The organism is Acinetobacter sp. ANC_7655 (assembly GCF_056784015.1).
The window spans coordinates 1-57,671 of record NZ_JBWYJB010000009.1 but is presented as its reverse complement, the minus strand read 5'-3'; the positions used below and the strand labels follow the sequence as shown (position 1 = coordinate 57,671).

General features: G+C 37.3%; 49 protein-coding genes, 1 tRNA gene and 1 pseudogene (1 of these 51 running past the window's edge). 10 read left to right on the top strand and 41 right to left on the bottom strand.

The window, feature by feature from the left end:
• A protein-coding gene (locus tag AC1M9N_RS10405) for a dienelactone hydrolase family protein (RefSeq protein WP_180028213.1) crosses the window boundary here: on the bottom strand, positions 1–670 show its 5' portion. It extends 581 nt beyond the left edge of the window; the window shows 670 of its 1,251 coding nt (coding positions 1–670); it begins with the start codon at positions 668–670; its stop codon lies beyond the left edge, outside the window.
• Positions 671–968: 298 nt separating this feature from the next.
• Here AC1M9N_RS10405 and mutS point away from each other — a divergent pair, with 298 nt between their 5' ends.
• Positions 969–3,620, top strand: a complete 2,652-nt coding sequence (gene mutS, locus AC1M9N_RS10400; RefSeq protein ID WP_481954717.1) for a DNA mismatch repair protein MutS — start codon at positions 969–971, stop codon at positions 3,618–3,620.
• 69 nt (positions 3,621–3,689) lie between these two features.
• On the opposite strand, the gene AC1M9N_RS10395 is transcribed toward mutS, so the two are convergent.
• The 4 genes from AC1M9N_RS10395 to AC1M9N_RS10380 all read right to left on the bottom strand — a co-directional run bounded on the left by AC1M9N_RS10395 (position 3,690) and on the right by AC1M9N_RS10380 (position 12,202).
• Complete coding sequence (locus AC1M9N_RS10395) at positions 3,690–7,130, bottom strand: DEAD/DEAH box helicase family protein (protein ID WP_481954716.1); 3,441 nt, start codon at positions 7,128–7,130, stop codon at positions 3,690–3,692.
• Between the two features lie 172 nt (positions 7,131–7,302).
• Complete coding sequence (locus AC1M9N_RS10390) at positions 7,303–9,189, bottom strand: nuclease-related domain-containing DEAD/DEAH box helicase (protein ID WP_481954715.1); 1,887 nt, start codon at positions 9,187–9,189, stop codon at positions 7,303–7,305.
• Between the two features lie 371 nt (positions 9,190–9,560).
• Positions 9,561–10,724 carry a restriction endonuclease subunit S gene (locus AC1M9N_RS10385; RefSeq protein WP_481954714.1) on the bottom strand — a complete coding sequence of 388 codons (1,164 nt, stop codon included), beginning with the start codon at positions 10,722–10,724 and terminating at the stop codon, positions 9,561–9,563.
• Positions 10,721–12,202 carry a type I restriction-modification system subunit M gene (locus AC1M9N_RS10380; RefSeq protein ID WP_481954735.1) on the bottom strand — a complete coding sequence of 494 codons (1,482 nt, stop codon included), beginning with the start codon at positions 12,200–12,202 and terminating at the stop codon, positions 10,721–10,723. The genes AC1M9N_RS10385 and AC1M9N_RS10380 overlap by 4 nt, the downstream gene beginning before the upstream one ends.
• Positions 12,203–12,372: 170 nt before the next feature.
• Between AC1M9N_RS10380 and AC1M9N_RS10375 the strand changes: the two genes are divergently transcribed.
• Complete coding sequence (locus tag AC1M9N_RS10375) at positions 12,373–13,008, top strand: hypothetical protein (protein ID WP_481954713.1); 636 nt, start codon at positions 12,373–12,375, stop codon at positions 13,006–13,008.
• 23 nt (positions 13,009–13,031) lie between these two features.
• On the opposite strand, the pseudogene AC1M9N_RS10370 reads toward AC1M9N_RS10375, so the two are convergent.
• A pseudogene (locus AC1M9N_RS10370) lies at positions 13,032–13,136 on the bottom strand (helix-turn-helix domain-containing protein); the annotation flags it as partial.
• Between the two features lie 731 nt (positions 13,137–13,867).
• Between AC1M9N_RS10370 and fdxA the strand changes: the two are divergent.
• The 3 genes from fdxA (at position 13,868) to AC1M9N_RS10355 (ending at position 15,843) form a co-directional block, all read left to right on the top strand.
• A complete protein-coding gene (gene fdxA, locus AC1M9N_RS10365) occupies positions 13,868–14,191 on the top strand; it encodes a ferredoxin FdxA (protein WP_035266386.1) in 324 nt (107 codons plus the stop codon).
• Between the two features lie 130 nt (positions 14,192–14,321).
• Entirely contained in the window at positions 14,322–15,041 is a 720-nt protein-coding gene (locus AC1M9N_RS10360) for a peptidase M15 (RefSeq protein WP_481954712.1), read from the top strand.
• 136 nt (positions 15,042–15,177) lie between these two features.
• Positions 15,178–15,843, top strand: a complete 666-nt coding sequence (locus tag AC1M9N_RS10355; RefSeq protein ID WP_481954711.1) for an O-methyltransferase — start codon at positions 15,178–15,180, stop codon at positions 15,841–15,843.
• A gap of 279 nt (positions 15,844–16,122) precedes the next feature.
• On the opposite strand, the gene AC1M9N_RS10350 is transcribed toward AC1M9N_RS10355, so the two are convergent.
• The 11 genes from AC1M9N_RS10350 to AC1M9N_RS10300 all read right to left on the bottom strand — a co-directional run bounded on the left by AC1M9N_RS10350 (position 16,123) and on the right by AC1M9N_RS10300 (position 27,961).
• A complete protein-coding gene (locus tag AC1M9N_RS10350; RefSeq protein ID WP_035266378.1) occupies positions 16,123–16,965 on the bottom strand; it encodes a universal stress protein in 843 nt (280 codons plus the stop codon).
• A 110-nt stretch (positions 16,966–17,075) separates the two neighbouring features.
• On the bottom strand, positions 17,076–17,693 hold the full coding sequence (locus AC1M9N_RS10345; RefSeq protein WP_481954734.1) for a DapH/DapD/GlmU-related protein: 618 nt from the start codon (positions 17,691–17,693) through the stop codon (positions 17,076–17,078).
• A complete protein-coding gene (locus tag AC1M9N_RS10340; protein ID WP_481587668.1) occupies positions 17,680–18,282 on the bottom strand; it encodes an IMPACT family protein in 603 nt (200 codons plus the stop codon). The genes AC1M9N_RS10345 and AC1M9N_RS10340 overlap by 14 nt, the downstream gene beginning before the upstream one ends.
• A 108-nt stretch (positions 18,283–18,390) precedes the next feature.
• Positions 18,391–19,578 carry an HlyD family type I secretion periplasmic adaptor subunit gene (locus AC1M9N_RS10335; protein WP_035266373.1) on the bottom strand — a complete coding sequence of 396 codons (1,188 nt, stop codon included), beginning with the start codon at positions 19,576–19,578 and terminating at the stop codon, positions 18,391–18,393.
• Positions 19,575–21,710, bottom strand: coding sequence for a type I secretion system permease/ATPase (locus AC1M9N_RS10330; RefSeq protein ID WP_481954710.1), 2,136 nt, complete (start codon positions 21,708–21,710; stop codon positions 19,575–19,577). Before AC1M9N_RS10330 ends, AC1M9N_RS10335 begins: the two co-directional genes overlap by 4 nt.
• Complete coding sequence (locus AC1M9N_RS10325; RefSeq protein ID WP_481587693.1) at positions 21,707–23,113, bottom strand: TolC family outer membrane protein; 1,407 nt, start codon at positions 23,111–23,113, stop codon at positions 21,707–21,709. The genes AC1M9N_RS10330 and AC1M9N_RS10325 overlap by 4 nt, the downstream gene beginning before the upstream one ends.
• Before the next feature lie 1,425 nt (positions 23,114–24,538).
• Positions 24,539–25,285 carry an LPS export ABC transporter ATP-binding protein gene (gene lptB / locus AC1M9N_RS10320; protein WP_481587670.1) on the bottom strand — a complete coding sequence of 249 codons (747 nt, stop codon included), beginning with the start codon at positions 25,283–25,285 and terminating at the stop codon, positions 24,539–24,541.
• Entirely contained in the window at positions 25,285–25,815 is a 531-nt protein-coding gene (lptA, locus tag AC1M9N_RS10315; protein ID WP_481587694.1) for a lipopolysaccharide transport periplasmic protein LptA, read from the bottom strand. The genes lptB and lptA overlap by 1 nt, the downstream gene beginning before the upstream one ends.
• Positions 25,816–25,840: 25 nt before the next feature.
• Positions 25,841–26,386, bottom strand: coding sequence for an LPS export ABC transporter periplasmic protein LptC (gene lptC / locus AC1M9N_RS10310; RefSeq protein ID WP_481587671.1), 546 nt, complete (start codon positions 26,384–26,386; stop codon positions 25,841–25,843).
• 39 nt (positions 26,387–26,425) lie between these two features.
• Positions 26,426–26,965: a KdsC family phosphatase gene (locus tag AC1M9N_RS10305; RefSeq protein WP_481587672.1), complete on the bottom strand. Its 540-nt coding sequence runs from the start codon at positions 26,963–26,965 to the stop codon at positions 26,426–26,428.
• Positions 26,966–26,968: 3 nt separating this feature from the next.
• Positions 26,969–27,961 (bottom strand): KpsF/GutQ family sugar-phosphate isomerase, encoded by a 993-nt coding sequence (locus AC1M9N_RS10300; protein WP_481587673.1) that lies wholly within the window; start codon positions 27,959–27,961, stop codon positions 26,969–26,971.
• Between the two features lie 195 nt (positions 27,962–28,156).
• Here AC1M9N_RS10300 and cysS point away from each other — a divergent pair, with 195 nt between their 5' ends.
• The 3 genes from cysS to AC1M9N_RS10285 all read left to right on the top strand — a co-directional run bounded on the left by cysS (position 28,157) and on the right by AC1M9N_RS10285 (position 30,606).
• Positions 28,157–29,578 (top strand): cysteine--tRNA ligase, encoded by a 1,422-nt coding sequence (cysS, locus tag AC1M9N_RS10295; protein WP_481587674.1) that lies wholly within the window; start codon positions 28,157–28,159, stop codon positions 29,576–29,578.
• 64 nt (positions 29,579–29,642) lie between these two features.
• Positions 29,643–29,718 (top strand) — tRNA-Gly (locus AC1M9N_RS10290).
• A gap of 228 nt (positions 29,719–29,946) precedes the next feature.
• Positions 29,947–30,606, top strand: a complete 660-nt coding sequence (locus AC1M9N_RS10285; RefSeq protein ID WP_481954709.1) for a cupin domain-containing protein — start codon at positions 29,947–29,949, stop codon at positions 30,604–30,606.
• A 48-nt stretch (positions 30,607–30,654) separates the two neighbouring features.
• On the opposite strand, the gene AC1M9N_RS10280 is transcribed toward AC1M9N_RS10285, so the two are convergent.
• Both AC1M9N_RS10280 and AC1M9N_RS10275 read right to left on the bottom strand, forming a co-directional pair.
• Positions 30,655–31,731, bottom strand: a complete 1,077-nt coding sequence (locus tag AC1M9N_RS10280; protein WP_481954708.1) for a nitrilase-related carbon-nitrogen hydrolase — start codon at positions 31,729–31,731, stop codon at positions 30,655–30,657.
• Positions 31,732–31,829: 98 nt separating this feature from the next.
• Positions 31,830–32,279: a MarR family winged helix-turn-helix transcriptional regulator gene (locus AC1M9N_RS10275; RefSeq protein WP_179999575.1), complete on the bottom strand. Its 450-nt coding sequence runs from the start codon at positions 32,277–32,279 to the stop codon at positions 31,830–31,832.
• Positions 32,280–32,452: 173 nt separating this feature from the next.
• On the opposite strand from AC1M9N_RS10275, the gene AC1M9N_RS10270 reads away from it, so the two are divergent.
• The gene (locus AC1M9N_RS10270; protein WP_481609106.1) at positions 32,453–33,814 is read left to right on the top strand and encodes a spinster family MFS transporter; all 1,362 of its coding nucleotides are present in this window, start codon (positions 32,453–32,455) and stop codon (positions 33,812–33,814) included.
• Positions 33,815–34,418: 604 nt separating this feature from the next.
• Here AC1M9N_RS10270 and AC1M9N_RS10265 read toward each other — a convergent pair.
• The 17 genes from AC1M9N_RS10265 to AC1M9N_RS10185 form a co-directional block, all read right to left on the bottom strand.
• On the bottom strand, positions 34,419–35,405 hold the full coding sequence (locus AC1M9N_RS10265) for a TauD/TfdA family dioxygenase (protein WP_481587677.1): 987 nt from the start codon (positions 35,403–35,405) through the stop codon (positions 34,419–34,421).
• 17 nt (positions 35,406–35,422) lie between these two features.
• Positions 35,423–36,166, bottom strand: a complete 744-nt coding sequence (locus AC1M9N_RS10260) for a class II aldolase/adducin family protein (RefSeq protein WP_228143120.1) — start codon at positions 36,164–36,166, stop codon at positions 35,423–35,425.
• Complete coding sequence (locus AC1M9N_RS10255) at positions 36,156–37,157, bottom strand: ketopantoate reductase family protein (RefSeq protein WP_481954707.1); 1,002 nt, start codon at positions 37,155–37,157, stop codon at positions 36,156–36,158. Before AC1M9N_RS10255 ends, AC1M9N_RS10260 begins: the two co-directional genes overlap by 11 nt.
• A 38-nt stretch (positions 37,158–37,195) precedes the next feature.
• Positions 37,196–37,969, bottom strand: coding sequence for an ABC transporter ATP-binding protein (locus AC1M9N_RS10250; RefSeq protein WP_481590751.1), 774 nt, complete (start codon positions 37,967–37,969; stop codon positions 37,196–37,198).
• The gene (locus AC1M9N_RS10245; protein ID WP_481609105.1) at positions 37,966–39,768 is read right to left on the bottom strand and encodes a branched-chain amino acid ABC transporter ATP-binding protein/permease; all 1,803 of its coding nucleotides are present in this window, start codon (positions 39,766–39,768) and stop codon (positions 37,966–37,968) included. The genes AC1M9N_RS10250 and AC1M9N_RS10245 overlap by 4 nt, the downstream gene beginning before the upstream one ends.
• Positions 39,765–40,802 carry a branched-chain amino acid ABC transporter permease gene (locus AC1M9N_RS10240; RefSeq protein ID WP_481597782.1) on the bottom strand — a complete coding sequence of 346 codons (1,038 nt, stop codon included), beginning with the start codon at positions 40,800–40,802 and terminating at the stop codon, positions 39,765–39,767. The genes AC1M9N_RS10245 and AC1M9N_RS10240 overlap by 4 nt, the downstream gene beginning before the upstream one ends.
• 85 nt (positions 40,803–40,887) lie before the next feature.
• Positions 40,888–42,030, bottom strand: a complete 1,143-nt coding sequence (locus tag AC1M9N_RS10235) for an ABC transporter substrate-binding protein (protein WP_481597781.1) — start codon at positions 42,028–42,030, stop codon at positions 40,888–40,890.
• 35 nt (positions 42,031–42,065) lie between these two features.
• Complete coding sequence (locus AC1M9N_RS10230) at positions 42,066–43,301, bottom strand: OprD family outer membrane porin (RefSeq protein ID WP_481587681.1); 1,236 nt, start codon at positions 43,299–43,301, stop codon at positions 42,066–42,068.
• 226 nt (positions 43,302–43,527) lie between these two features.
• Positions 43,528–44,490, bottom strand: a complete 963-nt coding sequence (locus AC1M9N_RS10225; RefSeq protein ID WP_180028234.1) for a p-hydroxyphenylacetate 3-hydroxylase reductase component — start codon at positions 44,488–44,490, stop codon at positions 43,528–43,530.
• Between the two features lie 49 nt (positions 44,491–44,539).
• The gene (locus AC1M9N_RS10220; protein WP_481596401.1) at positions 44,540–45,493 is read right to left on the bottom strand and encodes a PDR/VanB family oxidoreductase; all 954 of its coding nucleotides are present in this window, start codon (positions 45,491–45,493) and stop codon (positions 44,540–44,542) included.
• 30 nt (positions 45,494–45,523) lie between these two features.
• Complete coding sequence (locus AC1M9N_RS10215) at positions 45,524–46,261, bottom strand: SDR family NAD(P)-dependent oxidoreductase (RefSeq protein WP_481587683.1); 738 nt, start codon at positions 46,259–46,261, stop codon at positions 45,524–45,526.
• A gap of 9 nt (positions 46,262–46,270) precedes the next feature.
• Positions 46,271–46,756 (bottom strand): aromatic-ring-hydroxylating dioxygenase subunit beta, encoded by a 486-nt coding sequence (locus AC1M9N_RS10210; protein WP_481590755.1) that lies wholly within the window; start codon positions 46,754–46,756, stop codon positions 46,271–46,273.
• Positions 46,757–46,766: 10 nt separating this feature from the next.
• The gene (locus AC1M9N_RS10205) at positions 46,767–48,044 is read right to left on the bottom strand and encodes an aromatic ring-hydroxylating oxygenase subunit alpha (protein ID WP_035266339.1); all 1,278 of its coding nucleotides are present in this window, start codon (positions 48,042–48,044) and stop codon (positions 46,767–46,769) included.
• A gap of 30 nt (positions 48,045–48,074) precedes the next feature.
• Positions 48,075–48,611 (bottom strand): nuclear transport factor 2 family protein, encoded by a 537-nt coding sequence (locus AC1M9N_RS10200; protein ID WP_481954706.1) that lies wholly within the window; start codon positions 48,609–48,611, stop codon positions 48,075–48,077.
• A 10-nt stretch (positions 48,612–48,621) separates the two neighbouring features.
• Complete coding sequence (locus AC1M9N_RS10195) at positions 48,622–48,981, bottom strand: hypothetical protein (RefSeq protein ID WP_035266405.1); 360 nt, start codon at positions 48,979–48,981, stop codon at positions 48,622–48,624.
• Between the two features lie 24 nt (positions 48,982–49,005).
• Entirely contained in the window at positions 49,006–50,163 is a 1,158-nt protein-coding gene (locus AC1M9N_RS10190) for an acyl-CoA dehydrogenase family protein (RefSeq protein WP_481592079.1), read from the bottom strand.
• Positions 50,160–51,293: an amidase gene (locus AC1M9N_RS10185; RefSeq protein ID WP_481608044.1), complete on the bottom strand. Its 1,134-nt coding sequence runs from the start codon at positions 51,291–51,293 to the stop codon at positions 50,160–50,162. Before AC1M9N_RS10185 ends, AC1M9N_RS10190 begins: the two co-directional genes overlap by 4 nt.
• Before the next feature lie 138 nt (positions 51,294–51,431).
• Between AC1M9N_RS10185 and AC1M9N_RS10180 the strand changes: the two genes are divergently transcribed.
• On the top strand, positions 51,432–51,899 hold the full coding sequence (locus AC1M9N_RS10180) for a MarR family winged helix-turn-helix transcriptional regulator (protein WP_092767678.1): 468 nt from the start codon (positions 51,432–51,434) through the stop codon (positions 51,897–51,899).
• Positions 51,900–51,929: 30 nt separating this feature from the next.
• Here AC1M9N_RS10180 and AC1M9N_RS10175 read toward each other — a convergent pair whose 3' ends face one another.
• The 5 genes from AC1M9N_RS10175 to AC1M9N_RS10155 all read right to left on the bottom strand — a co-directional run bounded on the left by AC1M9N_RS10175 (position 51,930) and on the right by AC1M9N_RS10155 (position 57,544).
• Positions 51,930–52,916 carry a 3-hydroxybutyryl-CoA dehydrogenase gene (locus AC1M9N_RS10175; protein WP_481596413.1) on the bottom strand — a complete coding sequence of 329 codons (987 nt, stop codon included), beginning with the start codon at positions 52,914–52,916 and terminating at the stop codon, positions 51,930–51,932.
• Entirely contained in the window at positions 52,907–54,022 is a 1,116-nt protein-coding gene (locus AC1M9N_RS10170) for an NAD/NADP octopine/nopaline dehydrogenase family protein (RefSeq protein ID WP_481954705.1), read from the bottom strand. Before AC1M9N_RS10170 ends, AC1M9N_RS10175 begins: the two co-directional genes overlap by 10 nt.
• 88 nt (positions 54,023–54,110) lie before the next feature.
• Positions 54,111–55,103 carry a helix-turn-helix transcriptional regulator gene (locus AC1M9N_RS10165; RefSeq protein WP_481587688.1) on the bottom strand — a complete coding sequence of 331 codons (993 nt, stop codon included), beginning with the start codon at positions 55,101–55,103 and terminating at the stop codon, positions 54,111–54,113.
• A gap of 36 nt (positions 55,104–55,139) precedes the next feature.
• Positions 55,140–56,486, bottom strand: coding sequence for a spinster family MFS transporter (locus tag AC1M9N_RS10160; protein WP_481954704.1), 1,347 nt, complete (start codon positions 56,484–56,486; stop codon positions 55,140–55,142).
• Positions 56,487–56,653: 167 nt separating this feature from the next.
• Positions 56,654–57,544 carry a LysR family transcriptional regulator gene (locus AC1M9N_RS10155; RefSeq protein WP_035266330.1) on the bottom strand — a complete coding sequence of 297 codons (891 nt, stop codon included), beginning with the start codon at positions 57,542–57,544 and terminating at the stop codon, positions 56,654–56,656.
• Positions 57,545–57,671 lie beyond the last annotated feature (127 nt).

Below are 57,671 nucleotides of genomic sequence, written 5' to 3'. Positions count from 1 at the left end.
CATGGGCAAATCGCGCCGATGGTTTGTGATAATGATCGCTGTTCGGTCGTGCAAATGCGTGATCAACACCTTCATAAACATAAGCATGAATATGTTTAAATTGTGCGCATGCTTCAGTAATTTGATTTCGCGCTTCAGCTGGACAGAATTGATCAAGTTCAGCCATGTGTAGCACAAGCTTACCCTTCACATTCGAGAGTTCATCGAGCGCTTTTTCAATGCCTACACCGTAGTAAGCAACCGAACACGCTAAGTTATCAATACGGCATGCAGCCAAATATGCAAGTTTTCCACCAAGACAATATCCAACCACTGACTGACCCGTAGTCGTGTCACACGCATCTAAAGTCGTTAAAAAATCTAAACTTTCACGAATATCATTTACACCCTGATCTTCATCATATTGCTGATAAAGTTGAAAAGCTTTTTCAAAATCCTCAGGTGTATAACCTAAATCAATGTTTGGTGCAGTACGCCAAAATAGATCAGGGACTAAAACGGTATAGCCTTCCTCTGCGAGAAAGTCAGCTTTTGCTCGCATCGCTGCATTGATACCAAATATTTCATGACACAATACAATCCCAGGACCTTTCTTTGCTTCTGGGACTGCCAAATACCCTGAATAGCGATTCCCCGATTTGGTAGTGATCTCAATCGTTTGACCTGTCATTTTTTCTTCCCTAAGACATCGAATATGATCTGATCATGAAATGAAATGCGATAACAAACTGTCCAAAAGATGCGGAGACTATCCAGAGACTGCTGATTCTTTACACAAAGAATTTGCATAAATGGATATCGAATTTAATTATTCAATGAACGAAATTGAGTCGTTGGTTATAATATTGGTTCGACTCATTTATCTTTTGCTAAAAATAGATCTTATAATCGATTTACGCATTTTTTCTCATGCTAAGCTTGAGCAGTACTTCTTCGTTTCAAAATTTAACTACAGGTTTTTTTCAAAGATGACTTTAGATCAATCCAATATCGATCTTTCAACATTGACGCCAATGATGCAGCAATATATGACGGTGAAATTACAGCACCCGCATTCGTTAATGTTCTATCGTATGGGTGATTTCTACGAGTTATTTTTTGACGATGCGCATAAAGCCGCCAAAATTTTAGGGATTACGTTAACCCACCGCGGTAAAGCGAATGGACAACCGATACCCATGGCTGGAGTTCCGTATCATGCAGCAGAAGGATACTTAGCGCGTTTAGTTAAAAAAGGTGAAACCGTTGTTATTTGTGAACAACTTGGGGAAGTCACTGGTAAAGGACCTGTCGAACGTGGTGTAGTCAGAATTATTACACCGGGTACATTGACAGACGATGCATTGCTGAATGCCCATCAGAGTTCAAATTTAGTATCCATCTGTATTAAATCTGATGAAATTGGTATCGCCCTATTAGATCTCAGTGCAGGTATTTTTAAAGTCCAACAACAAAATTTTCAAGCTGAACAACTTCCTCTGGAACTTGCGCGTCTTATGCCAAGTGAAGTTTTGATTGATGAAGATTTCAAGTATCCAGAAGTGGTTGAACAGATTAAGCAAATTCTTGATTGTCCCGTTACAAAACGCCCAAATGTAGACTTCAATCTGAATAATGCGCAAAAAACTTTATGTGATCAATTTGCCGTAAGTACTTTATCTGGCTTTGGAATTGAACATCTTGAGTTAGCGAAAGCAGCCGCGGCAGCTTTAATTCATTATGCTAAAGATACCCAGAAAACAGCTTTGCCACATATTCGTTCAATTCGACTTGAACAAAGCTCCGATTTTATCGCTCTTGATCCTGTGACGCGACGAAATCTAGAGATCATTGATCCTTTGTTTGAGCATGGCACTTCATTATTTGATTTGACCAACCAATGTCAAACGGCTATGGGTAGCCGACTACTTAGTCGAACCTTAATGCAACCGATTCGTGATACTGCGTTGTTAGATCAGCGTTTAGATGCGATACAAACAATACTCTCTGGCTATCATGAATCTCCGATTCGTCTGGTATTAAAAGAAATCAGTGATATCGAACGCGTACTCAGCCGTGTGGCATTAGGAAGTGCGCGACCACGTGATTTAGTGCAACTACGTCAAGCCTGTGCTCAGATTCCGTATTTACGCCATGCATTAGCACCGATGACCTCAACACCGCAATCAGCTTTAATCAATCAATTGAATGAGGAATTGGGTGACTTTAATGGTTTACATCATCGCCTCATGTCAGCCATTGTGGAAAACCCACCTGTTCTACTCAGAGATGGTAATGTCATTGCAAATGGTTTTGATCATGAATTGGATGAACTTCGTCAAATACGTGATCATGCAGGACAATTTTTAATTGATTTAGAAATCAAAGAAAGAGAAACAACAGGTATAAACACACTAAAAATCGGTTATAACCGAGTGAGTGGCTACTATATTGAATTAACCAGAGCGCAAGCAGAACAAGCTCCTGCACATTATATTCGTCGTCAAACATTAAAAAATGCTGAACGTTATATCACCCCTGAATTGAAGTCTTTCGAAGATAAAGTGCTTTCAAGCGAATCACGTGCATTGGCTCGTGAAAAACTTTTGTTTGAAATGTTATTGGATGAATTACGTCAAGATATCGCCAATCTTCAAATGATGGCGAGCGCTATTGCTCAACTGGATGTTCTTACAAACTTTGCACATCTATCAAGATTATATAATTGGAATCGTCCGGAATTTAGCCCTGAAATTGGAATATACATTCAAGCAGGACGCCATCCCGTTGTTGAATCACTGATTAAAACGCCTTACACCCCAAATGATACTTATCTAGATATGCAGCATCGTATGTCGATTATCACAGGCCCAAATATGGGTGGTAAATCTACATTCATGCGTCAGACGGCGTTAATTACGCTATTGGCATATTGCGGTAGTTTCGTTCCAGCGAAATCTGCAAAATTGGGACCTATTGATCGGATCTTTACGCGTATCGGTTCAGCAGACGATCTTTCTTCTGGCAAATCTACATTTATGGTGGAAATGACGGAAACTTCTCAAATTTTACATCATGCCACTCAACAATCTTTGGTATTGATGGACGAAGTAGGTCGTGGCACAAGCACTTATGATGGTTTGTCATTAGCTTGGGCTTGTGTTCTTGATTTGACGCATCGCATTAAATGTTTATGTCTTTTTGCAACGCACTATTTTGAATTAACAGAATTAGGCATGGATCCGTGTATTGATAATTATCATGTCACTGCGCAAGAAGTGAATGGTCATCTCATCTTATTGCATAAGGTTCAAAAAGGTCCTGCAAGTCAAAGTCATGGTTTACAGGTCGCTAAACTAGCAGGTATTCCTCAAAACGTGATTAAAGAGGCTCAAGCTAAACTTAAAAAACTGGAGAAACTCCAACTGCAAACCCAACCTGTGCAAAAAGATTTGTTCTCTCAAGATTTATTTTCAAATAGTAACCCTGTAGAAAAAATTATTGAAGTTGAAAAAGTGGTTGAAATTCATCAACCTTCTCAAGTTGAACAACTTCTTTCAGAAATTATTGTAGATGACTTAAGTCCAAGACAGGCTTTAGACCAACTCTACCAACTCAAACAATTACTCCAAAAATCTTAGTTCAAGCACACTCAATCAATAAGCCAGCGATCTGCTGGCTTTTTTATATCCTAGATTAGCATTCAAAACTTACGCCACCGCTTCATTAAATGCTTCAACAACTCCAAATATATTATCAGCATCTGCTTCACCAAATACACCATCAATCCCTTCATAGTGAATTTGGTTAAACGGCGGTTCATATAACTGCGCAGCTTCTAGTACTCCATTTTGAGTTAAATGCTCGATCAACATTTCTACAAAACGGATTTGTTTCTCGTTATAGGTCGAGCCTTGTAGATACTTTGAGAATGCTTGCTGAACCGCTTGACGATCTAATCCCACCAAAGAACGGATAAATAACGGTAGTGACTTTTCTGTGCCAAAACATTCTTCAAATTTATCTCGGCTTTCTACTTCCTGAGCTTCAAACACAAAACGTTCTAGCTCACTTAAGTCAGTCGGTGTCAGCGCCAAACCACGCTTCAACTTTGCAATGGTAATATGGTTTTCATTGGCTTTAATAAAGCTTTCCACACGCTTGCGGTATTGAGCAAGGTTTACACCTGTTGATACAACTGGAATATCGACTGCTTGCATCTCTCCAATTTCATCATCAAGCATGGAATAGACAATCGTGGAGGTTGATTTTTCGATGAGTTTGACCAAACCACGAATACGCTTACGCATCGCCTCTAACATTGGCAAGGTGATGCCTTTCCAATATTCAAGAGTTTGGATTTCTTGGATCAGTGCGATCTGTTCTGCAACCACAGGAATATTTTCCTTGCCTTCAAGCTTAGAAGCAATTTCAATCACTCGATTGGCATAGTTCTCCATTGCCTTATTATTCTTATGCAATACGGCAAGTTCTAAGTTGTAGCACAACAGATCAAATAGTTTAGTTTCTAAAGTTTCAGGCTCAAGCTGATTCGGTAGTTTAGAGATGTGTTCTCGTAATGTACCAATGGCAAGGTCATCTAAATTGTTCCAAGCATCATCATTTTTGAAATGTTCTACATGCTCAAGTTCAGACTTCACAATGAAATTATCATTGTTCATTGACTTCACTTCAGTCTGTAAACTTTGACGTATATCCTGCTGTACAGCTTTCAGCTCTTCGGTGGCATCATCCTTCGCATTGAGCAGACTTAAGATATTCAAACGAGCCTTAAACAGGCGTTGCCCGAGTGGTTCAGTGGTAGCAACAGGCGCACCATCTGGATTTTCATTGAAGTATTCAAAGTTAGAACAGTAGTCAAAGATATAAAATTCTTTTTTATCATCTTCAGGGCTAAACAATTCTTTGCAGAGTCGTGTACCACGCCCAATCATCTGCATGAACTTTACTTTAGAACGCACTGCTTTAAAGAACACGAGATTGACCACTTCAGGCACATCTATCCCTGTATCCAGCATATCCACTGATATGGCGATTTGCGGTTCAGGTAAATCCTTTTTACTAAAGTCATCAATCAGGCTTTGTGGATACTTAGTGGCATGGGTAATTACACGAGCGAACTTACCATCATATTGCGGATAGTTGGCATTGAAGCGGTCAGCAATAAATTGTGCATGTTTTTGATTCACAGCAAAGATAATGGTTTTACCTAGACGATCACCGCCTTCGGTCTTTATCCCATTTTCCATCAAGTGTTTCAGCATTAGATCAACTGTACCTGAGATAAATAGCTCTTTATTAATCTTGGATGCTGATACTTCTTCAGGCGCATCTTCATCGCCCCAATTTAGACTGTCCCAATGTTGTTTTTCTTCTTCAGAGAGTTCGTCATATTTGACGCCTTCACGCATAAATTTAAGCGGAACTGAATAGGCTTTCGGTGGCACGAGATAACCATCGGCAATGGCTTGATCAAGATCATAGTAATCGGTTGGTACACCACTTTCTAAACCAAAGAGTGCGTATGTATCACGATCCACTTCATCTCGTGGGGTTGCGGTTAAACCGACAAGCAAGCTATCGAAGTATTTAAAAATCTCACCAAACTTTTGGTAAACGCTACGGTGTGCTTCATCAACAATAATTAGATCAAACATACCTGTACCAAATTGGCGTGTACCATCGGCATTTTTTTCATCAATCAAGCCCATCATAGTTTGATAGGTAGAGAAATAGACTCGACCGACTTGATTCTTATCATCAAGTAAATTGACGAATGAGGCATCTTTTAAATTGGCTTTAAACGCGTTGTGCGCCTGATTGACTAATGAAGTACGATCTGCAAGAAATAATGCTTTTTGCACCACATTGGCTTTCATCAATACATCGACCAGTGCAATGGCGGTACGCGTTTTACCTGTGCCTGTTGCCATAATCAGTAAGCCTGCACGCTCTTTACGTTGGTAGGCTGCAAGCATGGCTTTAATGGCACGTGTTTGATAGTAACGCTCGACAATGTCCGTATTGATCGGGAAGCTACTTAAATCAGGATTATTCTTACGTCTTTCGATCAGACGTTTGAGTTCTGCTTGAGTATAGAAGCCATGTACTAAACGTGGTGGACCACCTTCTACATCATTCCAAATTCGGGTTTTGTAGCCATTGGTATAGAAAATGACAGGGCGTTGTCCTGTTTGTTGTTCTAAACAATCGGCATAGAGTTTGGCTTGTTGTTGTCCTATATCAGGATCAGTTGATGTACGTTTAGCTTCAACCACAGCCAAAGGCAAGCCATTAGCATCATACAGCACATAGTCGACAGCACCTTTACCCGATGGGCTTGGCATACCTGTAACAGTAACTTCTTCACGCACCGTTGTGCCAATGTCCCAACCTGCCTCTTCAAGCATGAGGTCAATTTTAAACTTACGGGCTTCGTCTTCTTTATAGTCAGTATGATCTTCGATTTTACTGTTAGCAATTTTGGCTTGTTCGACTTCGGCACGTTTTTGGGCAAGTTTTGCATCAATATTGGCGAGGATTTTTTCACGTTCTTCTAAACTTGCCGAAAGTTCAAAGAGTTTTTGTTCACGTTCACGTAGGGCTTTATGTTGTTCTGCAATTTTTTTTTCTTGGGCTTCGGTTTCTTTCTGTAGTTGTTCTTGGTTGGCGGTGATTTGCTGGGTGTTGTCAGCGTTTGGAATCAGCTCAGTTTTAAAAATATGCGGCTGTGAACGGTCTTTAGATGGTGATCCATAATTTCGTTCAAACCAGACATACATCAGGTATAAATGGCTGATGTGTTTAACGGTTTCTTCGGTGGTGAGTTCTTTGAACTTTTTCCCATGTACGGCACTGTTGCCGACCATGCGGATGTTGTCCATTTTATCCCAAATATAAGGCGGAATGAGGTCTTTAAATCTGAGGTCATTGATTAAGTTATATAGGGATGGATCATAAGGTTGGTTTAGTTTTTTGTCGTATTGATACAGCCACAGTACAAGGTTTTCAAGTGATGTACGAGCTGCGGCAAGGGCAAATTGAGGAGATATGTACGTGAGCTTTTCGGCTTCTTTGGCAGTTGCTGCTAAGCTTTTAAATTCAGGTTCTAAAAACTGAAAGTTGCTCATTATTCCCTCAAGTAATATTTTTAAATATATTTTATTTCTATAATATAGCTGAATTAAGTGACTGATTTAATATTTAATTATCTAAAGTATAATCAAATAATAATTTCACCTAGCGCATGTTCTTACATGTATTAAATTTACTCAGCAAACAAATAATTTAGACTCTAAAAGTTTATGAATCATTTAAAGAGTTCCATATTTTACTATACTCAATCAGGCTTGGTTCTGCATTAGCTACGTATAAAATGCTACTTCGACCAGACTTTAATCGAGTAATTGCTGTGTAAAATAGAGCATATTCTTTATCCAAATACATTTGATCCCAAACCACTAAAAGTGCTTTAGCTTCCCATCCTTTGAAACTATGTACAGTACAAACTTTTATTCTTGTATCACCTTTAAAAAACCACATTTTTTTTTGACGAGATTCAGTTGGATCTTTTGAAAAAATATCGATATATTTTAAATTGAGCTGATCTAAAGCTTGGCAAATACTCATACCAGCTTCATGTGTTTGAACAAGAATTGTAATATCTGAATGACCGAGTTGAAGTTTTACAACCTCATTTCTGAATTTATTGAATACATTTAAAAAGGTAGATGAATCTATAGATTGAACATTTTCCCAAATCAATGTTGACTCTTCAATTGTTCCAAAATCAAATGAATCCTGTTGTGATGGTTTCGATTCTGATTTAATCACTTTCTCTTGTGGTAAGAACATTTCTGCAAATTTATTTGCGAGGGGAATTAAATTATCTGGTAATCGATAGGTTTGTTTTAATTCAGCCCAAGCACCTCTAAATCCTGCATTTTTCATCACATCATCTGTCCATAAATCTGCAGATGAATAGATGTCTTGGGTTGTATCAGCACATAACAGCATTTCTCCGCCATCAGCTAATAATTTCTTCAAAATATCCCACCATTTAGGATTAAAATCTTGTCCTTCATCCACCAAGATTGCGTCGTATTTTTCAGGCTCACTGATATCTATCGCTTGATTGACAACATCACAAATTTGATCATTATCGGGAAAGTTTAATCCTTGCTCTTTTGCATGTCGAAATAATTCAGAATACTCTGTATCCAGACTTGCGTCATAACACAATCTTCTACAGAGATAGTGGAAATTTATCCATGTTGCATCTGATCTAATTTTTGGATATTCCCTAACAGCCAAATCCTGCAAGTAATTCATTAATGTAATATTAAAGGTCACGATTAATACGGACTTCTGTTCTCTTAACAAATTCGCTGCACGACCTGCAACAACGACAGATTTCCCCGAACCTGCGGGTCCTTTCAAACGCCGAAATCCAGACTCAGTTCGTTCAGTTATAAATTTTTGTTGTTGTAAATTATATTTTAAAGGCTCTCGTTGCTCTTTACTTGACTCAGGTTCAATGAGCCAAACTCTTAATTGTTGTGCAATCACAGGATTCATGTAATTTGATGATATTCGATTTATACCTGAAGGAAAGTTCTCAGCTAGATTTTTTGTAAAACTTTCTTTTGAAAAGATGATATAGCTATTATGTTTACCATCACTGCTTAGTGTAAACACTTTTCTATTTCGACTTTGAAATATCGGTTTAAATAAACTTTCCACACGTTCTTGTGTTGCAGACGGCAATACTAGCCCACATGAGACAACTATCGAATGTTTGGGTTTGCTTAAAATTGGACAATATAAGTCCATAATTTCTTTACGATATAGAAGTAATTGATCTACAGGATTTTTCTTAATATAGGATATTTTTTCTCCTTGCTGATTGATTGCATAGAGATGAACTTTTCCATTATTTTTGGTTTCAATACCATATTGCATGGCAGAAAAATTCCAATTTTTTACTTCAAATACGCCAATTCCAATTTTAGGATGAAGAATAACAACATCAGGGCAAAGACCATTTAAATGTGGTTGGATATAGATTTCCCAATCTCTTGGTAAATGTTCGTCCAAATACTCGATAAATTCTTGTTCTCCAATTTCCAAAGGCTGACGTAATCGCTCCCATTCTTTTTTTGGTGGAGAAATAATTCTTTCAGTTTTCATTGTTATTTTTATCTGGGTGTATAAACCACCATATTAGAATTGAGACAACAAATGTAGGGATTAAAACGTATTGTATTTTTACACCTACATAATCGAGCTGCCAGAAACATATTGCTAGAACAGTTCCTGATATAAATGTTAACCATCCAAATAGTTTTGTCAAAAAAGATCGAATATTATAAATCATACAGTTTTATACATTTTAAAAACTCATTAAATATCAATGCTATTTTTATATCAATTCTTAAAAGTACATTCTGATTAAATTAAAACCAAATAATGTGCTTATTTTAATCAATGGGTTCTCTAGTTAAGTTTAATTATGAAATGGTATTCCTCGGAATACCATTTCATAATTTTTAGATTTAATTTTATAAAGTGCCGTTAAATGCTTGGTTTTGTAATGCGCTAAATAATTGATTTTTAATATCAAGTTGTTTATAAAGCTTTTTCTTTTGATCTTCAATGCTTAAAGCAATTTTAGACCATTTTTCCTGTAACTCATTTGGTGGCAAATAAATTGGGAAACTTTTAACAATATTTAGATTTAAGTTTTCCTGATTTCCACCACGAGCTTGATTCCTTAAATTTTCGTAAGAAAATCTCAGAAAACTAAAAACAAAATAATTACTAATGGATTCTTTAGCTATTAAAGCAGCACAAGCTTGGTTTAATGTTGCTTCGATTCCTAATAAAGCTGATTTCCCTCTAGTGATACCTTGACCATAAAGAGCTAAAATAATAGAACCTTTAGGATACATTTTTAAACGAGCACTATTTTTTCCATCTTCACTAATCGTTTCACTGGTATAGGTAATTGTTCCCCAATTAACTTCAGTTGATTTAACCCAAGGAATATTACCCTCAAAATAATCTGCATTTTGTCTTGATGGGGTTGATCCTGTTCCTACTTCACATTGCTCACCTAATGTTGAAGATACCCACCCTTTAGGATTACTGACAGGATCACCAAACATATCAATAAAGGTGGCTTGTAAAAGCTGATCTAACTTTTCAATCGCTTGCTGACGTTTTTGGCGCAACTCATCCGCTTGATCTAAAATAGAGGCAATTCGGCGTTGTTCTGCAAGTGGTGGGAGTGGAACTTTGATAGCTTTTAATTGATCTAAAGTAATACCTTTAACAGTTGCTCCTTTGCCCATAGAAGCAATATTTTCTTTATTCGACTCTAAGAAACGTAAAAGATATTTTACATCTAACTTTTCTTTATCATTAACAGATATAGCTTTCAGATCTTGATTAATTGCAACATCAATTTCTGAAATCACAACCTTACCTAAAGCCATTCGTGTTGGAATAATTATTGTGCCTTTGGTGATCAAATTAGATGCACTATTTTTTAAACCTAACTCACTAATAAACTCTTGAGTTTCTGTCAAAGTAATACCTTCGTTTAAATCTTTGACTGTCGCCCATGGAATCGAATTGTCCCAATATTCTTCAACATTTCTACTAGGTGTACCACCACCTTTGAAATCAACTAAATCCCCTAACTCTTTAAAAACCAAACTCACTTAAGCATCTCCTTAAGCGTAGCCATTCCTTTTAAAATATCCTGCTCAAGTCGTTCTAAATCTGCCAAAATCTTACTTGGTGCTTCATATTCCACTTGCTCATAAACCACTTCTTTATAACGGTTAATCGACAAGTCATAACCATTGGCAGCAATATCCGCTTTATCCACCATAAAGCTTTGCTCAGTGGCTTGACGAGAGCTTTCCGCTTCTAGGTTTTTAAAACGCGCAATAATGTCAGGAATGTTGTTATTTTCGTGCTTAGACGCATCGAGTTCATTACGCTTATCATCCAACGAATAACCATCTGCCTGCATATCATAAAACCAAACTTTGTCCGTACCGCCCGACATGGTTTTGGTAAAAATCATAATTGCAGTTGAAACCCCAGCATACGGCTTAAATACACCTGAAGGCATCGAAATAATGGCTTCAAGCTTTTGCTTTTCTACAATATTTTGACGCAACGTTTTATGTGCCGTTGATGATCCAAATAACACACCATCTGGAACAATTACTGCTGTACGACCCCCTGTTTTAAGTAAACGTAAGATCAAAGCTAAAAACAGTAATTCGGTTTTTTTAGTTTTTACTACCGCCTGAAGGTTCCTTGCACATGACTCTTCATCAAGACTTCCTTTAAATGGAGGATTGGCAAGAATCAGACTGTATTTTTCAGCAATATGTGAATGCGCTTCACTTAATGAATCACGGTTTTCAATACTTGGGTTTTCTACACCGTGCAGCATCATGTTCATTGAACCAATACGAAGCATGGTACTGTCAAAGTCATAACCAAAGAAAGTGTCGGAGCTAAAGCGTTTCGCTGCTTCAGGATTGGCAAAAATTTCAGTAGCGTAATGATCGTTTAAGTATTCACTTGCAGCAACTAAAAAGCCTGCTGTACCACAAGCAGGGTCACAAATGGTATCCGTTGGTTTTGGCTGCATCAGCTCCACAATCATTTTAATGATATGACGAGGAGTACGGAATTGACCGTTTTGACCTGCTGATGCAATTTTGCCAAGCATATATTCGTAAATATCACCCTTGGTGTCTTTATCATCCATTGGCACATCGGCAACCAAATCCACCACTTTGGTGAGTAGCGCAGCTGTAGGAATGGTAAAACGTGCATCCTTCATGTGATGGCTATAGGTGGTTTCGTCTTCTGCGCCTAAGTTTTTAATAAACGGAAAAACTTCATTGGCAACCGTGTTATACAGCGTTGCAGCATCACCCAGAGTAATAAACTTTGACCAACGTAAATGATCTTGATCTGCGGTGAAAATCGGTTGCTCAACTTCTTTTTTTAAACGGTTTGCTTTCCTTTCTTTGGTAATCTGAATTTCATCGAGTCGGCGAATAAACAGCAAATAAGTCATTTGCTCCATGACTTCTAAAGGATTGGAAATACCGCCACTCCAAAATGCATTCCAAATTTGGTCAATTTTGCTTTTAATTTCGCCTGTAATCACGTGGATGACTCTCAAATTTCTTTGAGCATATTGTGTTGGATTTGAAGAGGAAAAGCTATAAGACTTAAAGTATAACGACATAATGTGTCGTTGTACTGCCTTTGATATATGGTTGTTTGTTAATCCATATGTTTAGATTTAAGAATAAATCGTTGTAGTGGTGCTTAAATATGGAATGGTTGAAATGGCTGTTAGAGATTCTAGTTGGTCTAGGAGTTTTAGGGGTAGCATTTAAGTGGATATTTTCACCGAGATTTCGTCTTGAGTTAACAAAGAAAAATTTTAAAAAAGATAAATTGGAATTGGATAATTACTTGGAGTCATGTGATAAATTCAAAAGAAAATTAATACACCCTGTGCAATTTCAATATGCGACGAATAGCTTTTTAGGGACAACGAAATTTCACTACAGCTTATTTAATGAACGAATAAAACACTTATGGAATTTTAGGAAAGTTTTTTCAGATTTAAATTACAGTTATTTTTTTATTAGACAGATAGTTGCAAACAATCAAGCACATTTAGAATATATTTGCAGAGAAAAAACGATTAAGAATATTAAGTTAGTTGCTGTAACAATATTTATCTTAGCTGCATTAATTTATGTAAGTGTGATCATTTTTGAAATACTCTTTCTGAATCAGTTTATTTCTAACCATCAGATCAATAAGAATGACTATATTAATTATAAGCTACTTTTAACTGCTCTATATATCGTTTTAATTTTAATGGCATCATTCTTTGGAGGTAAGGCAACTGTTGCTCTTTCTCTAAAGGATACTTTCGAAATTCGAGAAAAAAAATGATGATGATTAAAGTCTAAGGTTTGCAATAACACGGGAGGGTTAAGCCTGAGTAGTTCAGCAATCTTATGATGCTTTTCAAGCGTCATGATTACTTCTCCACGCTCAATACGACCAACATAACTACGGTCGGCTTTGTTGCCAAGCACTATAAGGATCAGCAAACTACCAGTCTATGTCTAATTCTTGAGCAGTATACTCATGCAGGCTGGACTCCTTACCATTATCTGCGGTGCTCGTCTTGAGCTGATCTCTGATCAGCTCAAGTAGACGGATTGTTATTTGGCAAACTTCTTCTGAATAGCCACCGATTTTAATGTGCCACCTTATTTTATCCTGCTGAATAGAGCGATACATTGAATGCAAACTGACTGAAACACGAGAAGCGATCTGTTCAGGACTCCATTGAAGATGAAGATAAGAAATGACTTGTGCCCATATTTCACAAGAGATTCTTTTAGGTTTTGAACAATGGCGTCTTCAGTTTCCAAGCGATATAACGTTTAGAAAATCCTTCACGTAATCATGTATACATCTGATATCTTTATTCTTAGATAAAATGATTATTGTTCATGATGCAATTTTGACTTTGGTCGGCCGAAAGCAAAAGCTAGCTCATCCTGCCTCCTTCCAATACTTTAATCTCAGATGCACTTCATTTAAGAATCTAGGTATTCACGATTTTTGAAATCAGAGGCAGAATGCCTGAGAATTTGCAAATTAGTACGATCTCATCATAAATATTACTGATTTAGTAGCATCCCCTATATTAAATATCAAGAAAAGGAATTGTTAGTTTCGTTCAATTTGCCTAAAATACAGCATTCGTTATTAGAACCATATTTTTTAGGTAGCTGACGCCATGACCTTTGTTGTCACTGAAAATTGTATAAAATGTAAGTATCAAGACTGCGTAGAAGTTTGCCCAGTTGACTGTTTCTATGAAGGTCCAAACTTTCTAGTCATTAATCCAGATGAGTGTATTGACTGCGCGTTATGTGAGCCTGAATGCCCTGCTAATGCCATTTTCTCGGAAGATGAACTGCCAGAAGGTCAAGAAGTCTTTATCGAACTTAATGCTGAACTTGCTGAAAAATGGCCAAACATTACTCAGATTGGTGATCAACCAGCTGACCGTGAAGAATGGAATGGCAAACCAAACAAATTGCAATATTTAGAAAAATAATCAATGAGAGATCAGCTTCGGCTGATCTTTTTTATACCCAATTGGTACATTTATTTGCAATTTATACGCATTCTTGATAATCAATTAGCATAAAATAGAAACTTATTTGCTTTAGTAAAATTTATTTATAATGAAATTAATTTTGAAGGGCTTGTGCTCAATCAGTGCAATATCGTTGATATTGATTGGATGTACGTCCTCCCCTCAAAAAGGACGATCAATCGTCATCAATGATGGTCAACGCATATATATTCCACAAGAAAAAATAACCTATGAACGTCCAGCGCGACCAAAAGTCATGCCGAATTCTTATCGTGTTTGGCTGATGCAAGGTAATAACCAAGCTCAAGCACGAGAATATGAACAATACTTAGAACGTAATAATGTTGGCAATATTATCCCAAGTTTTGAATTATTTAAATCAGCACGTGCTTGGCAGAAATGTGGTAAATCTGAATATATGGTTCCAAACCGTGAGCTATGGTCGAATCAGTTACCAACACTGAAAGTATTTAAATATCTCGTTGCAGCAAGGATTTTAACTGATTTTGAGGTTACATCTGTATATCGTGACCTTCCATTAAATCAGTGTGCTGGTGGCGCAGGTTCGTCTCGACACTTGTATAACTCAGCCATTGATTTCAGAATCGGTCCTGAATTTCCTCAGGCTGAAGATTATGCATTCATCGAAAATTCTAAATTTAAATTGTGCCAATTTTGGCAAAATTATGGTCAAAGCTTAAATATGGGCTTAGGTTTGTATGCGACTGGTCAAATACATATTGATACTCAAGGTTACCGAACTTGGGGACCCGATCTGACTCGAAATACATCTTTATGCCATTACTAATTTTAGATGATCACATTTAATTAAGAGGTCTTTGACCTCTTTTTTTTTGACTGATTTTTCAGCATCAAAGCATCAGAAATTTGCACATTCACTCGAAACGATTACAATGCACTGAACTCCCTAAAGGTACTCAGTTATGCAACAACAATGGTCAGATATTGATGCTTATATTGAATCTCATCTGATGCCAGAAGATCCAATTTTAACTCAGACTCTACAAAATACAGCTGATAAGGGTTTTCCTGACCATCTAGCAGTTGCTGCTAACCAAGGCATGTTATTACAAATGTTGATTCAAATGAATCAGTGTAAGCGTGTGTTAGAGCTTGGAACCTTTGCGGCTTATAGCACCATGTGGCTAGCAAGAGCCCTTCCTGACGATGGATATATTCTCACGATCGAAGGTCGTGATACACATGCAGCACTCGGTCAAGAAAATATCGACAATGCGAAATTAAAGCAAACGGTTGAATTAAAAGTTGGTCGCGCTGCGGATATTCTCAAATCTTTACCTGAAAATTTTGAGCCATTTGACTTTATATTTATTGATGCTGATAAACAAAGTTACCCAGAGTATTTAGAACTATCACTTAAATTTTCACGCTCAGGTACCATTATTTTTTTAGATAATGTGATTCGCGCTGGTGATATTTTGGATGAAAAAAATGTCAAACCAAGCATCGAAGGTATTCGTGAAATGTACCGCCTTATGCAGAATCATCCTCGACTATTGTCGAGTACAGCCTTACAAACCGTCGGCAGTAAAGGACATGATGGTTTTGCACTGGCGATTGTCAAATAAATCTTAATACTAGTCATTAGTATCACTTAAAGGAGTATTCATCAATTTGAATACTCCTTTTTTTTGCACTAAAGCCCTGAAAAAGTTATCCCCGATTCCTGTTTGTATTCCTGTGGATAAAAATAAAATATTATGGCAAACACCTGATTTTCATAAGCTTTAATCAAAAGATTATAAAATAATCAAACCATAAAACCCTACTGTTCTAAAAATTTATCCACCTTCTACCAGTAAAGTTGAACCAATATTTATCAAGTAAAATTAATCAAAATTGATTGATCATTTAGCAACCAACAATGGAACGACTGAATTTCTAAATATATTGGTCGTAATACTGCCCAAGAAAAATTGTTTTACTTTACTGCGACTATAAGCGCCTAGCACAATTAATTGAATTTGATGTTGTTGCTGATAATCTAAAATATTCTCAGCGACATCTCCAAAACGGTATTCAACAACCACATCCAATCCAGCTTCACGTAAATACTGAGCTGGGATATCAAGAATTTCGGGATGATCACCCACATAAAGCAAATGACACTGAAGTGTTCTTAATAAATCACTTTTAGCAACACGATGCATCATTTCTTTACAAGTCTGAGAATCTTCATAGGCGAAAATAAAACGTGTTGGTGGCTTAAAGGTTTCACCAACAGTTAAAACCGTACAACGAGCACCACGAATAAAATTCTCTACATTACTCCCTAAGCTTTTGTGTTTTTCCGCGGAGCGCTCACCTACTCGACCAATAATCGCAATATCATTTTCATTTAAAACATTGAAACTCTGTTCGAGGAAATCGCCTTTTTCTTGAATTTTTATCGGCGTAATACCATATTTTTCTTCAATCACTTCTGAAATATGTGAAAGAAGATTATTACTATAATCTAAAGCTAATTCACTTTGTTTTTGTTCTAATTCCGCGAGTTCTTTTAAGAGCATCGCATTGCTTTCAAATCCAATCACACCACTAATTTCACCCAGATGATAACTTGCAGGATAGTAATCTAAAACCTGTAAAAGGACTAACTCACGTTTAGTTCGATCCGCAATCCAGGCTGCTGCTTCAGCTAAGGCATGAATACATGGGGATGAATCAATACACGCAATTACACGGTTCATGATTGCCTCACTTTGACATGATGTCTGATTGTTCTTTTCTTTAAACTATCATAGCTTTCGGGCAAATGAACATGGTTTATGTAATTTAATTCAATCTTTCGCGTTACGAATTATTCACGCATTCGTATAAATTGAGCTGGATTCCCTGCAACAACTTCTCTTGCCTGAATATCCTTAGTAACCATACTATTCATACCTACAATCACCTGTTCATGTATGGTCACGCCATCTTTAATGCCCACATGCGCCCCTAACCAAACATCACGATGAATCTCAATGCCTTTTGAGCGTACTCCTTGCTGGTAAATAGGTTGATCTAAACTCATGCCATGGTCAAATGCATAAAGATGACAATAAGCTGCGATCCGTACTTGGTCATGAATCTTAATCCCAACGCGTCCACCATCTAAAATACAATGATGATTAACGGCGACTTCAGACCCAATTTCTAAAGGACCATGCAAGGTACAATCCGCGGCAATAAAAGTATTATCTCCAATAATGATCTTCCGACCACGCTCAGCAAAAATATGGGCTAAAGGGGAAATGAAACAATTTTCTCCAATTTCAACAGTCTCCATGTCCATTAAATAGGCTTGATAATCTTTTTGCCAAGCTTCAGCCCATTCACGATGCTTTGCCTTGAGTGACCAATATAACCAAGGCATGTAATTCAAACGATGTTTATGTTGTTCTCGATACTTGAGTAAAGGATCATGTTCCGTCACGTTCGACATCCTCTATATTCAATTGTTCACGTCCACGAGTAACATCTTGGATTTTCAGTTTAAACGGCTCAATTTCATGAATTTGCATACGTGCAGTAATCAATACTCCAGAGTCAACATATTCTTCAATATATTCAATTTTTTGTTGATTTAGCTCGTATTGAAAAATCGACCACTCATTAAATTGGCATTTAAAATTTACAGTTTTCTTTTCGATGAGTTCAATTTTTTCGACCTGTAATAAGCATTGCCCTGCTACACCTCCGTATGCTCGTACCAAGCCTCCAGTTCCGAGTTTGATACCACCATACCAGCGGTTTACCAATACAATAATATTAGTGAGCTCATTCCCTTCAATCGTTGCAAGTATGGGTCTTCCAGCTGTTCCTGAAGGTTCTCCATCATCATTAAAACGGACTTGCTGCCCAATTTTCCATGCCCAGCATTGATGGGTCGTCGAGGCATCAAAATACTGGTTTAAAAACTCTTTTACATCCTGTTCATTTTCCACAGGTGCGGTGATCGCCTGAAAACGGCTTTTCTTAATATCTTCTTCATAGATATAAGTCTGAGCAAGAGTAAATGGCATGGTAAATTACAACAATTGAACTCAAATACATTATGCGTGATTCAATCATATTAAAAAACCCAATCAAAAGATCATTGATTGGGTTTTAAACAGACTGAAAAATAAAGATTATCGTTCGCGTAACGCTTCCTTCGCCTTATTGAATGGTTTCAACAGGTATTCAAGAATCGTTTTTTGACCTGTCTTAATATCAACCGTTGATACCATACCCGGCGTGATTGGGAAAGCTTGCCCAGCTTTGTTATAAAGCTTGTCTGAATCAGTACGAATATACACACGATAATAAAACTGATCTTGTTTAACTTCATCACGTAGCGTATCAGGAGAAATGACTGTTACCTCTCCTTTTAAGCCACCGTAAATTGAATAATCGTACGCAGTGATTTTAACTAAAGCTTCCTGTCCAGGATGAATAAATGCAATATCACGCGGTGAAATTCGCGCCTCAATTAAAAGTTGTTCATCCAATGGAACAATGGTCATCAACTTACCATTCTGAGGAATAACTCCACCCAAAGTCATCACATCAATTTCTTTCACTACACCGCGGACTGGTGCTTTAAAGATTGTACGATTCAGACTATCCGATTTACCTTTGATCACTTGTTGTTGAGTTTCGACATCCGTGCTCGCCTTAGATAATTCTTCACGTGCCTGAACATAGTACTGGTTACGAATATCGTTAATTTGGTTGGTCAATTCATTTGCTTGACGTTTTAAACGTAAAACTTCAACTTCACTCGCAGCACCTTTGGCAACAAGCGGTTCTGTCATTCTCAATTCTTGCTGAACTAACGTAAGTGCTTGCGTTAAGCCAGCAATGGATTCTTCCATATTGGCACGTCTAGAACGATAAAGCTGAGTTTCCTCAGCAACCAATTTTGGAATTTTTTGAACTGATTCTGGAAATACCAGTGGACCACCATTCACTTCCGCACGTAAACGCGCAGCTGTTGCTTGCGATGACAGTAGTAACGATTCTGATTCACCCACATTTGAAGCAAATCGTGTCGGATCAAGTTGAGCAAGGGTTTGCCCTTTTTCAACAATATCACCTTCTTTAACTTCAAGTTTGGTTAGAATCCCGCCCTCTAAAGATTGAATCACTTGTTCCTTAGAAGTTGGAACCACTTTACCTGTACCATTAGAAACTTCTTCAAGTTTGAAAATAGCTGCCCAAATAATGAGTGCAAGCAAACCCAGACCAATAATCCAAATCGTAATACTGACCTTCGGTAATGGTGGCTCTAACTGAGACACTTTTAATGAACGTTGTTGTTTTAATTCTTCGCTCATGATTTAGCCCCTGAATTTGCTTGTTGCTGGCCAGAATTATTTAAAATTTGATCACGTGGGCCATCCATAACGATACGACCATCATTCACCACAATAATACGATCCACTAACTCTAATACTGCACGGCGGTGGGTTGCCACAACCAATGTGCGATGTCCAAGCCAGTTCTTCATATGATCAATTAATTGTTTTTCAGATACATCATCAATCGCAGCTGTAGGTTCATCTAACAACAGAATATTTGGCTGACAAATGAGGAGTCTTGACAATAAAAGTGCCTGACGTTGTCCACCTGAGAAGCCGACACCACCTTCTAAAATAATATGATCCAATCCTTCTTTCTTTTCTTGAATGAAGTTAAGTGCACCGGTTACAGCAAGTGCTTTTAATAAATCATCATCGGTAGCTAAGGGTGCACCTAACGTTAAATTTTCTCTGACTGTACCAAAGAATAGGTGCGCATTTTGATTCAACAAACCTACGTCACGACGAACGTCCGATGGATCTAACAAGGTAATATCAATATTATCTAATTGAACCTTACCTTGAACTGCAGTTTGCATACCTGAAAGTAATTGAAGAATGGTCGATTTACCTGCACCGTTACGCCCAAGAATCGCAATTTTTTCACCTGGTTTAATTTCAAGTTTAGGAATAACGACACTTGGTTTAGGATCTTCTTCGCCGTATTTAAAGACCACACCATTTAATTCATAATGACCATCAAGTACTGATCGCTGAATCAATTGTGAACGCTCAGGATGGTCAACCTGTTTACTCATTAATTCATCAAGACTTTCTTTCGCTGTTTTAGCTTGCTGATAACGACCAAGAACACCTGTAACCTGTGCAATTGGCGCTAACATACGTGATGATAGAATCGAACATGCCACCAACGCACCGGTGGTCATTTCTCCATCCATTACCGCAAAACAACCCACCAATACTACAATTGCAAAGGTCAATCCCTGTAATTTTTGTGTCCAAAGATTCAATACGCCTACAATTTTACGTTGTTTCATGCTGATAGAAGCTGAAACATCATTCATGTGATTCCACTGATTTTGAAAGCGAGACTCTGCACGTAGCAGTTTAATATCTTCAATACCTTGAACAGCTTCAACGAGAATCGCATTTCGTATTGATGACTCACGCATACCCTCTTTAGCCAATTGCGCTAATTTTTTTTGCGCCAAAAGCCCTGGAATAATCATCAGCGGTACAACCACCAAAATTACCCAGAAAAGATTGCCACCAATAAGCCAAAAAATACCAAGAAACAGGAAGAAGAATGGTAAATCAGCAAAGGCGGTAATTGTTGTAGATGTTACAAGCTCACGCACACCTTCTAATTCACGAATTTGTGAAATAAACGTTCCCGTGGATTTAGATCGTTCACTATTTTTAATACGTAAAGCATGACCAAAGACCCGATCTGAGACTCTTAAATCCGCACGCTTACCAATCATATCTGAAAGAATTAATCGTGAGTATTTCAATGCGAATTCAAAGATTGCAGCAAGTAATACACCACCTGCCAGTACCCACAAGGTTGGAATAGATTGTGCTGGAATAACGCGGTCATACACATTCATCGAGAATACGATTGTCGCGAGTGCTAATACGTTTGCAAGCAATGATGCAAACATAATATCGATATAGCGTTTCCAATCGCGTAATACAATTTCCCAAAACCAATTTTTTTCGTACGGTTTAATGTATTCGTCAATACGCGCATCAGGTACTGAGGTTTCTGGTCTTAAAATATAGACTGAGTCGATGACATCTAACAATGTATCTACTGAAAATGTCTGTGCTAACCCTTCATCACCGCTCAGTTGAACACTTGCGTTACCTCGTGCATCTGCACGATCAATGACCCCAACTTGCCCATCTTTAAATCCGACCAATACCGGTAAACGCCACGGATTTAAAATATCGGGGCTAAAATCCACTTTACGGACATGCAAACCTACTTGGCGTGTCATAATTGCCAAGATGTCATCGACTGACTGGTTCTGATTCCAGTTTAGTTCTAAGCGAATACGTTCAGCAGAGGTTTCAATTCGATAATGACGTGCAACCGTCAGGACACCTTGTAACCATGGTTGATAATTTATTCTTGTATTCATGGTTTCAATTCTACCCCTTGAATGGTCAAATTATTAAGTTGATATACATCGCGGCTCTTACCAGAAGCGGCAATATATTGAACTAAGTTTTCATAAATATCATAACGTGCCGTTTCAATATCTGAATTTGAACGGTGAATCGCTTGTTCAGCATTTAAAAGATCAACAGCTGTACGAGTGCCAAGTTTATATTGTTCTTGATATAACTCTTTTGTTCTGACTGATGTCGCTTGTTGATCAATTAATACTTTCATTTGTCGCTGTTTATTTTCAACTTGTTCTTGAGCACGACGAATTTCATCAATTGTTTCTAAATAAACTGCATTTACTTTTGCTTTAGCAGCTTCTTCTGCAAACGATGCCGCACGACTGCGTGAACTAATTGCACCACCTTGGAAGAAAGTACTATTTGCTTCAAGCATAATAGAACTATCTGTTCCATCGTCTTGATTGTTATTCGGATTACGTCCGTTGACTGCTTGACTCAATGTACCTTTAACATTTAACGTAGGATAACGACTCAATTGAGTTTGTTTTTTTTCCAATTCTGCAACATCAACTTCAGCTTTGGCAGCCATCATTTTCGGAATTTCGTTAAACTTTGGCTCTGAATAAATATCTGAAGCCTTAATTAAACTCTCAGGTATCTCCCAGTTATATTTTGATATATCTGTTCCCATCAAAGTTCTAAGACGTTGTTTAAATACATTGAGCTGTGTTTCTTGCAGAATTAAATTTGATTGTGCAGATTCATAATATGATTGCGCTTGGATTGGATCGGCCTGACTGCTGATACCTGCCTCTGCACGTAAATTAGCAATTTCTCGGATTCGTGATATACCAGCAATTTGCTCACGTGCAATACGTGTAATTTCTTCATATCGCTTAATATTCACGATGGCAGAAGCCACTTCAAGAGCAATTTGGTCAATTGTGACAAGAACTTGAGCTTGGCTAAACTGCAACTTGGCTTCTTCTGTACTAACTAGTGATTTTTGTTTACCAAAGTCAAAAAGTAGTTGTGTCGCATTGACATTAAATAATTGACGCCCTCTTTCTCCTGAAGTCATATCTCCAGTTGAAACACCTGCACTCAACTGTGGGTAATAACCGGCTTTAGCAACATCAATAAATGCATTTTGTGATGCGAGTGAAGAAACACTTTGTGTCACTTCAGGATGTCTAGCTACTGCAATCTTAATCGCATCGTATAAGCTTAACGTTTGTTTATCAGCCGTACCATTCACAAGTGGCATCAAAGATACTGGAGCACTAGGCGAAGCTTGTGTCGTTATCACAGGCAATTGTTCGACCTGTTTAGGATCAAAGCTAAAATCACTCAGTTCATTTAACTTAACTTGTCTAAAGTCATCATCAGCTTTAGGTTTAAAAAACTGATCCATATTTGATTTTAATGCAGTTAAACTGAATTTTTTCTTTGCTTGAGGTTCAGCATTCACCGTATTGTATTTTTGTTCAGAGACGACTTGATCAGCTTTAGGCTTAATATTTACAACTGGCTTAATCGACTGCGATTGTTCAGATATTTTCGCTTTCTGCTCTATTGGTTTTGAATAAACAATTGTAGGTTTATTTACAGCCAAAGCACTAGTCGGTTGCTGAACGATCAAGTTTGGACGCTCAATTACATTCTGTGTTTCTAACTTATTATGAGAACCTGATTTAAAAGGCCAAAAAGCTTTGGCTTTAGATACAAGACTTTGACGATGTTCAACTTTCGCTACAGTTGAAGGTGGAGCTTGTAGCAAGTTGTTTTGGCTGTTGATTTGTTGATCATTAACAATCTTCGGTTTTGGTGTACTAGACACTTTCAATGAAGATTCACTCACCGATTTTTGTAAAGTAGGTGTCAAAACTTTTGTATTTGAAACATTGCCAGTAGCTTGGTGATGACCCTCATCCAACTTAGTTTTATCTTTGCCTATATTCCCAATAAATGTAAAGAGTTTACTTTTTGGTTTTTCTGTTTTGTCTTCTGAAACCGATGTTTCATTTTCTAGTAATTTTGCGTGTTGCGCGTCAATTAAAGATTCTGTTAGTTGATTTTGGATCTTTGGTTTAAGCGGTTTTAAAACCTGACGAGTGTCTTTAGTAGCGGGTTGTACAGTAGATGAAATAGTAGGTTTTAGAACATTTGGAGCTGAAGCCTCTTCAATATCCTGCTTTACCTTTGGCAGCAATACTTTTGGTTCAGATGCCGCTTTTTCACGCTTAACAAATGCAAAGAAAGATTTCTTTTGAGTCTTTTCCTTCGACTCATTCTGAGACTGCGAATTAGATAAAGGTATAGTGTTAACTTGAGCAATTTCATTTTCGACTATGTCGTCTAAATCAGGAACTTGTTCAATAACTTTAGGAACAAGAACCTGTTCTTTCACTTGCTCTTTCGAGATTTTGGATTTCGATTGGAATAATTTAAAACGTGGCTTTTCAAGCTGTTCAGGTATATCTTCAACAGTCTTTTTTTCCAAACTAAAATTGATTTTGGGTTTTTGTAATTCTGCTGATAGTGCACGTTGGGTATCGTCAATTGCTAGAGGAGCGATTGCATCTTCAGCATGTACTTGTGTCGCACATAAACTGATCGCAAACAGCGTGATATACCCCATATCCTTCTGACTTAATTGATGTTTAGCCACTTGTAATCTCTATTAAAAAGTGTGAACTACGTCACATAAAATCAATCGTATTCTACAATGATTTTTATATTATTTCTGCGTCAATTGTAAACTTACGATTTGTTTGAGTTAATTTACAGTCTAAATATCTATAAAACAACATTATTTTATAGATATCACACTATTTTTTTAAACTGTGAAATCATCACCTAAATAAACTTTACGGACAGTTTCATCCATAAGTACTTGATCTGGGGTCCCTTCTGCAATGACGGATCCTTCACTAACTATATAAGCATGCTCACAAATCGCGAGCGTTTCGCGAACGTTATGATCTGTAATAAGCACACCTATTCCTCGTTCTTTTAAATTGCGAATGATATCTTTGATATCACCTACAGAAATTGGATCTACCCCAGCAAAAGGCTCATCAAGGAGCATAAACTTAGGATCGGCGGCTAATGCTCGAGCGATTTCAGCACGGCGACGTTCCCCCCCTGACACACTCATCCCCAAAGAATCTTTAATATGTGTAATTTTAAAGTCTTCTAATAACTCTTGAAGTCTCTCTTTACGTTGTTGCTTATTAAGATCCTTCCGCGTTTCAAGAATCGCCATAATATTATCTGAAATACTCAATTTACGAAAAATTGAAGCCTCTTGTGGCAAATAACCAATTCCATGACGAGCACGCTCATGCATTGCAAGGTCCGAAAGATCAAGATTATCTAAGTGAATTTCACCTTTATCCATTCGAACCAGTCCGACTACCATGTAAAAGCTTGTCGTTTTTCCGGCCCCGTTCGGTCCAAGCAAACCAACAATTTGACCACTCTGCATGCTAAATGAAACATCTTTCACCACCCAGCGTTTACTATAAACTTTGGCAAGATGTTTAATTTTTAATGTTTGGATTGGTGATTCATCGACACTCATTAATCACGTACTCCAGAGAATGATTTTGAAGCAGAAGGAGGAATTATAATTTGTACGCGACCTTTTGAACTACCCGTTTCACTACTGCCACCGCCTACAACTTCGATATCACCCTTATTCATACTATAACGCAAAGTATTCCCACGAATACTTGCGCCATCTTGATACAAATATGCATTACCCGACAAAGTAATAATGCCTGTATCAGCGTTATATACAATTTTAGAGGCTTCACCACGTGCAATGCCACGTTTAGACTCTAATTGCTGTTGGAACTTTGCAGGAGAACCTGACGCATTTACTGAGCTAATTTGGCGATTGGCATTGAGATTAGCAACTATAGAGGCTGCATTTAACTTGAAAGTACCTTGTTCAACAGAAACATTCCCAATATAGGTCGTTATACCTGTTTTGTCATTATAGGTCGCACGATCAGCTAAAAGCATGATAGGTTGATTACGATCACTGGGCAATGCAAATGCCATAACAGAAATAGAACTGAGTGCCACCATTGCTATTGCTTTAAGCATTTTCGAACCTGATAAATAAGAAGGTTTAGTTTGGTGCATACTTTCCTCGAATATTTTTAAAATCGTACTGACCTTCATTCAAATCTGCTTCTAAGCCTTGGCTGACAAAATCTGCTTTTGGTGTTTGTACAGTAACTTGCTCAGATGTTTCAAGCTTTCTTGTTTTTGGATATCCTGTAAGCGCATCGGTTCGAAAAACCATTTTGCCCATTTCTCCTTGCTTGGTTGCAACAACATCTCCAGATAACACAATCTTCTCATTGTCATTGTAACCATGCGCTTGTTTAGCATAAAACGTAGCGTCTTCTACATTATCAGTAAACATGCTGGCATTTAAATTCTGCAAGCTTGATGTTTTCTGTTTCATATCTTGGTTCAGCTCATCCACTGTAGCCTTAACATAAAGCATGCCTTTTTCATCAGTTTGCAAAAGATTAATATTCTTTGCCGAATATGTCATCGATTGAGCGGATGAACCCTCTAATTTTTTCCCTTTACCGCTGTAATAATAATAGCCACCACTTATAGCAGCGACAATAACAGCAGTAATGTATAAAACTTTAGTATCCATAAATCATCAACTATATTCAGCGTTCATATCAACTGCATATTAATGCGTTACAGCCAAATATTTTTCAAGAAGTTCATGGTAAACCCCTTTTGACAACAATAACATGTCACAAATTTCACGCACAGCGCCACGACCACCATAAGCTTGGGTTACAAGGTCTGCACGACGACGAACTTCAACATGACCATTTGGCACTGTTACTTTCATTCCCGCAATCGCAAAAGCTGATAAATCTGGCCAATCATCCCCCATATACAAGCAATCTTCTGGTTTTAAACCCAGTTGCGTACAAGCTTGCTGTAAGGCAGTCCCTTTGTCTTCACGCCCCTGATAAACTAAGTCTACACCTAGATCATTCATACGCTTTGCCACAATATTGCTTTGGCGACCGGTAATAATGACAACTTTAATTCCAGCTTGCTGAACAAGTTTCATCCCAAGTCCATCACGAATATCAAATGACTTAATTTCATCACCTGAGTTCGTCAACGTTACAAAACCATCACTTAGAATACCATCCACATCCAAAACCAACGCTTCGATATGTCGTGCTTGTTCTAACAATACATAAGATGCCATGAATTAATTTACCCCAGCTTGAATTAAATCGTGCATGCTAATCACACCAATCACTTGTTTGGCATCATTGACTACTACAAATTGATTGATTTTTTTAGCATTCATTTGCTCTAGCGCTTCAACCGCTCTTGCTTCTTGTGAAATGGTTAGAGGATTTTCAATCATAACCTTTGATACAGCAAGATTAACATCAAAACCTTGTTGCTTATCAATGAGACGTCGCAAGTCACCATCCGTAAATATACCTAACAGAACATCATTTTCATCCACAATTGTGGTTAATCCGAGACGTTTGTTTGATATTTCGTATAAAACTTTATTCATTGGTGTATCTGGTGAAACTTTTGGTAGAGAGTCACCCACGTGCATCAGATGTTTAACATGCAACAGTAATCGCTTACCGAGTGCACCAGCTGGATGCGACATGGCAAAATCATTTGCAGTAAATCCACGCGCTTCAAGTAAAGCAACAGCCAAAGCATCACCTAAAGCTAAAGTCGCTGTCGTGCTTGAAGTTGGTGCCAAACCTAATGGGCATGCCTCTTGAATATGACCAAGTGTAAGCGCAACATCAGCGTTCTGTGGCATTGGTCCACGGTCATCACCTGAAATTGTTATCAATGGCACACCCAAATGTTTGATGAGTGGCATTAACATCATGATTTCATCACTTTTACCAGAGTTTGAAATCGCGATCAGCACATCTCCACGCACTAACATCCCGAGATCACCATGACCAGCTTCACCTGGATGCATAAAGAAAGACGGCGTTCCTGTTGATGCAAATGTTGCAGCCATTTTTCGACCGATATGACCAGATTTCCCCATACCAGTGACCACTAAACGACCTTGACACTGTAGGATAATTTGACATGCTTGGGAAAAACGATCATCAATCTGACTGGATAGTACCGATAAAGCTTGACGCTCAATCTCTAAGGTTTCTTTTGCAACCTTTTGAAAATCAATTGGATATGTAGTATTTTCAGAATTCAAATCTGGGCACCTTGAGGCTGGATTCAGCCACAATTTCAATCATTAAATTATTCTTCATATATTAACATAAGCATGCAAGTATCTTTTTCTTAAATGTATAAATTTCATTTGCATAGATTTTTTACGCATAAAACTTTGTGAAAGATAAGCCTTAGGTTAAGATGAACCACCATTTTTTTAGCTTTTTGAAGACCTATGCAACCATTTGTTCTATATAACTCAGAGCAACGAAAAAAAGTTGAGTTTGTACCACGCAAAGCAGGACATATTGATATGTATGTCTGTGGGATGACAGTTTACGACTACTGTCATATTGGTCATGCTCGGGTTATGGTTGCATTTGACTATATTATTCGTTTTCTTCGTAGCCAAGGTTGGAAAGTTAAATATATTCGCAATATTACTGACATTGATGACAAAATCATTGCACGTGCAAATGAAAATGGTGAAAGCATTACAGCACTCACTGATCGCTTTATTCAGGCAATGAATGAAGATGCTGCTAATTTAGGATGCTTGGCACCTGATGAAGCACCTCGTGCGACAGAGTATATCGATCAAATGCAAAATATGATTGGTACTTTGGTCAATAATGGCACTGCATATCCTGCGTCAAACGGTGATGTGTACTTCGAAGTTGAAAAATTTAAAAAATACGGGCGTCTATCTGGTCGTAAACTCGAAGACATGCAAGCAGGTGCTTCCGAACGAGTCGATGTTGAAGTTGAAAAGAAACATCCTTTCGATTTTGTGCTATGGAAGCATGCAAAAGAAAATGAACCTTCTTGGAAATCTCCTTGGGGGAATGGTCGTCCAGGTTGGCATATTGAATGTTCAGCAATGTCTACATGTTGCCTTGGTAATCATTTTGATATTCATGGTGGTGGATCTGACTTGACCTTCCCCCATCACGAAAATGAAATCGCACAAAGTGAAGCTGCAACTGGCGAACAATATGTAAACTATTGGATGCACGTAGGCTTTATCAATGTCGATGGTGAAAAAATGTCTAAATCTTTAGGCAATTTTTTCACGATTCGCGATGTCATGGAAAAATTCCATCCTGAAGTTATTCGTTACTTTATCGTTTCATCACACTATCGTAGCCCTGTGAATTTTTCTGATACTGCGCTTAAAGAAGCTAAAAACACATTAAGTCGTTTTTATCATTCATTTAAAGCATATCAACAGATATATGGTGCCGAAATTAATTCGCAATACGATGAAGCACTCGTTGAAAAGTTTAATGCAGCAATGCGGGATGATTTCAACACATCAGAAGCGATTGCCGTACTTTTTGAAATCAATAAAGAATTAAATCGTGCCGTAAAAGACGAAATTGCTGAACAGGCGGCCATATATTATGCCACCTTGCGCCATCTGACCAATATCTTAGGTCTTGTTCAACATAATGTTGATGAATTCCTAAAATCAGATATTGGTCAAGAAAGCTTATCTTTGAGTAATGATGAAATTGAAGATCTCATTCAACAACGCAAAGATGCCAAGAAAGAGAAAAACTTTGCACGTGCAGATGAGATTCGCCAAAATCTTCTTGATCAAGGCATTGTACTTGAAGATACGCGTCAAGGAACTTTATGGCGGCGTGCTGATTAATTCATCAATTAAATTTTGGAAGTGTTGACAGGGTGTGCAAAATCACTATAATTCACACCATATTGCGGGAATAGCTCAGTTGGTAGAGCACAACCTTGCCAAGGTTGGGGTCGCGAGTTCGAGTCTCGTTTCCCGCTCCAAAATTTTAAAAGCTTCATTCGAAAGATTGAGGCTTTTTTTTATTGACTTAGATTCTCAAATAAAGTCGACCTAGATTAAATTATTCGAAAGAGAAAAGAGAAGCTAGCCGACCAAAGTCAAAGTTGCTCCACACCCCATCACTCTCGAACTTGAACAGGTTTTCATCTTAAATTCACGCTTTTTTTGATAATATTAATCACTTTAATGCTCTTTTTTAGGCTAAAAGCATGAGATTAAATGCTGACTTCTCTCAACCTGTAATAATTACTCCAGAGGATTATCAATGGATTCAATCCCCAAGAGGCGAAGTTAAACGAATGATGTTCGATCGTGTTGGCTTAGAACAAGCAAGAGCAACTAGCCTAGTTGAGTTCCCTTCAAATTCTCAGTTCCCAGAGCATCAACACCCCTTCGGTGAAGAAGTTCTAGTGTTAAAAGGGACTTTTACTGAAGATGATCATCAGCACTATCCATCTGGATGGTATATGCGAAATCCTCACCTTTCTAAACATATTGTCTCGAGCTTAGCTGGATGTCTGATCCTGGTGAAACTCATGCAAATGTCTGAAGAAGAAAAATTAGCTACACGAATTGATACTCGTGACGAGCGAAACTGGACCTATTTTAACAACAGAAAGATTTGCCAACTATTTCAATCTGAGTATGAAGACACCTTTCTCGAAAAACTCGAAAGCCAACAGGTTTTAGAATCAAAACATCATAACGGTATTGAAATTTTCATTATCAAAGGTAAATTGGTGATGAATGAACGAAATTATTCAGCCGGTTCGTGGATGAGGTTTCCGATTCAACATCGTATTGAAATCAAAGCAGGTGGTTCTGGCGCTTTGATTTATGTAAAAAAAGATCATTTAAAAAATATGTAAACCCAAAAAAACCCAATACATTATTGGGTTTTTAAGCTAGTGCATTGATTAAGATTCATCATATGCGCTTTTTCTCCAGACACCCATATCAATAAGCTTCTGAATTTGCTTATCAATCACTTCCGCTTTATATTCGTCGTGATGTCCCTGTTTTTGCTGCAAATACAAATTTTTAGGATATATATTATTTTTATAAATTAATTGTGCGCATTCTGCACGTATATCTTTCATCCAATTGGTCACCTGAGCGTGTGTACGATGATAACGAAGTGCCTCTATATCAACTACACCAGTCACATAGGTAGATCCATTGGTATCATGCTGTTTACCCACTATTTTACCTTTATGGTCCACAATCATAGAAAGACCACCACCACAATCGATCGGTGCTAATGTATTTTCATCAAGATACATCCCCCCAATATTAGGTGCTACTACGTACATATTATTTTCTAAAGCACGAGCACGATTGGAGATTTCAAATACATCATTTTCAGTAAATGAAGCTGGTAAAGATGCACGATAGACGACTTCAGCACCATTCATCGCTAGGCCTCGACCATTTTCTGGAAAATTACCTTCCATTGCCATCATTATGCCCAATCGACCAATTTCCGTATCAACTACTGGCCAAAATGATTGAAGCTCTTCGCCATATTTTTTTACCCACTCATCATACAAATCATGAGGTGATGCTGAACGCTCGCATGGCAATAAAGCAGACATTTTGTGGTGTTTTAAAATAATTTCGCCTTGAGGATTTATAATAAATCCGACATTAAACATAATGCCTGGCCAATCCTTATTTTTAGCTTTGGCTTGCGCCATGATAAAAACATTATGTTTTTTAGCTAACTTACCTAAACGATCTGTTTCAGGGCCTGGTATATCGATCGCACCATCATCTAAGAATTCTTGAATATCAACATCGAGTGCTTCATCGTTGAAGCCCTGTAATGCTCCCTCTGGGAGAACCAACAGTCTTACTGGAATATCTAAAGAACTCAACCATAATGCACCGGATGTAAGTTCCTCTAAATGAGAGATATTTTTCATAATATCTGCTCTACAACTTGTGCCCCATATTGTTGGAACTAATCCTACTACACCATAAGGTTTGATCATTTTGTTTTCCTCTAAATCCATTCAGTTTTTTTAATGTACTTAAAAATTATCAGTGTGCTGATAATTATGCAAGTTCAAAAACCAAAAAATTTAGAAAATTATTCTTCATTAATTTTTTTCATCCATTTCCTGACGATTCTTATTTCACTTTCACTAAAACCATCGACTAAAGAATCTTCTAAACGATCAATAGCATCACCACAATCTTCCATAAGTTTTTTCCCTAAATCTGATATCTCAATTAATTGAATTTTCTTATTCGTAGAATGAGAAGTTTTGTAGAGAATATTTTGTTTTTCTAATTTTGAGATCATCAAATTTACTGTTTGTGGTGTTAATGAAGCAAAACGTGCTATTTCCGCATTTGTGAAACCTGGGTAAGTCAAAATAATTTTCAAAATTGTGAACTGTGGTGGAGTGATTGAATATTCAGCAAGTACACGCTCCATTTTTAAACGATATACATGGGATGTCTTTCTTAATAAAAATCCAAGGTAACCCGATTCATTATCAAATATTTCAGGTGAATTCGTATTTTTTTTAAACATACCTATTGCCCTTTTATAAAATCATAAATATTATCAGTATACTGATAAAAAGTATTTGAGTTTAACTTTGCATTATATATGACTAATGCTGCTTAAATTTGAATACCCAGTCACAGTTCAGCTACAAAAATAATGGAATAAAAATCAAACCCTTAAGGATATAGAACACAAAAATGCAGAATACTCTAAATGCTGAAGAACCCGCTTCGGTCAAAAAAAATACGAGATACGCTTGGTACGTAGTCACACTATGTATGTTGGCTTATATATTTTCTTATATTGATCGACAAATTTTAGTCTTGATGATTGAACCCATCAAAGCAGATTTAAATTTAACTGATACTCAGTTTAGTCTATTGCACGGTTTAGCTTTTTCCCTATTTTACGCATTTATGGGATTGCCAATCGCTTATTTAGCAGACCGATTTTCCCGACCAAAAATTATTGCAATTGGCATTATTTTTTGGAGCTTAGCAACAGCGGCTTGTGGTCTAAGTAAAAACTTCATTCAACTTTTTCTGTCAAGAATGGGGATTGGCATTGGTGAAGCAGCATTATCACCCGCAGCATATTCCATGTTTAGTGATATGTTCAGTAAAGACAAATTAGGTAAAGCCGTTGGTATTTACTCCATTGGTTCTTTTATCGGTGGAGGGATGGCTTTTCTCGTTGGTGGCTATGTAATCAGCTTATTAAAAGATGCAACGTTTATTGATGTTCCTCTACTCGGCATGATAAAGGCTTGGCAAGTTGCCTTTATTCTTGTTGGATTGCCAGGCGTTTTTATTGGTCTTTTATTTATTTTAACAGTAAGAAATCCGCAACGAACAGGACAAAAACTCGATGCCTCAGGTAATGTCGTAAAAGTTAAATTTACGGATTCGTTTAAATTCTTAAAAAAGCATAGTAAGACATTTACTTGTCACTACATGGGCTTCACATTCTATGCAATGGCATTGTTTTGTGTCATGAGCTGGTCACCTGCATTTTATATGCGTAACTTTGGTCTAAGTCCTGTTGAAACAGGTTATATGTTAGGAACGATTCTACTTATCGCAAACACATCTGGCGTTTTCTTTGCAGGCTGGTTAACTGACTATCTGACAAGTAAAGGTCGACGTGATGCTGCAATGTATGCTGGTTATTTAGGTGGTTTAGGAATTATCTTACCGATTATTAGCTATACATTAGTAGACTCACTGTGGTTATCTGTTGCTATTTTTACAGTGGCTATGTTCTTTGCATCTTTCCCAATGCCAACCTCAACAGCAGCTATGCAAATTTTAGCTCCAAATCAATTACGAGCTCAAATTTCTGCAATTTTCTTGTTAATCAGTAGCTTAATTGGTTTAGGTATTGGAACAACTTTAGTCGCATTAATTACCGATAAAGTATTCGGGGATACCAACATGGTGGGTTATTCAATTTCAATCGTAGGTGGATTCTCAGCGTTATTGACTATTATTTTACTTAAAACAGGATGTAAACATTTTGTGAAAAGTCTAGATGTAGAAAAAGATGAAATGGTCAGATAAGAAGTGATTTGTGCAAAATTACATAAAGCATTTTCTAAAATCTAAGCTCATATTTAGTTTATTTTAGAAAAAGAACTCGAACATCTGTTCGAGTTCTTTTTTCTCAACTGAGAATCAATAATGATTAAACTAATCAAAGGTAGAAAAAAATAATCAAAGTCTACTTGTTGCAAGCCAAAGCCGCATTATGATGAATACCCATGTCCGATGCCCGATTAAATAAAGATAAACGAAGTATTCCCTGTCAGGTCTAGGCTTTCAACATTTTTCGTTTGAAGAGCAGATTATTCTCCCTACTTGAATAGAAATCACTCTCAAATTTACTAAAATGCGTTCAGGACTGCTGAATGAGGAAAACTCACTTCCAGAAGCTGATTCACCTTAACTCATTCAAAGTGTGAATATTGTTAGACGATATAATGCCGAACCATATAGCGCGTTAACAAAAAAAGAATATTATTTAGGTGATCAATCAGATGAGTGCGTAATTATTATTTTTACTCATCTCTAAATCAGATTCAGTGTTACAACTTTTGAGTAATCGCAAAAAAAAGACTCGGACTTAAAAGTCCGAGTCAGGTTGTAGTCAAATATTGAGCATTTTTTAAGAAAGATTTACTTTTTGAATACCATTTCTACCTGGGAAATCCTTGGCTAAAGATCGGGCATTAGGCATTTTTAACCATAATCTTAATAATTTTCTTCGCTTTGAGATGTCTTCATCATCTATAAATGACGATCGTGAATGCATTACACAATAGTTATTACAGAACTGCATATCACCCGGTTCAAGCATCATATCTAGTCTGAGATCAGGATCTTGTATGTACTGATCGAAAATATCAAGCGCATCGACTTGAACTCTGGATAAAGGTATTCCTTTTCGCTCATGTCCTAGTTCAATATATGCTCTTAAGTATCGGCAACTTAATTTATTGTCATAAAAGCTAAATATAGGCGTGAGTGTTGGTTCTGAGTCACCAAGATGATCACAATAAGTCGGATGATAATAATAACCTAGATATTCAGGATAATTTTCTAAAATTCTATTGTAGACTGTGGCAGCACTGACGAGACTACTCAATCCTCCACTCATTGCTTTTCTAATTGATAGCAATCCAACTACGTCAGATAAGTCAGTGTGGTAAGGGAGATATGCGTTTGTTTCATAAACTCGCGTTGATTTGTTGTTAAGATCACCAACGTTTTCTACTTTACCCAATAAATCGCCTTTAGGATTTTGGGTAACGGGTTGACCCATATACATGCCTATTAAATAGTAAATAATCGCCAATTGGCGTTCACTAAATTTAGAGACATCCAAACCTTTTAATAGAAAGAAACCATATCCATTCTCAAGCTCATCGGCATATTTTTTAAATTCAGATAAAACTTGTGAATTATTAATCGTTAAATGCGTGTTATTCAATTGATCAATTTCTAGATCTTGTTGTTCTATCAATTGCAAATTTTGGCTTAATTCATGAAGCATTTCTGCGCTTAAATAATAAATCCAATCTGTCTGATTTTTTAGGTCTTTGCCCACCCATGCCGACTTATGACTGATTTTCTCTTTTAATATCGTATTCATCGCAATTTATCCCTGAACTAGTGTTTGTTTTCCTGCATTTTTCGAACCATCGCATTAAAAAACTTATCTGCGAAAGCACTTTCTTGAATTAACATTTGAGTTAAGTCTGCACACTTCTGTTTTACGATATGATCTAATTCAACATCGTCACCACGCATTGAATCCGCTTGGCATTGTATTTCTGCCGCTCGTTGAACTGTCCAGAGTAGGAAAAAAGCTTTTTCAATCGTACTCTCTCCCACAGCTACACCATGATTTCTAAGTACCAGAATGTGATGATCACCTAAACTTTTGATCATTCTTTGTTTTTCTTCTTCGAATAGGGTAATGCCTTCAAAGGCATGATAGCCTACCCGACCATATAACTGCGCACCATAAAAATTGTCATTTTTAAAGCCATCTTTCTTTTGTGCAATGGCACTGATTGGTGTGGTATGTGTATGTATTAAACATCGAATATCATCACGAGCACCATGAACAGCACTATGTAAAGCAAATCCTGCAGGATTGGCATCATATTCAGAATGAATCACTTTATTACCGTTTAAATCAACTTTTAATAAATTTTCGGGTGTGATTTCCGTATAGTTCAAGCCGAAAGGATTTACTAAATAATAGTGTTCAGCTCCTGGTAAGCGCGCTGAGACATGATTAAAAATTGTTTCCGTCCAACCAAAATAATCAATAAGGTGATAACAATTCGCTAATTTAACTCTGAGCGCCCATTCAGCTTCAGACACATTCAATACATTATTTTTCATCTTCATTATTCCTTGTTCTGGCTTGTTCGCTTAAATAGACCGTTAATTCATATATAAGTTTGGATGTCGGCATCGGACATTCATAAGCATCTGCCAATTCAAATACAGCTTCTGCAATGGGTGCTAACTCTAAAGGGCGATGATTTTTGTAGTCATGCCACATTAATGTATATGTTTCCCCCATCTCTGAACCCAATTTTAAAAATGTGTTTGGGTCGATATTGATACGAGCGCCATAGCAAGCCGCAACAGCTCGAACTTCATATAAAATTTGTTGCGTAATTCGAGTTAAATTGTGATCAGAATAAATTTTACTTAGCGGAGCATCAGCCACAACCGATAATGGATTGGAGCTCAAGTTAGCCATAACCTTGGTCCAAATTTGATCTCGGATGTTCTCTACGGGTCGTGCTTCGATACTTGTATTTTCAAACAATTCAACAAGAGCATGTAATCGTTCAGTCATTTGATGACTCGGCTCACCAAAGATCAACAAATATGGATTGTCTGATTTGACCTCATTTCCATTGACACTTTGCGCTGTAATAAATACGACAGCGCCAATTAAATGTTCTAATGGAAAATGGTCATTTAAAACGCCCTGTTGATCTAAACAATTTATGCTTGAATGTTCAGAATTATTCTCTAAACCGTAAAAATACCAAAAGGGTATGCCATTCATTAACGGCACGATGACTGTCGCGTTATACATATAACGCTTCAGCTGAGTTGAGATTTCGTATAAAGCGTTAAACTTGGTTGCTATAAATATAAAATCCTGTTTTTCAATGCATTCTTCAGTATCCACAATTCGAGATGGATGTACTTGAAATTCACCCAGTACATCTTTTAAATGAATCCCTTTTTGCTTTAGCGTTTCGACTTTTTCCCCTCGCGCTAAAACAGTGACTTGGTGTCCTGCTAGCGTTAATCTAGCAGCAACTACACAGCCTATGGCTCCAGCACCATATACCAAAATTTTTTTTGACATCCATTCAAAACCCTGAAAAGCGTATAAGTAGTTATGTTCTAAATAGCTAATACGTCTTGATGCTTACTATTAATTCCTAAGTAACTTTCGATAATTCTTGGATCTTCAACTAAATCAGAGCCCTTTCCTTCCATTGAAAGCTCTCCCATTTCTAAGACATAAGCATAATCTGCAAGTTTTAAAGCAGCTCTAGCATTCTGCTCAACTAACAAGATAGACACGCCATGTCCTCTTAATTGGTCAATCACCTTAAAAATTTCTCGGGTGATGAGTGGCGCTAATCCCAAACTCGGCTCGTCAAGCATCAACAATTTAGGTTTAGCCATGAGTGCACGACCTACTGCAAGCATTTGTCGTTCACCACCAGAAAGTGTTCCTGCTTGCTGTGATCGTCTTTCTTTCAAACGAGGAAAAATGTCATACACTTCATCTAAAGTGCTCAAAATCTCTTTGTCTCTTTGGCGATAGCGTTGAAAAGCGCCAAGCATAAGATTGTCTTCAATAGACATTGTTCCAAATAACTCTCGTTTTTCAGGCACTAATCCAAGCCCACGAATGACCATTTGCTCAACCTGTGGACATTGCTCCACATGTCCATCGAAATCGACGTGTCCTTTAGAACCCAGCACCCCCATAATTGCAGACAATAAAGTTGTTTTACCCGCACCATTTGGACCAACAACAGAAACAATTTGGCCTTGATTAACACGCATATTAAAATTTGAAAGCGCTTCGACTTTTCCGTAAGCAACACTCAAATTATTTACTTCTAGCAGAGGCGTGCCCTCTTGATTTCCAAGCATTGTGATCATGCAGCACCTCCTAAATAAGCTTCCAATACAGCTTCATTTTTTTGAATTTCTTCTGGTAATCCTTCAGCAATTTTTTGACCGAACTCCATGACCACAATTCGGTCTGCGAGATTCATGACAAAGTCCATATCATGCTCGACCAAGAGAATCGCCATACCTTCAGCACGTAATTTCGCTAGAAGTTCAGCTAAGGCTTGTTTCTCTTTAAATCTTAATCCTGCTGCGGGCTCATCAAGTAGTAATAAGCTTGGGTTCGCACATAAAGCACGTGCAATTTCTAAAATACGTTGCTGCCCGAGTGCTAAACTGCCAGCTTCGACATACAAATATTCTCCAAGCCCTACACGTTCTAGTTGATATTTAGCCTCATTGAGAAGTTCATTTTCTTCAACTCGATCAAGAAGTAACATGGATGAGATGACACTTTTTTCTCCGCGCAAATGTGCACCTATGGCTGTATTTTCTAATACAGTCATTTCAGGCAATATTTTTACGTGTTGGAATGTGCGACTTAATCCTAATTTGGCAATTTCTCTGGATGGTATGCCATTTATTTTTTTACCTTTAAATAAAACTTCACCACTTGTTGGAACATCTACACCTGATATTTGATTGAACATGGTACTTTTACCAGCACCATTCGGACCAATTAAAGCGAGAACCTCTCCAGCGTGAATTTTCAGATTCATTTCATTGTTCGCAACTAAGCCACCAAATTTTTTCGTGATGTTCTTCGCATCTAATATCAATTCACCCTTGTTGATTTGATTTTCTACTTTGTCCATTTGAGGAATGGGGTGGATTGAAGGATATAAATCTACTGGCTTATATTTATTTGGGATCAACTTAGTAATAAATGACCAAATCCCTGATGGTGCTTTTTGCATCAATACAACAATGATTAATCCAAATACGATTGTTTCATAATGACCTTGTCCGCCAAAAATAATAGGCAAAGCATCTTGCAACCATTGGCGTACCATGGTGAATATGCCTGCACCTAATATTGCACCCCAAATACTACCGACACCGCCTAACAACGCCATAAACAAGTAGTCGATACCCATTTGGAGTCCAAAAGGTGTCGGGTTAATAAAAGTTTGCGTGTGTGCATAAAGCCACCCTGAAATTGATGCAAAAATTGCAGCAATCACAAAGATGATCATTTTTGCTCTAAACGTATTTACTCCCATAGACTCAGCCATTACTTGTCCGCCTTTCAAAGCACGGATTGCTCGACCCTCTCGAGAATTTAAAAGATTTTTTGTCAAAATAATGGCAATGAATACAATGAGCCAAATGAGGTAGAACATTTTGTTGCCATTATCAAAGGCAAATCCTGCGATAGAAATAGAGGGAATATTCGAAATTCCAGAATGCCCACCTAAAGTTTCAATGGTGGAAAAGAAATAATAAAGTGAAATGCCCCAAGCGATCGTACCTAAAGGCAGATAATGCCCTGAAAGTTTAAGTGTTAAGCCACCCACCAAAATCGCAGATGCGACTGTGATAACTATTCCGAGCAGAAGTCCAAACCAAGGATTTCCACCTGTCCATGCGAGGAAACTTGGTAATTGTTCAGTCACAGTTAAGTAAGCAGTTGCGTATGCGCCAATTCCCACTAAGGCTGCTTGACCAAATGTAGTCATGCCTCCAACGCCTGTCACCAATACAAGACCCAACACGACTAATGCATTTAGACCAATATAGTTCAATAAAGTGACTTGATAGGTCGGTAAAAAAAATGGACTGATGAATACAATAAGCGCAAATATAAAGAAATAAGTTTTTGATTTCATTCTTCATCCTCCTCAACATGACGAGTTGTGAGCGATTTCCAAAGTAAGAAAGGAATAATTAATGTAAAGACGATGATTTCTTTGTAATCACTTGCCCAAAACATCGAGAAAGACTCAATAACACCAACAATCACGGCACCAATTGCTGCGACTGGGAAGCTGATTAGTCCTCCAATGATTGCCCCTACAAATCCCTTCAGACTTAAAATAAATCCTGAGTCGTAGTACAGGGTTGTGATCGGTGCAATTAAAATGCCTGATAAGGTTCCGATAAATGTAGCTAAAACAAAAGTCAGTTTGCCCGCAAAGATTGGAGAAATACCCATGAGCTGTGCACCGATTCGATTGACAGCGGTTGCATGCAAAGCCTTGCCATAGAGTGTTTTTTCAAAGAAATACCAAAGCACTAAAATCATCACAAAGAATGAAGCGATAATGATCAAAGTTTGACTACTTAAAACAAGAGTTCCAATCTCAAAGCTTTTGTCACTAAACGGTTGTGTTTGAGCACCATTTGGACCGAATATCACGAGTCCTAAACCGACTAATGCCACATGAACCGCTATCGACACTATCAATAAGACTAAAGGTTTGGCTGCCACTAAAGGTTGAAAAAAAGTGCGATACATTTGAGGACCAAGCGGTGTAATCACAGCCAAAGTCAATAAAACTTGAATTGGCATTGGAAGCGTCGCTAAAGGTAGTGTGTACATCGCGATAACGATCAAAGAAATATAAATTATTGATGCAATAAATATTTTGATATTAAATATTTGATTTTTAAAAAATTTAGCGTATAAATCCAGACTTGTATTGACAATAAAAAACGCAACGACCAGCCAAACTATTAAGCTTGGAATACCTGCTTGAATGGATGCCAAAGTCAATGCACCAAACACAGCAAATTCACCCAATGGAATAAGTAATATCCGAGTGACAGTAAAAACTAAAATGATACAAAGCGCTAATAATGCATAAATAGCACCACTGGTAATACCATCCTGCCCCAAAATTAACGCGATATTTAAATCCATAACATCTTCCTACCCTTTTTTGAGGATGAATTTACCTAGAGCGATATATGCATATCGCTCTGAGTTCATTTATGAAAAGCTAAATTTACTTCAGTAGTTTCCACTGACCATTTTTAACAATGATCATTTCACGCCCACGCTTGTCAAATCCACTATGATCAGATGGGCTCATGTTATACACGCCTTGAGTTCCTGCGACTTCTTTTGTAGATTCCAATGCATCACGTAGAGCTTCACGGAATTGCACGGTGCCAGGCTTTGCTTTTTTCAAAGCAGTCGGTACAGCTTTTTCAAGCAAAAGACCTGCGTCATACACATTTGCCCCGAAGGTTGCAGGTGTTTGTTTATATTTTGCTTTATAATCATTGATATATTTAGTAGCAATTTTCTTAGAAGGATGTGTATTAGATACTTCATTTAAAACAAGCATTAAACTGGCAGCTAAAATCGTATTTTCTACTTTCTTGCCACCCATTTTTAAATATTGATCTAAAGCCGCACCATGCGTTTGATAAATTTGCCCTCGATAGCCTCGATCATATAAAGCAGTTTGTGGAGGCACTGCTGAACTGCCTGGTGCTGCAACTAGAATTGCCTGTGGTTTTTTACTTATGAGTTTTAACGCTTGACCAGTTAGAGAGGTGTCTTGACGTTGAAATGATTCTTGAGCAACGATTTTAATCCCATTTTTCTTTGCTAAATTCGCTAAGACTTTTCCCCAGTTTTCTCCGTACGGATCAGCAGTACCGATAAATCCTAGAGTTGTAATTTTTCGCTTCACCATATCTTGCACAAGCGCTTCTGCGATGATTTCATCATTCTGAGTGGTCTTAAACACCCATTTTTTTTGATCCGTCATTGGCATGACTATCGTAGAAGTTCCAACCGGTGCAAGAAGAGGTACTTTCGCTTTAGCAATCGTCCCAATCACAGCAGAAGCATTTGGTGAACCAGAAGGACCAATGATTGCATCAACTTTGTTTTCTTTAATTAGTTTCTCGACAGCTTTGACAGATGCTGTAGGATCACTCGCATCATCAAGAGAAATATATCGAACGTTCTCATTACCAATTTTTTTAGGTAATAAAGCAACTGTATTTTTTTGTGGTATACCTACCATTGCTACAGGTCCGGATGATGATGTCACAACTCCAATCGTGATATCAGCTTGAGCATAAGTGGCAATTGCGATTAAGCTTGTTGATAATAATAATTTTTTAAACATCATATAATCTCCAGTTTGTCCATTAACTGTTTATGTAATTAGAATTTATAGCTATATGTAGTAATGATTCGATTTTCAACAAAATCATTACCATTGGTTGTTCCTGCACCATATTTAGTAGTCGTGTCGATATACCTCCATTCTATACCCAACCCTTTAAAAGACCCTTCTGGAACGGTGTAGCCGACAATGAAATTAGCTTCAGTTTCTTTATTATCTGGTAGGCCATTACGCTCTATGTTCGTACCATATAAATAACGCAAAGTCGTTCTTAAACCCGGCAAACCAACATTTTTAAAGTCATAAGAATAAAGTGCATGATAAGTAAGTTCTTCAGGTTTGATGAAACCTAAAGTTGACCAAGTATGTAGGAAAGGTTGAGGAGCGAATCCATCAAATGTTGGAAAATTGGTATCCCCGGAATTTTTTTGAACACCTGCAGCAAAACTATGTGAGCCATTTTGAATGTTGGCCTGAACGCCAAATGTTTTGCTATCTATGTTTCCATAGTATTTGTCACCAGCTTCACTGTTATGGAAATAACGTGCATCTAATTTGATTTTAGAGTCGCCAATTTGAGTGTTATATGCTGCATTTAAATAATGTTGGTTATAAATATCTTCCAGCTGACCAAACCAGTAAGAGCCTGAAATTTTAGGGCTAAAATTATAGTCTAAACCAACATAACTTAAACCATTACTTTCTATTCTTGCTTTACCTGGTGCAAACAAGCTTAGTTTTTCAAACTCATCATCATTACGCGCATTAATATGCGTGATTCGTCCAGCAGACAGTTTTAAATCTTGAATGGCTTTGGTTTCAAATGCCGCACCAGCATATGTTGTCACCAACTGACGTGAATCATCAATAAATGCAACAGGTGTTTTTGGCGAAAGTTCCCCAACTAATAGCTCAGAATCTTTATATTTCAGCTTTAAGGTTGCACCAAATTTATTATAACTACGTTCTTGCTCATTTTTTATGGGATCAAATGGTAAGATCGAATCAGACCTTTCAGCATTATGATTTGATAATCTTAGTGCGTAACTTGAAGTCACGTCAAAACCCACCTGAATGGGTGTATTGGTATAACCTGAACTAAACTTTAGACCTAATGCTTGTGACCAACTACCAACATCAGGCTGTGTTGTGTTATTTCGATCAATAAAGAAATTTCTTAAATTTATTGTCGTTTGACTATCTTTTACCAAGTCCGCATAAACTGCTGTATTACAGCAAATTGCTAGTATTGCAAATGTAGGTAACTTTTTCACTCAACTTCCCCTTAGTTTTTTACTGATTTTCTCACTCAACCCTGTTTAATTTTTTCTATTCAGCTATATGAAATTTCATATATTCAACCCAATTCTTTTCCAATTCCATAGAAAATTCAATTTTCTTTTAAGTATATTTATATACCTTAATTAATAATTAAATCCCTTTTAAATCTTCATAGATTGAAAAAAAGGCCAAATGATCTAACATTTAGCCCAATTTGATTTAATGAATACCCGCAATATCTTTTAGAATGGTGATAAAGGTATTCTTTTCTTGGTCACTGTATTTTGCAAATACTTCATTTTGATGCTCATCAGCTATATCAAATAAATAATGTGCGGTTTTTTTACCTTTATCCGTTAATTGGTAGAATTCTTCTGTTTCGACTAGTAGCTCATCCTTCTTAAGGATTTCCGCTGCTCTTTCTATTTCTCGCATAGGCATTGCTATATCACGTGGTAAATCATCTTTGCATGAACTTGCACCACTGCCTAGCACTAAAAGCATTCGAGCTTCACTCGTTCTAAAACCTGTGACTAATTGCTTTGGGATGTAATCATTTTGATAAAACTTGAATGCTCGACTCATGAGATAGGCAACATTATTATATAAGTTACCTTGATATAGTTGACCCAAATCATCAGTTTGGACTGGATTTGAATCTTTAATTCTTAACATTGGGTGTGGTGTTACTGCTGAGTACGCACCCTGGTGATATACTAATGGACTACGACCTTCATCTTGAAAATTAACGACCTTTCCAATAATAATCCAGTGATCCCCGCCTTCTACAATTTGAAATAATTCACATTCAAAAACAGCAGAGCAATTTTCCAGAACTGGAGCATTACCTACACCCAAACGGTAGTTTGCTCCTTCGAATTTATCAATATTGCGTTTAGCAAATTTATTCGATACCTCGATTTGAGATCCAGATAAAATATTGACTGCAAAATGACTAGAGTTTTTAAAAACTTCAAAACTGGTCGATTTTTTATCAATACTCCACAAGATTAAAGGTGGGTCTAATGAAACTGAGTTAAAACTATTGGCAGTTACACCCACTTTTTCACCTTGCGCATTTTGCGCTGTAATAATGGTAACCCCAGTTGCAAAATTACCGAGTGCTCTGCGGAATTTCATCGGATCAATAGCTTGTTCTTCCGATTTTTGATAACTATTCATTCCCTTCTCCTGAATCCCAAAATGACCTTCCATGATGGCAATTCAACTATTAAATATCTAAAACTAATCTCGGTGTTTTTGATCGAGAACAACACACTAAAATCTGCTCATTACTTTCTTTTTCTTCGTCAGTAAAGTAGACGTCTCGATGATCGGGTTCGCCTTCAAGCACATCACACATACACGTTCCACAAACGCCTTGTTCGCACGATAACTCGACTTTAATCCCTTCTCGCGCTAAAGCTTGCAGAATAGTTTCCTCTGGAGCTACTTGAATCGTTTTACCACTTTGTTGTGCAACAACTTCAAAACTAGCACCACCTAAATCAATATCTACCTGAAAATATTCTTTATGTAATTGATCGGAACTAAAACCCTTAGACTCAGCAAGATTAATAATCCAATCCATAAATCCATTAGGACCACAGGTATATAAATGTGAATCTTTGGCAATATCTTTCATTGCGTGATCAAAAAATTCACGATGATTTGCACCATCATCTTTAAAATGGAAAGTTGTATAACTCGCTAAGGGACCTTGCTTGATTTCATCTACAAATGCAGCGGTTTGTTTGGAAGCTGCACAATAATGCAATTCAAATGACTTATCGTTATTTAATAAATCATAAGCCATGGTAATTAACGGTGTAATCCCAATACCACCACCAACTAAAATGCTGTGAGATGCATCTAACAATGGGAACAAATTTTTAGGATGGCTGACTTGTAGTTGCATCCCTTCAAAGATGTCATTAAACGCCGACAGTGACCCCCCTCTTGATGCTTCGTCTTTTAAGATCCCTAGTCGAAAAACACCTTTTAAACTAGGATCTTGACATAGAGAATACTGACGGATTAACCCATTAGGCAGGAATAGATCGATATGTGATCCAGCTTCGATTTCAGGTAATGGAGACTCAGTTGCTGAAATTAAATCTAAGACAACAACATTTTCCGCTTCTACTGATCTTTTATTTACTATTACGGAGTATTTTTCGTTCATAGTTTTCCCCCTTTATGACTAAGCCAATGCTTAGCGCATAAATAGTCCTCCGTTAATGTCCCATGTTGCTCCTGTCACAAAAGCTGCTTGTGGGGATGCTAACAAAGCACAAGTTTCAGCGATAAAACTCATACTGCCTAAAGCCTTGACAGGAATGTTATTGATAAACGCTTCCATTTTTTCATCTGAAACAACGCTGTGTACTATTGGAGACTCCATTGGTCCTGGTGCTACGGCATTTACCGTCACACCTTTAGCGGCAAATTCTTTTGCAAAAATTTTAGTCAAAGTTACGATTGCCCCTTTTGAAGCTGCATAATGCGCTCCCGTTGCAGTACCACCATTCTGACCAGCCAATGAAGCCATGTTGATAATTCGACCAAAGCCTTTAGATGCCATATATTGACCAATAATTTGGCATGACTGAAAGGTTCCTCGTTGGTTGACTTGTGTCACCCAATCAAAATCACTCGCAGTGATTTCAAGGACAGGAGTTGCTTTAGTTACTGTGGCGTTATTGATTAAAACATCCAACTTGTTGAAATGAGTTTCAATCCAACTCACTGCTTCTCTAAAGTCCTGCTCTACTGATATATCCAGTTTTAAGGGATACATTTGCGATGGATACTGACTCTCAGCTTTAGCACTTTCCGCTTTTTCTAAGGTACTTGCAGTTAAAATAACTTGATGCCCTTGTTCAGCAAAATATTCAGCAATCACATTACCTAAACCAGAGGCAGCACCAGTAACCAAAACAACTTGTGACATGGTCACCTCCTATAAAATGTAACTGATACCAGCTAAGGTATCTGTCGAATTGACTAGATTGATAATTTTACGGTCTATTTTGAGTTCGCCATTCTCTTGACGTATTAGCTCATAAATCACATCAGCAGTGTAATGACGCAAATTTTCTTTGCGGAACTCTCTTAAATTTTGTGCACAGCGTAAAATTATCTTGTGATCAGTTTCTTCAATAATTCGCACACGTGACAGGCTACGAACAGTATTGGCCTTGGGAGCTGTCGAGATTGCTTCACCATTTTCTAAACGCTCTACACGTAATTGACGCATGTGGTGATTGTCATATGCATAGTTCAAATGGTTTTCGTAATCTGTCAATGATGGGTCTATTGGAATGATGTACTTACCATTTTCATTCCATAAACTTAACCATGCTTGATACTCTGAATGATCTAACATGTCAGCTTCAGCCCAAATGAATGCTGTAACTTCGTTCAAAAGATTTAAATTAATTTTCATGCTCTTCCCCTTAAGCCGTCATCAACTTTTTCCATTGTTGGTAAGCGCCACGCATGCCTGTTTCAGCACTCACGTCACTCTTCAGACCATCTTCAGTTTTGACTTCTCCTGGTAAACCACGGTTCAACATGATCCAAAGATCATTGCCCGCATTTGCACCATGCTGTACACGCTCCCAAGCTTCCGCATCATCTGGCGTACCAAAACCGAAAGGACCTTGGAAATGTTCATGTAGACGTAGGCGATATTGGTTGGCAATTTGTGGTCCACCATCCATCGTAATCACTGAGTGGTGAATTTCAGTTTTATCTACCGCTAATGGTTGCATTACACGGAAGAACGCCATAGAACATGCAATGTTAGGGAAAATATTTAAGTTAAAGCCCGAACCACCGACAGCACGGCAAATTCGACGAACTTCAAGTTCCTCATGACCTTCTTCACGTAGCGCTTGGGCAAGTTCTTCAAAACGCTCTTGGATTGGTCGCTCCATCAACTCTTCATCAAGATCTACCAGTTCTGGAATCATCACCATCACGCTGTGACCATTTCCTAGATCTTCAACATAGCCTGGTTGATTTTCAAAGTTGAAAAGCTCTTCTGTTTTTTCGTCTACAGAACTTAAGAATGATTTATGAACTAATGGGAAATGATACGCGTCAGTTGTATTTTCCAACTGAATTTTCCAGTTACCTGGGAATGTAAAACGATGTTCACCTAATACTTTGACTGGATAACCTGCGCCTTGCTTCATGAATAGATCAATCCACTTTTTCGCAGCACCTAAAAAGTCTTCTAATGGCTCAATATCGTCTTTGAAGGTCGCAAAGATCATGCCGTTATATTCTTCTACACGTAGGCTGATCAGTGGAAATTCAGATTTATCTAAACATTCACCATAACTTTCAGGTGAAGGAACGCCACGCAATGTACCATCCAAAGCGTAACTCCAACCATGATATGGACATACAAAGCTATTTGTTTTGCCTTTTTTATGCTCACAAACTGTAGCAGCACGATGGCGACAGCGGTTGAGTAAAACGTGGACTTTTTTCTTACGATCTCGTACAGCCACTACAGGTTGTTTACCAATATTAATCGTTTTATAACTACCAGCATCTGGAATTTCACTTGCATGAGCAACCCAAACCCAAGTGCTGTAGAAAATTTTTTCCATTTCATCTTCAAAGATTTGTGCATCTTTATATAAAGAGGTATGCACTCGGTCACTTTGAACTAATTCATTGTAATCAATTTCAATATTTTGAACTGGTATTGCACTATTCATCATGTATTCCCTTATAACTGTTTATGCAACTCAACCGACTAAATTTGATTGCGGTACTGGTAACTCATCATCACTGGTCCAATGCGTTACTGGTCGACTGAAAATATTTTCTGTTTGGAAGTGTTTGATTTTCCAAATGCCATTATTTTGTTGCTTAAAACGGATTGTCAGTTTGGCTGCATTCAAGTGGCTTGCACCCGTTTTGAAAGTTGATGTTTGCAACATCAACCAGTGACCAACAGCCACATCACCATCAATATAAATTTGTTCAGAATTCACAAAATGTGCATTCATAACAAAATGCGAGTCCTTCAGCGTGTATGTTTTAAACATGTCATATACTGCCCGCCAAGACTCAAGCCGACCAAATGACTGGGCGTATTTTTTCCCTACCCCCTCCCAAATACACTCACGATCAAATAAATCCATCAGCGCTTCTAAATTTGTGTTTTGATTAAGTTCATCACAAATTTCCATATAGCGATTTACGCAATTACGAATTTGATTCTGCGCTTCCAACTGTTGAAGACGTTGAAGAATGCTTTTGAGTTCATTAGAGTCGACCATATCGATATCCTTATCGTTGAATAATTAATTCACGACCAACTCTTGCTTCAACTTTGCAATACTTCCAAAGTTTATATGGACCTTCTCCGACCACAGTCGTACGGAATAAATTACATGCAGCATGAACTGTTTCAATATCAGGTACATCAGCCAATAAATAGGTTGTCCAAGGCCAACCCGTACTTGCACCTACCATGCTTTGATCATCATCTAAGTTGCCGTATACATGAACGCCAGGTAAATCATGGATACCATTCCACATTTCACCAAATGCTGCCCATACTGCCTTTGCTTCTGCTGGCTCTGCATCAAAGAAGTTTTGGTTAATCCCCATACAGAACAATACGCGTAATGATTTTTTAGCTTCCATTTCGATTTCCTTCTTTTCGGTCATTTATAAATATCCAGGTGTCGGATTAAGCCCAAAGCTCATCGCACCAGCATTTTGTAAAGTTGCATCACCCATAAATGCATGCTGTGTCACGACATTCGTGTCATTCACAAAGCGACTAAATGGATGGTTGGTATAAATGGCAGTCATCCCAGCTAACATTTGCATTTTGCGTGTGACCTTTGCACAGACTCTTGCAGCATGTGTACAAGATAGACGCATATCACTAATTAAATGTGGCGCAGGTTTTCGCCCGTTGAGTACTTCTTCCCATACAATATCCATGGTGTTGTAGAACCATGTTCTTGCAGCTAGGAACTCAGCTTCAGCTTTCGCAAATTCGTACTGAGTGATAGGTCGATTAGCAATTTCTGCACCTCCAGTAATCGACGACTTACCTGGAGCTAATTTTCTAAATTCTTCCAATGACGCCGAGGCTACGCCAATTCCGACTACGGTGAGGACTTGAGTCGCCAAAGAGAGGGATGGATATTTGAAAAATGGTTCGCTGAGTTTAGATGGCTCACCCCGAACAAAAGTCCAATGCTCAGGTACAAGTACATTATCGACAATGAGATCGTGACTACCTGTGCCTTTTAAACCTACTGTATCCCACGTCATTTCAATTTGTGCTTTATGCGCTGGTAAAACAGCCATACGTGGTAAGCCATGAGATTCATTATCTTTGATCGGGGCAATGCCTACACCAACGATATCTGCACCTTTACAACCACTTGAGAATTTCCAACGGCCTTTTACAACTAAACCATCATCGGTCACTTGAGCAGCTTGCGGTGGAAAAATTCCACCAGCAAAAACGATATCTGGGCCATTTTTATAAAGTTCAGAAAGTGTCTCTTCAGGTAAACTCCCAAGATAAGCTGGGCTCATACCAAAACTTGCAACCCAACCTACTGATCCATCTGCTTTAGAAAGCCTTTCAATAAGTTCACAAAACGTACGCGGTGAAACCTCATCACCACCGAAACGTTTAGGAACTAAAGCACGATATACCCCAATTGATTTCAGTTTTTGAATAATGTCTTGACTCACGTATGCTTGTTCGTCGAATTCACCTGAACACGCTCGCTGTCTAATCTCTTGACATAATTCTTCAAGATCAATCAAGCTCTCAGTTTGATCTTTGGCTAAATTGCTCATTTGCCACCTCCTTGTGAATGCTTCGTAATATCGACAATGTGTTGTGCAATAGCACACAATTTTTCATCTTCACCATGCTTAGCGATTAATTGCATACCGACAGGTAAGCCATTTGATGTTTCATATGGAATCGTGAGCGCTGGATGGCCCGATAAATTAAATGGTCGCACGAGCTTAGTTAAATTGAGGAAAGCAACAGTATTTTCAGCTTCGTCTAATTTAGGTGGAAATTGAGGTAGTGTCGGCAGTATCAAGACATCAACGTTGTTGAGTAAATCATTGATCTGCTTTGTGAATTCAGTTCTGATTAATTCAGCATTTTCAACATCTTTTTGAGTGGTTTCAGATGCTTTTAATAAACGCTGCTGAACATCATTGGCTAGAAGTCCAGTTTGAGTAAGATCATGATATGCACCCCAAGTTTCATAATTAATGATCGACATACCTGCTTGATATGCTTCATCAATATTGTTTATGACTAGATTTTTTTGAGGTAAATCAATTTTTGTTAACTCAGCATCTAAGACATGCCAAATTTCAGATTCCGCTTCGACACGCAATATTCCTAATTGAATCTGCTGTTGATCAATTTGGATTTGTTTAAAAGTAGGATCAATGATTTGCATAGCAAGAATCAGATTATTGATATCTGATGCGAATGGCCCAACACAGTCTAAAGTGGTATCTTTTGGCCAAACCCCAACACGGCTAACACGCCCAAATGAAGGTTTTAAACCATACACTCCACAGCAAGCGGCTGGCATACGAATTGAGCCACCTGTATCTGTACCAATACTAAAGTCTGCTAGACCCGCCGCAACAGCTGCAGCCGAACCACTGGAAGAACCTCCAGGAATAAGCTTCGGATACTTAACATTTAAAGGTGTTCCGAAGTTTTTGTTTACTCCAGTTATACCGAATGCAAGTTCATGAAGATGAGTTTTTCCAATAATTTTGCAATCACTGTTGAGTATATTTTTTATAATTTCAGCGTGTGAGTTTGCAGGGCATGATTCAACGCGCGCCTGAGTTCCAAGTGTCGTCACTTCATTTTGTATATCAATTGAGTCTTTAACCATGACTCTAATTTTTCCATCTCCTAAAGAGAGACTTCTAGATATAATATTCAATTCACTTTTCCATGTATTTTTATACTCAACATCAATATCTGAAAAATTAATGTATTTGTCAAGTTATTTTGAAATAAAATAATCTTTGTCTTTTTTCTTGTATAATCAATTATATTTTTTTAAGTTTAATTGCTGCTCATGTTAAAAAATTTTGAAAATTATTTGCCAAATAACGATCCCAAAAGTTTGGAAAATTTTCCATTTTTTTGGATATCTCAAGTTAATGGTAAGTATTCCCAATTGATTGATAAATCTTTAAAAAAAATAGGTCTCGATAATACAAAAAGAAAAATCATTTTGAGTACAAATGCTCTCGGTGAAGCCAATATCACTGAAATAGCTAATTTAGCAACAATCAAATTAACAACTGCAACTAAGGCAATCTATAGATTAGTCGAAGAAGGGATAGTTGAAGTTTTCTCATCCCCTCATGATGAAAGGATTTCTATGGTGAAGCTCACTGAAAAAGGATATGGTCTTGTGGATGAAATTAATCAGATCAATCGTGTTACTTTAGCTGGTATATTAAATTCTTTTGATGAACAAGAACTTGAGTCACTAAATTTACAATTAAAGAAAATATTCAATTTAATGCCAAATAGGTAAAAAGACTAAAATCTTTTTACCTACTAACGCTTATTTCATAATTTCATATTGTGGAATAAGCTGATTAAATCGCAAATTTTCAGCGAATTTTGATATGACATTTAGTTTATATTGATAAATATCCATACTTTCATATTTGTAAAAACCTGATAGTTCTCTAATGCCATTTCTATTTTCCATCATATTTTTTTTGATAATATCAGGGGCTTTGTAACGCTCACCAAGTTCTTCTCTCAAATACTCAGAAGCATGATACAAAATATCTCCTCCACCCCAATCGATAAACTCTAGCATACCTAACACAGAAAAACGCAAACCAAAACCTGTACGAATCGCTTTATCAATATCCTCAGCACTTGCTACGTGTTCTTCAACCATTCTCGCTGCTTCATTCATTGCCAATGCTTGAATTCTTGGAACAATGTATCCAGCAACTGCATTACAAATCACAGGGACTTTACCAATTGCCTCAAGTAATGTTTTTAGTTTTTCTACTGCTATATCAGCAGTATGCTCAGATCGGCTTAGCTCAACTAAAGGCATTAAATATCCAGGATTAAGCCAATGCGCATTAACAATACGTTCTGGATGAGAAATTAATTTTGCTATATCAGTGACCAAAAAGGTCGAAGTCGTTGATGCCACAATACAGTTTTTAGAAATTAAGGGTTCCAACCACCGAAAACAGTGTTGTTTATGAGTCATTATTTCAGGTACACCTTCAATAATTAATTCACAATTTTTCCAATCAATAGTTTGATTATCTTTGAAATAGAAATGAATTCTTTCTTTTAATACTTTACATTGATCATTCACTAACATCCCGATATGTTCTAAGAGATGCAACTCTTGGTCGAGGCTGTCATTCCATTTTTGCAGAAATTCATTTTTTTCTGCTGGGTTTCGATCTTTTACGTCTACAAGTGCAATCTCAATTCCTGCATATGCGAATGCGATCGCAATCGCATTACCCATTCTACCTGCACCTACAATAATAATATTTTTAATCATGCAGATTGCTCTCCGGAGTTCAACAGGTGTTTTAATTGTTGCTGTGTTAAATCAAATAACCCTAAATTTTCAAGAGTGCGACCCTCACTATACAAATCCCTACCGGTAATTGATGATGCGATATTCAGAAGCCCTTCAGCAATCGGCGTTTTGACTCCAACATACTTACCAACCGATACAATAAATGACAGGCCTAATCGTGTGTCTTCGAGCATATACCGATGTAAATGTAAATCTATTTTCTCGCGCCAATCGCCACTGTCAGTCAACTTACCATGTGCCCCCCTACCATACATCCACTCATCTCCTTCACCCTCTTTATTGTAATGATCTGCGAGTGGGAAATGCTGTTTCGAGTATCCCAATGCTTCACGAATATTCATTCGCTCTTGATCTAATAAGCTCGTTACTCTCCTCACTGAAGGTTGAGTACCTTCATTATGAATATCCCATACATCAAAATGTTCTAAAGGTGCAGCATTGAGCATAATTAATGGAGGATGAATAATGGGTCCTGCATTCATTAAAGCTCCACTCAAAGCATCCTCTATAGGCTCGATGCTGTCATAAGCTTGCTTTAATACTCTAATAGCATGATCTTTTAATTTTGCTGGATAGACCCCAGTAGGCAATCGCGTCGCATATACACTAATCACGATAGAATTCGGACTATGTTTTCTTACTAAATATGGCAAAGTACCCGTTTCAGCAAAAGCCACGTCAGACTTATTTCCAACTTTAAGCATTGCTTGAGCAAATAGGTATGTTCCAAAAGTACCTGGGGGTAAAAATACGACTTGACCAGATGTTAAGTAGGGTGCTATTTCAATCGATAAATCTTCATGGCTTGTTGCGGGTAAAGGAATAATAATCAATTCAGCGTTTTCAATAGCTTTGGATAAATCAGTTTCAAGTTGGATTTTTTGATGTTCATCCCCAACAGATACTGTTCTAGTGCCACGAAAGTCTTTTACAGTAAGCTCACCATATTTCGCTAATTCTTTTAGTGAATCTCGATCTCTTCGCCATAATTTAACTTCGTGATTTTTTTCCGCCATCTCCACTGCTGATGCATAACATCCATGTCCACCGCCAAGAACCGTGATTTTCATTTTCTTCCCTTACATATTTATTGTGTATTGTGATAGTAGGAAAGATTCTTCCTTTTACTCGCGTCAAAAAGCGGTGCTGCTATTCGAATTACGAATTTATTTCTATTAATTTGTTTTGTTTCACGGTTTCTGAAGGCGTGCATCCATAACGTTTTTTATAAAGCCGAGTAAAGTGTCCAAAACTTCTTACACCATGAGCATTGAAGATATCAATTATAGGCTGATCAACCTGAGTGTGTTTAAGTTCTTGATGAACTCGGTCCAATTTGATTGATGTCATGAAACTGAGAGGCGTTTGGTTCAAATAGGTATTAAATCCCTTTTGAAGCGTTCTTACCGAGACTTTTACAAGCCTCGCAACTTCCTCAATCGAGATTGCTTCCATATAATGTTGCTCAATCAAATGAGCTGCATTTTTGATATAACTTGGGATGAGTTGATATTTTTTATCTGCGATTCGTTCACTGAAATTATGTGGAATTTTGATCAGTAATAACTCAGTCAAATATGAACTAAAGCTATCAGAAATTTGCCACCAGTTTTCAATATTTGAATATGCAAAGCATAAGTAGTTCAGTGTTTCTAAAATTGAAATTCTTTCTTCAGATGTATAGGAAATGCCACTATCGAAAATAAGATTTTTTTGAGGGATATACCCCAACAAGCGATATAAAACAGTGTTGATCAACTCATGATCAATTTTTAATATGATATTTCTACATTTGGCTTGGAGTTCAATTCTATTTTCAAAATGAGGATGAGAAACTGTAAGTAATCCAGGACGTTGTTGATAAGTTGAATGATCATATTTGACTTTACATTCCCCTTCCAAATTAAATCTAAACAGATAACTTTGACACTCAGCACCAAAACTAATTTGAACTGGAGCATTGTAACTTAATTCAAATAGTGCAACTTGACCAAATGAAAACCCACTTAATTTTACTTCTAAAGATTCATCATTCAATACTTCAAATTGATGAGGGCACAAGTATTGTCCTATCACATCTTTAATCTGAAAATAATCCTTTGAAGACAATAAGTTGAATTTCTTTAAAAGTTTCAGATTCGATAAATACATGATAGGTGTACCCTCATTATTTTATTCAGACATGATTTATTTAGACTCAACTTGCAAACTATTTTCGAAGGCTTTACAACCCACTTTCAATAATACAAAGCACAATACGCATGATATTGCACCAACGATAGATATCGATGAACCGACCATTAAAGGATTTTCAAAAATACGATCCGTAATTAAAGCCACTAATGTGGTACCAATACCTAAAGCAATCAAATTACTGATGAGTAAAAAGATAGATGAGATTTGGGCACGTAATTGATTTGGCGAAAGCATTTGCATTGCTGTTGTTGAGATCGGCATTGGGAAAGAAGCGAAAAACATTGCAACAACCAACAATGTAACTGATAGCCATAATTCATTAACTTGTGAAAACAAAATCATTGGAATAATCAGACCTACGATTCCAATCACACCCACAAACATAGGCGAATCTTTTCTGCCTTTTTGAATAAAATAATCATTCATCCAACCAGCCGCAAATACACCTAAAGTATTTGAAATCAGTAACACGGCACCCAACATATAGCCCACTTCAGTAGCTGTCATATTGTAATGTCGTATGTAAAATGCAGGTGTCCAGCTAATTAAGCAAAACAATGCCATGGCATAAAAAGTAAATCCCAAATAATGACATGTAAATGTTTTTTTATGCTTTTTCAGGAATTTAAAAGTATCACTAAGCTTCACTTTTACTACGTTCCCCTGCGCATCGACCATTTGCCCTTTACGCTTAGGATCTTTAACAGTTAAAAGTACCAATATGCCAATAATGACTCCTGGTAAACCTACTAAAATAAACGCCACTTGCCATGCCTTTAACATTCCAAATAAGGGTACAGCAATAAGAGACATGTCCTTGAGTAATCCAATGACAAAACCACCTACTAAGAATGCGATTCCCCCACCAACAAAAGATCCAATCGAATAAATAGCGACAGCTCGACCCAATTTATCTTTTGCAAACATATCACTAAACATTGAATAGGCTGCAGGTGACAAAGCAGCTTCACCAATTCCTACGCCCATTCTGCTCAAGAACAACTGGATAAAGTTCTTACTTAAACCACATAAAGCTGTTGCAATGCTCCAAAATACAATCCCGGCAGCAATTAATTTTGGTCTTGAGAATCGATCTGCGATATAAGCCAATGGAAGACCCATGAATGCGTAAAATAAAGAAAAAGCTAGTCCGTGAAGTAAACTGAATTGCGTGTCTGTTAAATTCAAATCTGCTTTTATCGGTTCAATCATCAAAGCCAAAATTTGACGATCGATAAAAGAAAATATATATGCAATCATGCAAAGTATTACAACATACCAAGCATAAATATTCTTTTTTTTTGCATCATTACTCTTTAACTCGGAAATTTTTTCCATCGAAATCATCCTAAATATTTTATAGATCAGCGCTATCCCTATGACAAATCCATGCCAATTTATGCTGATTTATAAAATTAATATCATTTTTAACATTATTATTCTATTTATTTTTCCATTAAATATTACATATAAATAGATATTTTATATTAATCTAATCATAAAAATTAGTTCATGCTCTTCAATTCGTCTAGATAATCTAATATTTGTTTGATGTATTCATTATTATCGATACTTCTATAGGCAACTGTAATTGGACTTTCAGCCTCATTATCTAGAATTGGTATAAATTTCAAATTTTTCATACCTATAGAGCATGCACTCTTTGGAATAATACACCCCCCCTCACCAGATGACACCATCCCCAATGCCATATGGATTTCTCTCGTCTCGATCAGATTTTGGGGAATTAAGTCAAGTTCAGAGAATATTCCTTGAACAAAAGTTGAGAAGTTTGGTTTAGGAGTATTTGGATATATATAAATATGTTCGTTGACCAATTGTGATAAATGTACTTCCTTAACATTTTGGGTCACTAATGTATGATCTTTGTGCACTGCTAAAAAAAGTTGCTCTCTTTCGATCACTATTCTTTTTATTGAAGGATCACTAATTCCTAATCGACCAAACCCAATATCAATTTTTCCCAATTTCAAAGCTTCTACCTGGTCCCTAGTTCCGCATTCCACTAATTCAACTTTTATATTTGCAATATGCTTTCTTAAATAATCAATGATCTCAGGTAATTTCCAATAAAAAAGCGAACCAACATATCCAATTCGTACCGTTGTATCTGTCACTTTATATCGATTTACCATCGATTTAGCATGTGCTGTTAAGGTCAGTATCTGTACAGCATATTGGTAAAAAAATTCTCCAACTTCAGTTGTTTTAATCGGTCTCATGCCTCTTTCAAATAATACGACACCTAACTCTGACTCTAAGTTTTTGATTTGTCGTGTAAGTGGTGGTTGTGCGATACATAATTTTTCAGCAGCTTTTGTAATACTTTTTTCTTCGACCACAGTAGCAAAATACTTTAATGTTCTTAATTCCATTGAAATTTCCTCAATCCATACTTTTTTAGTATTTTAATATACTACTTAACCTCTATTTTCAATACTTTATTTCAAATAAGGTATTTAGCATATATTAATGGAATATATTGCTGCATGTACAAAAATA

Bases quoted from the DNA above. Each gene is read 5' to 3' on its own strand.
- AC1M9N_RS10250 (WP_481590751.1), bottom strand. From the start codon at position 37,969: ATGATCACAATGCTTGGAAATCAAGAGGGCACGCCTCTGCTAGAAGTA.
- AC1M9N_RS10285 (WP_481954709.1), top strand. From the start codon at position 29,947: ATGAGATTAAATGCTGACTTCTCTCAACCTGTAATAATTACTCCAGAG.
- AC1M9N_RS10265 (WP_481587677.1), bottom strand. From the start codon at position 35,405: ATGAATACGATATTAAAAGAGAAAATCAGTCATAAGTCGGCATGGGTG.
- AC1M9N_RS10210 (WP_481590755.1), bottom strand. From the start codon at position 46,756: ATGAAAATTAATTTAAATCTTTTGAACGAAGTTACAGCATTCATTTGG.
- AC1M9N_RS10375 (WP_481954713.1), top strand. From the start codon at position 12,373: ATGGAATGGTTGAAATGGCTGTTAGAGATTCTAGTTGGTCTAGGAGTT.
- AC1M9N_RS10205 (WP_035266339.1), bottom strand. From the start codon at position 48,044: ATGAATAGTGCAATACCAGTTCAAAATATTGAAATTGATTACAATGAA.
- AC1M9N_RS10225 (WP_180028234.1), bottom strand. From the start codon at position 44,490: ATGAATAGTTATCAAAAATCGGAAGAACAAGCTATTGATCCGATGAAA.
- lptB (WP_481587670.1), bottom strand. From the start codon at position 25,285: ATGAGTGTCGATGAATCACCAATCCAAACATTAAAAATTAAACATCTT.
- AC1M9N_RS10190 (WP_481592079.1), bottom strand. From the start codon at position 50,163: ATGAGCAATTTAGCCAAAGATCAAACTGAGAGCTTGATTGATCTTGAA.
- AC1M9N_RS10260 (WP_228143120.1), bottom strand. From the start codon at position 36,166: ATGAAAAATAATGTATTGAATGTGTCTGAAGCTGAATGGGCGCTCAGA.
- AC1M9N_RS10395 (WP_481954716.1), bottom strand. From the start codon at position 7,130: ATGAGCAACTTTCAGTTTTTAGAACCTGAATTTAAAAGCTTAGCAGCA.
- AC1M9N_RS10270 (WP_481609106.1), top strand. From the start codon at position 32,453: ATGCAGAATACTCTAAATGCTGAAGAACCCGCTTCGGTCAAAAAAAAT.
- AC1M9N_RS10335 (WP_035266373.1), bottom strand. From the start codon at position 19,578: ATGAGCGAAGAATTAAAACAACAACGTTCATTAAAAGTGTCTCAGTTA.
- AC1M9N_RS10340 (WP_481587668.1), bottom strand. From the start codon at position 18,282: ATGCCATTTACTCTTGCTCAGACTTATATCTATGAAGAAGATATTAAG.
- lptC (WP_481587671.1), bottom strand. From the start codon at position 26,386: ATGGATACTAAAGTTTTATACATTACTGCTGTTATTGTCGCTGCTATA.
- AC1M9N_RS10240 (WP_481597782.1), bottom strand. From the start codon at position 40,802: ATGGATTTAAATATCGCGTTAATTTTGGGGCAGGATGGTATTACCAGT.
- AC1M9N_RS10215 (WP_481587683.1), bottom strand. From the start codon at position 46,261: ATGTCACAAGTTGTTTTGGTTACTGGTGCTGCCTCTGGTTTAGGTAAT.
- AC1M9N_RS10325 (WP_481587693.1), bottom strand. From the start codon at position 23,113: ATGGATCAGTTTTTTAAACCTAAAGCTGATGATGACTTTAGACAAGTT.
- cysS (WP_481587674.1), top strand. From the start codon at position 28,157: ATGCAACCATTTGTTCTATATAACTCAGAGCAACGAAAAAAAGTTGAG.
- AC1M9N_RS10165 (WP_481587688.1), bottom strand. From the start codon at position 55,103: ATGTATTTATCGAATCTGAAACTTTTAAAGAAATTCAACTTATTGTCT.
- AC1M9N_RS10280 (WP_481954708.1), bottom strand. From the start codon at position 31,731: ATGATCAAACCTTATGGTGTAGTAGGATTAGTTCCAACAATATGGGGC.
- AC1M9N_RS10390 (WP_481954715.1), bottom strand. From the start codon at position 9,189: ATGAAAACTGAAAGAATTATTTCTCCACCAAAAAAAGAATGGGAGCGA.
- AC1M9N_RS10180 (WP_092767678.1), top strand. From the start codon at position 51,432: ATGTTAAAAAATTTTGAAAATTATTTGCCAAATAACGATCCCAAAAGT.
- AC1M9N_RS10235 (WP_481597781.1), bottom strand. From the start codon at position 42,030: ATGATGTTTAAAAAATTATTATTATCAACAAGCTTAATCGCAATTGCC.
- AC1M9N_RS10200 (WP_481954706.1), bottom strand. From the start codon at position 48,611: ATGGTCGACTCTAATGAACTCAAAAGCATTCTTCAACGTCTTCAACAG.
- AC1M9N_RS10220 (WP_481596401.1), bottom strand. From the start codon at position 45,493: ATGAACGAAAAATACTCCGTAATAGTAAATAAAAGATCAGTAGAAGCG.
- AC1M9N_RS10255 (WP_481954707.1), bottom strand. From the start codon at position 37,157: ATGTCAAAAAAAATTTTGGTATATGGTGCTGGAGCCATAGGCTGTGTA.
- fdxA (WP_035266386.1), top strand. From the start codon at position 13,868: ATGACCTTTGTTGTCACTGAAAATTGTATAAAATGTAAGTATCAAGAC.
- AC1M9N_RS10350 (WP_035266378.1), bottom strand. From the start codon at position 16,965: ATGAACCGTGTAATTGCGTGTATTGATTCATCCCCATGTATTCATGCC.
- AC1M9N_RS10155 (WP_035266330.1), bottom strand. From the start codon at position 57,544: ATGGAATTAAGAACATTAAAGTATTTTGCTACTGTGGTCGAAGAAAAA.
- AC1M9N_RS10195 (WP_035266405.1), bottom strand. From the start codon at position 48,981: ATGGAAGCTAAAAAATCATTACGCGTATTGTTCTGTATGGGGATTAAC.
- AC1M9N_RS10170 (WP_481954705.1), bottom strand. From the start codon at position 54,022: ATGAAAATCACGGTTCTTGGCGGTGGACATGGATGTTATGCATCAGCA.
- AC1M9N_RS10160 (WP_481954704.1), bottom strand. From the start codon at position 56,486: ATGGAAAAAATTTCCGAGTTAAAGAGTAATGATGCAAAAAAAAAGAAT.
- AC1M9N_RS10355 (WP_481954711.1), top strand. From the start codon at position 15,178: ATGCAACAACAATGGTCAGATATTGATGCTTATATTGAATCTCATCTG.
- AC1M9N_RS10360 (WP_481954712.1), top strand. From the start codon at position 14,322: ATGAAATTAATTTTGAAGGGCTTGTGCTCAATCAGTGCAATATCGTTG.
- AC1M9N_RS10275 (WP_179999575.1), bottom strand. From the start codon at position 32,279: ATGTTTAAAAAAAATACGAATTCACCTGAAATATTTGATAATGAATCG.
- AC1M9N_RS10330 (WP_481954710.1), bottom strand. From the start codon at position 21,710: ATGAATACAAGAATAAATTATCAACCATGGTTACAAGGTGTCCTGACG.
- lptA (WP_481587694.1), bottom strand. From the start codon at position 25,815: ATGCTTAAAGCAATAGCAATGGTGGCACTCAGTTCTATTTCTGTTATG.
- AC1M9N_RS10245 (WP_481609105.1), bottom strand. From the start codon at position 39,768: ATGAAATCAAAAACTTATTTCTTTATATTTGCGCTTATTGTATTCATC.
- AC1M9N_RS10305 (WP_481587672.1), bottom strand. From the start codon at position 26,965: ATGGCATCTTATGTATTGTTAGAACAAGCACGACATATCGAAGCGTTG.
- mutS (WP_481954717.1), top strand. From the start codon at position 969: ATGACTTTAGATCAATCCAATATCGATCTTTCAACATTGACGCCAATG.